The organism is Gluconacetobacter tumulicola (assembly GCF_014174215.1).
GTDB lineage: Bacteria > Pseudomonadota > Alphaproteobacteria > Acetobacterales > Acetobacteraceae > Gluconacetobacter > Gluconacetobacter tumulicola.
The window spans coordinates 56,109-108,847 of the sequence record NZ_JABEQL010000005.1; the positions used below are offsets into that span (position 1 = coordinate 56,109).

64 protein-coding genes (2 of these 64 cut by a window edge) are annotated in these 52,739 nt (G+C 65.0%); 10 read left to right on the forward strand and 54 right to left on the reverse strand.

The features are described 5' to 3' along the window. Positions 1-170 carry the final stretch of an RES family NAD+ phosphorylase gene (locus HLH29_RS05095; RefSeq protein WP_057380489.1) on the forward strand. Its footprint begins 463 nt before the window's first position, so only the last 170 of its 633 coding nucleotides appear in the window; its start codon lies off the left edge, out of view; its stop codon occupies positions 168-170. Positions 171-255: 85 nt separating this feature from the next. Further along, on the forward strand, positions 256-621 hold the full coding sequence (locus HLH29_RS05100) for a DUF3742 family protein (protein WP_049232029.1): 366 nt from the start codon (positions 256-258) through the stop codon (positions 619-621). An 11-nt stretch (positions 622-632) separates the two neighbouring features. Here HLH29_RS05100 and HLH29_RS05105 read toward each other — a convergent pair whose 3' ends face one another. The 54 genes from HLH29_RS05105 to HLH29_RS05370 all read right to left on the reverse strand — a co-directional run bounded on the left by HLH29_RS05105 (position 633) and on the right by HLH29_RS05370 (position 47,493). After that, positions 633-2,153, reverse strand: a complete 1,521-nt coding sequence (locus HLH29_RS05105) for a conjugal transfer protein TraG N-terminal domain-containing protein (RefSeq protein WP_057380490.1) — start codon at positions 2,151-2,153, stop codon at positions 633-635. A gap of 15 nt (positions 2,154-2,168) precedes the next feature. Beyond that, positions 2,169-2,525, reverse strand: coding sequence for a hypothetical protein (locus HLH29_RS05110; protein ID WP_023093426.1), 357 nt, complete (start codon positions 2,523-2,525; stop codon positions 2,169-2,171). Then, positions 2,522-3,916 (reverse strand): integrating conjugative element protein, encoded by a 1,395-nt coding sequence (locus HLH29_RS05115; RefSeq protein WP_023657216.1) that lies wholly within the window; start codon positions 3,914-3,916, stop codon positions 2,522-2,524. The genes HLH29_RS05110 and HLH29_RS05115 overlap by 4 nt, the downstream gene beginning before the upstream one ends. A 9-nt stretch (positions 3,917-3,925) precedes the next feature. Then, positions 3,926-4,873, reverse strand: coding sequence for a TIGR03756 family integrating conjugative element protein (locus HLH29_RS05120; protein ID WP_057380491.1), 948 nt, complete (start codon positions 4,871-4,873; stop codon positions 3,926-3,928). Next, entirely contained in the window at positions 4,870-5,316 is a 447-nt protein-coding gene (locus HLH29_RS05125; protein WP_057380492.1) for a TIGR03757 family integrating conjugative element protein, read from the reverse strand. Before HLH29_RS05125 ends, HLH29_RS05120 begins: the two co-directional genes overlap by 4 nt. Positions 5,317-5,478: 162 nt before the next feature. Continuing rightward, the gene (radC, locus tag HLH29_RS05130; RefSeq protein ID WP_057380493.1) at positions 5,479-5,973 is read right to left on the reverse strand and encodes a RadC family protein; all 495 of its coding nucleotides are present in this window, start codon (positions 5,971-5,973) and stop codon (positions 5,479-5,481) included. A gap of 178 nt (positions 5,974-6,151) precedes the next feature. Further along, positions 6,152-6,916, reverse strand: coding sequence for a DsbA family protein (locus HLH29_RS05135; protein WP_057380494.1), 765 nt, complete (start codon positions 6,914-6,916; stop codon positions 6,152-6,154). Positions 6,917-6,929: 13 nt separating this feature from the next. After that, the gene (locus tag HLH29_RS05140; RefSeq protein WP_057380495.1) at positions 6,930-9,797 is read right to left on the reverse strand and encodes a conjugative transfer ATPase; all 2,868 of its coding nucleotides are present in this window, start codon (positions 9,795-9,797) and stop codon (positions 6,930-6,932) included. Continuing rightward, positions 9,797-10,237: a TIGR03751 family conjugal transfer lipoprotein gene (locus tag HLH29_RS05145; RefSeq protein ID WP_057380496.1), complete on the reverse strand. Its 441-nt coding sequence runs from the start codon at positions 10,235-10,237 to the stop codon at positions 9,797-9,799. The genes HLH29_RS05140 and HLH29_RS05145 overlap by 1 nt, the downstream gene beginning before the upstream one ends. Beyond that, positions 10,218-11,648, reverse strand: a complete 1,431-nt coding sequence (locus HLH29_RS05150; protein ID WP_057380497.1) for a TIGR03752 family integrating conjugative element protein — start codon at positions 11,646-11,648, stop codon at positions 10,218-10,220. Before HLH29_RS05150 ends, HLH29_RS05145 begins: the two co-directional genes overlap by 20 nt. After that, entirely contained in the window at positions 11,638-12,564 is a 927-nt protein-coding gene (locus tag HLH29_RS05155) for a TIGR03749 family integrating conjugative element protein (RefSeq protein WP_182964921.1), read from the reverse strand. The genes HLH29_RS05150 and HLH29_RS05155 overlap by 11 nt, the downstream gene beginning before the upstream one ends. Continuing rightward, positions 12,561-13,250 (reverse strand): PFL_4703 family integrating conjugative element protein, encoded by a 690-nt coding sequence (locus tag HLH29_RS05160; RefSeq protein WP_023657224.1) that lies wholly within the window; start codon positions 13,248-13,250, stop codon positions 12,561-12,563. The genes HLH29_RS05155 and HLH29_RS05160 overlap by 4 nt, the downstream gene beginning before the upstream one ends. Next, positions 13,247-13,645: a TIGR03750 family conjugal transfer protein gene (locus tag HLH29_RS05165; protein WP_057380499.1), complete on the reverse strand. Its 399-nt coding sequence runs from the start codon at positions 13,643-13,645 to the stop codon at positions 13,247-13,249. The genes HLH29_RS05160 and HLH29_RS05165 overlap by 4 nt, the downstream gene beginning before the upstream one ends. An 11-nt stretch (positions 13,646-13,656) precedes the next feature. Further along, positions 13,657-14,016, reverse strand: a complete 360-nt coding sequence (locus HLH29_RS05170; protein ID WP_012248080.1) for a TIGR03745 family integrating conjugative element membrane protein — start codon at positions 14,014-14,016, stop codon at positions 13,657-13,659. 16 nt (positions 14,017-14,032) lie between these two features. After that, a complete protein-coding gene (locus HLH29_RS05175; protein WP_009459672.1) occupies positions 14,033-14,266 on the reverse strand; it encodes a TIGR03758 family integrating conjugative element protein in 234 nt (77 codons plus the stop codon). Beyond that, positions 14,263-14,646, reverse strand: a complete 384-nt coding sequence (locus HLH29_RS05180) for an integrative conjugative element protein, RAQPRD family (protein ID WP_182964922.1) — start codon at positions 14,644-14,646, stop codon at positions 14,263-14,265. The genes HLH29_RS05175 and HLH29_RS05180 overlap by 4 nt, the downstream gene beginning before the upstream one ends. Positions 14,647-14,744: 98 nt before the next feature. Next, a complete protein-coding gene (locus HLH29_RS05185) occupies positions 14,745-15,494 on the reverse strand; it encodes a TIGR03747 family integrating conjugative element membrane protein (protein ID WP_023093439.1) in 750 nt (249 codons plus the stop codon). Further along, positions 15,491-17,680, reverse strand: a complete 2,190-nt coding sequence (gene traD, locus HLH29_RS05190) for a type IV conjugative transfer system coupling protein TraD (RefSeq protein WP_023093440.1) — start codon at positions 17,678-17,680, stop codon at positions 15,491-15,493. Before traD ends, HLH29_RS05185 begins: the two co-directional genes overlap by 4 nt. 4 nt (positions 17,681-17,684) lie before the next feature. Then, positions 17,685-18,224, reverse strand: coding sequence for an integrating conjugative element protein (locus tag HLH29_RS05195; RefSeq protein WP_057380501.1), 540 nt, complete (start codon positions 18,222-18,224; stop codon positions 17,685-17,687). Beyond that, complete coding sequence (locus HLH29_RS05200; RefSeq protein ID WP_057380502.1) at positions 18,221-18,826, reverse strand: transglycosylase SLT domain-containing protein; 606 nt, start codon at positions 18,824-18,826, stop codon at positions 18,221-18,223. The genes HLH29_RS05195 and HLH29_RS05200 overlap by 4 nt, the downstream gene beginning before the upstream one ends. Beyond that, positions 18,808-19,533, reverse strand: a complete 726-nt coding sequence (locus HLH29_RS05205; protein ID WP_057380503.1) for a TIGR03759 family integrating conjugative element protein — start codon at positions 19,531-19,533, stop codon at positions 18,808-18,810. Before HLH29_RS05205 ends, HLH29_RS05200 begins: the two co-directional genes overlap by 19 nt. Positions 19,534-19,547: 14 nt before the next feature. Continuing rightward, positions 19,548-20,189 carry a hypothetical protein gene (locus HLH29_RS05210; protein WP_057380504.1) on the reverse strand — a complete coding sequence of 214 codons (642 nt, stop codon included), beginning with the start codon at positions 20,187-20,189 and terminating at the stop codon, positions 19,548-19,550. Then, the gene (pilL2, locus tag HLH29_RS05215) at positions 20,186-20,785 is read right to left on the reverse strand and encodes a PFGI-1 class ICE element type IV pilus protein PilL2 (protein ID WP_057380505.1); all 600 of its coding nucleotides are present in this window, start codon (positions 20,783-20,785) and stop codon (positions 20,186-20,188) included. The genes HLH29_RS05210 and pilL2 overlap by 4 nt, the downstream gene beginning before the upstream one ends. Positions 20,786-20,945: 160 nt before the next feature. Continuing rightward, complete coding sequence (locus HLH29_RS05220) at positions 20,946-21,428, reverse strand: hypothetical protein (protein WP_182964923.1); 483 nt, start codon at positions 21,426-21,428, stop codon at positions 20,946-20,948. Between the two features lie 112 nt (positions 21,429-21,540). Next, positions 21,541-23,820: a helicase-related protein gene (locus tag HLH29_RS05225; RefSeq protein ID WP_057380507.1), complete on the reverse strand. Its 2,280-nt coding sequence runs from the start codon at positions 23,818-23,820 to the stop codon at positions 21,541-21,543. A 135-nt stretch (positions 23,821-23,955) separates the two neighbouring features. Further along, on the reverse strand, positions 23,956-24,261 hold the full coding sequence (locus tag HLH29_RS05230; RefSeq protein ID WP_023093452.1) for a hypothetical protein: 306 nt from the start codon (positions 24,259-24,261) through the stop codon (positions 23,956-23,958). A 90-nt stretch (positions 24,262-24,351) separates the two neighbouring features. Then, positions 24,352-24,672 (reverse strand): hypothetical protein, encoded by a 321-nt coding sequence (locus HLH29_RS05235; RefSeq protein WP_057380508.1) that lies wholly within the window; start codon positions 24,670-24,672, stop codon positions 24,352-24,354. Positions 24,673-24,722: 50 nt separating this feature from the next. Then, the gene (locus HLH29_RS05240) at positions 24,723-25,871 is read right to left on the reverse strand and encodes a DUF6094 domain-containing protein (RefSeq protein WP_226144769.1); all 1,149 of its coding nucleotides are present in this window, start codon (positions 25,869-25,871) and stop codon (positions 24,723-24,725) included. Positions 25,872-25,896: 25 nt separating this feature from the next. After that, complete coding sequence (locus HLH29_RS05245) at positions 25,897-26,544, reverse strand: hypothetical protein (RefSeq protein ID WP_023093455.1); 648 nt, start codon at positions 26,542-26,544, stop codon at positions 25,897-25,899. A gap of 73 nt (positions 26,545-26,617) precedes the next feature. Continuing rightward, positions 26,618-26,878, reverse strand: coding sequence for a hypothetical protein (locus tag HLH29_RS05250; RefSeq protein WP_003050326.1), 261 nt, complete (start codon positions 26,876-26,878; stop codon positions 26,618-26,620). A 16-nt stretch (positions 26,879-26,894) separates the two neighbouring features. Then, positions 26,895-27,302, reverse strand: coding sequence for a hypothetical protein (locus tag HLH29_RS05255; RefSeq protein ID WP_057380510.1), 408 nt, complete (start codon positions 27,300-27,302; stop codon positions 26,895-26,897). 102 nt (positions 27,303-27,404) lie between these two features. Continuing rightward, positions 27,405-27,731 (reverse strand): hypothetical protein, encoded by a 327-nt coding sequence (locus HLH29_RS05260; RefSeq protein WP_023093457.1) that lies wholly within the window; start codon positions 27,729-27,731, stop codon positions 27,405-27,407. 94 nt (positions 27,732-27,825) lie between these two features. Continuing rightward, a complete protein-coding gene (locus HLH29_RS05265) occupies positions 27,826-28,518 on the reverse strand; it encodes a DUF3275 family protein (protein ID WP_057380511.1) in 693 nt (230 codons plus the stop codon). 57 nt (positions 28,519-28,575) lie between these two features. Further along, complete coding sequence (locus HLH29_RS05270; RefSeq protein WP_023093459.1) at positions 28,576-29,493, reverse strand: DUF3577 domain-containing protein; 918 nt, start codon at positions 29,491-29,493, stop codon at positions 28,576-28,578. A 366-nt stretch (positions 29,494-29,859) separates the two neighbouring features. Beyond that, positions 29,860-30,213, reverse strand: a complete 354-nt coding sequence (locus HLH29_RS05275; RefSeq protein WP_182964924.1) for a DUF3085 domain-containing protein — start codon at positions 30,211-30,213, stop codon at positions 29,860-29,862. Between the two features lie 123 nt (positions 30,214-30,336). After that, the gene (locus tag HLH29_RS05280; RefSeq protein WP_057380512.1) at positions 30,337-31,149 is read right to left on the reverse strand and encodes a hypothetical protein; all 813 of its coding nucleotides are present in this window, start codon (positions 31,147-31,149) and stop codon (positions 30,337-30,339) included. A gap of 283 nt (positions 31,150-31,432) precedes the next feature. After that, positions 31,433-31,711 carry a hypothetical protein gene (locus HLH29_RS05285; protein WP_057380513.1) on the reverse strand — a complete coding sequence of 93 codons (279 nt, stop codon included), beginning with the start codon at positions 31,709-31,711 and terminating at the stop codon, positions 31,433-31,435. A gap of 96 nt (positions 31,712-31,807) precedes the next feature. Then, on the reverse strand, positions 31,808-32,545 hold the full coding sequence (locus tag HLH29_RS05290) for a DUF5983 family protein (RefSeq protein ID WP_057380514.1): 738 nt from the start codon (positions 32,543-32,545) through the stop codon (positions 31,808-31,810). 80 nt (positions 32,546-32,625) lie between these two features. Continuing rightward, positions 32,626-33,312, reverse strand: a complete 687-nt coding sequence (locus tag HLH29_RS05295) for a hypothetical protein (protein WP_182964925.1) — start codon at positions 33,310-33,312, stop codon at positions 32,626-32,628. Positions 33,313-33,486: 174 nt separating this feature from the next. Further along, complete coding sequence (locus tag HLH29_RS05300; protein ID WP_057380516.1) at positions 33,487-33,879, reverse strand: hypothetical protein; 393 nt, start codon at positions 33,877-33,879, stop codon at positions 33,487-33,489. Positions 33,880-33,900: 21 nt separating this feature from the next. Next, positions 33,901-34,113 (reverse strand): hypothetical protein, encoded by a 213-nt coding sequence (locus tag HLH29_RS05305; RefSeq protein WP_057380517.1) that lies wholly within the window; start codon positions 34,111-34,113, stop codon positions 33,901-33,903. Between the two features lie 329 nt (positions 34,114-34,442). After that, on the reverse strand, positions 34,443-35,000 hold the full coding sequence (locus tag HLH29_RS05310) for a hypothetical protein (RefSeq protein WP_057380518.1): 558 nt from the start codon (positions 34,998-35,000) through the stop codon (positions 34,443-34,445). Positions 35,001-35,243: 243 nt separating this feature from the next. Then, entirely contained in the window at positions 35,244-36,851 is a 1,608-nt protein-coding gene (locus tag HLH29_RS05315) for a DNA cytosine methyltransferase (protein WP_057380519.1), read from the reverse strand. Between the two features lie 519 nt (positions 36,852-37,370). Beyond that, positions 37,371-39,383 carry a DNA topoisomerase III gene (locus HLH29_RS05320; RefSeq protein ID WP_182964926.1) on the reverse strand — a complete coding sequence of 671 codons (2,013 nt, stop codon included), beginning with the start codon at positions 39,381-39,383 and terminating at the stop codon, positions 37,371-37,373. Positions 39,384-39,662: 279 nt separating this feature from the next. Further along, on the reverse strand, positions 39,663-40,103 hold the full coding sequence (locus tag HLH29_RS05325; protein WP_182964927.1) for a single-stranded DNA-binding protein: 441 nt from the start codon (positions 40,101-40,103) through the stop codon (positions 39,663-39,665). A gap of 71 nt (positions 40,104-40,174) precedes the next feature. Then, the gene (locus HLH29_RS05330; RefSeq protein ID WP_034084952.1) at positions 40,175-40,702 is read right to left on the reverse strand and encodes a DUF3158 family protein; all 528 of its coding nucleotides are present in this window, start codon (positions 40,700-40,702) and stop codon (positions 40,175-40,177) included. After that, positions 40,699-41,478, reverse strand: a complete 780-nt coding sequence (locus HLH29_RS05335) for a PFL_4669 family integrating conjugative element protein (protein WP_057380522.1) — start codon at positions 41,476-41,478, stop codon at positions 40,699-40,701. The genes HLH29_RS05330 and HLH29_RS05335 overlap by 4 nt, the downstream gene beginning before the upstream one ends. A gap of 318 nt (positions 41,479-41,796) precedes the next feature. Beyond that, positions 41,797-43,029, reverse strand: coding sequence for an STY4528 family pathogenicity island replication protein (locus HLH29_RS05340; protein ID WP_057380523.1), 1,233 nt, complete (start codon positions 43,027-43,029; stop codon positions 41,797-41,799). A 3-nt stretch (positions 43,030-43,032) separates the two neighbouring features. Further along, entirely contained in the window at positions 43,033-43,593 is a 561-nt protein-coding gene (locus tag HLH29_RS05345; protein WP_023093474.1) for a DUF2857 domain-containing protein, read from the reverse strand. A gap of 15 nt (positions 43,594-43,608) precedes the next feature. Continuing rightward, complete coding sequence (locus HLH29_RS05350; protein ID WP_182964928.1) at positions 43,609-45,267, reverse strand: ParB family protein; 1,659 nt, start codon at positions 45,265-45,267, stop codon at positions 43,609-43,611. Further along, entirely contained in the window at positions 45,260-45,508 is a 249-nt protein-coding gene (locus HLH29_RS05355) for a hypothetical protein (protein WP_019726333.1), read from the reverse strand. The genes HLH29_RS05350 and HLH29_RS05355 overlap by 8 nt, the downstream gene beginning before the upstream one ends. Then, positions 45,492-46,367 (reverse strand): ParA family protein, encoded by an 876-nt coding sequence (locus HLH29_RS05360; RefSeq protein WP_057380525.1) that lies wholly within the window; start codon positions 46,365-46,367, stop codon positions 45,492-45,494. Before HLH29_RS05360 ends, HLH29_RS05355 begins: the two co-directional genes overlap by 17 nt. A gap of 42 nt (positions 46,368-46,409) precedes the next feature. Beyond that, positions 46,410-46,622, reverse strand: a complete 213-nt coding sequence (locus tag HLH29_RS05365) for an AlpA family transcriptional regulator (protein ID WP_023103939.1) — start codon at positions 46,620-46,622, stop codon at positions 46,410-46,412. Between the two features lie 118 nt (positions 46,623-46,740). After that, the gene (locus HLH29_RS05370; protein ID WP_057380526.1) at positions 46,741-47,493 is read right to left on the reverse strand and encodes a hypothetical protein; all 753 of its coding nucleotides are present in this window, start codon (positions 47,491-47,493) and stop codon (positions 46,741-46,743) included. Between the two features lie 1,164 nt (positions 47,494-48,657). On the opposite strand from HLH29_RS05370, the gene HLH29_RS05375 reads away from it, so the two are divergent. The 8 genes in view from HLH29_RS05375 to HLH29_RS05410 are tightly spaced (at most 1 nt apart) and all read left to right on the forward strand, a layout consistent with a single transcriptional unit that may run on beyond the window. Beyond that, on the forward strand, positions 48,658-48,951 hold the full coding sequence (locus tag HLH29_RS05375; RefSeq protein ID WP_012222350.1) for a helix-turn-helix transcriptional regulator: 294 nt from the start codon (positions 48,658-48,660) through the stop codon (positions 48,949-48,951). Continuing rightward, positions 48,951-50,015, forward strand: coding sequence for a replication initiator protein A (locus tag HLH29_RS05380; protein ID WP_182964929.1), 1,065 nt, complete (start codon positions 48,951-48,953; stop codon positions 50,013-50,015). The genes HLH29_RS05375 and HLH29_RS05380 overlap by 1 nt, the downstream gene beginning before the upstream one ends. Beyond that, complete coding sequence (parA, locus tag HLH29_RS05385; protein WP_182964930.1) at positions 50,012-50,650, forward strand: ParA family partition ATPase; 639 nt, start codon at positions 50,012-50,014, stop codon at positions 50,648-50,650. Before HLH29_RS05380 ends, parA begins: the two co-directional genes overlap by 4 nt. Continuing rightward, entirely contained in the window at positions 50,647-51,390 is a 744-nt protein-coding gene (locus tag HLH29_RS05390) for a DNA-methyltransferase (protein WP_182964931.1), read from the forward strand. The genes parA and HLH29_RS05390 overlap by 4 nt, the downstream gene beginning before the upstream one ends. Continuing rightward, on the forward strand, positions 51,387-51,629 hold the full coding sequence (locus tag HLH29_RS05395; protein WP_182964932.1) for a hypothetical protein: 243 nt from the start codon (positions 51,387-51,389) through the stop codon (positions 51,627-51,629). Before HLH29_RS05390 ends, HLH29_RS05395 begins: the two co-directional genes overlap by 4 nt. Continuing rightward, positions 51,626-52,090 carry a DUF2840 domain-containing protein gene (locus HLH29_RS05400; protein ID WP_182964933.1) on the forward strand — a complete coding sequence of 155 codons (465 nt, stop codon included), beginning with the start codon at positions 51,626-51,628 and terminating at the stop codon, positions 52,088-52,090. Before HLH29_RS05395 ends, HLH29_RS05400 begins: the two co-directional genes overlap by 4 nt. Further along, positions 52,087-52,629 (forward strand): S26 family signal peptidase, encoded by a 543-nt coding sequence (locus tag HLH29_RS05405; protein WP_182964934.1) that lies wholly within the window; start codon positions 52,087-52,089, stop codon positions 52,627-52,629. Before HLH29_RS05400 ends, HLH29_RS05405 begins: the two co-directional genes overlap by 4 nt. Position 52,630: 1 nt before the next feature. Next, a protein-coding gene (locus HLH29_RS05410) for a DUF736 domain-containing protein (RefSeq protein WP_182964935.1) crosses the window boundary here: on the forward strand, positions 52,631-52,739 show its 5' portion. 230 nt of this gene lie beyond the right edge of the window; only the first 109 of its 339 coding nucleotides appear in the window; its start codon is at positions 52,631-52,633; the stop codon falls past the right edge of the window.

Sequence of the window (52,739 nt, forward strand, 5' to 3'; positions counted from 1 at the left end):
ACTATCCCGCCAAGAGCATCGCCCTGTTCGAGCGTGCGGGAACGAAGGTCAGCGTCATCGAGGACATCGATCTGATTGACCATGTGGACTGGCCGCGTTTCGTTGCCACCTACCGCATCGGCGTGGAACCCGACCCCGGCCCGATAGAACCGGATGACGAAGCGTCCTGAAGCAGCGAGAAGACACATTGGAAGCCCGAAACGGAATGAAGTGGAGCACACTGGAATAGGCATTCCTCAGTAGCAGGAGACGACCATGAACACCACAACCCGCACCAGCACCGCAGAACGTATCGGCCGCGCCTTTGGCCGCGGATGGCGTGCCTATGCGCGTGGCGAACGGCGGGTATCGAATTGGTTGGTGGCCAAAGGGGTGCCTTCGGTTGGTGTCACAGTGCTGCTGTGGGCGGTCAAGCTGGCTGTGCTGGGCGCGCTGCTCTACGCCGCCTTCTGGTTCGCACTCGTGTTGCTGGGAGTCGTGGTGGCGGGATGGGCGGCGGCTGCCAATACCTCGGAAGAAGACGAGTGGCCGTTCACCGACCTCACCGAACTACGCAAGACACCCGGCTACGATCCCAATCTGTACAACGATACGTCGCACGAGTTGTACACCGACGACTGATCGGCACCGCGCTATTTCAGCTTACCTCCGGTAAGGGCCCCAGCGCCCTTACCGCCTGCTTGGCCGGCGCTCTTGCTGCCATCTGAAAGCCCCTGGATGACGTGCCCGGCCCGAATCCCAACCCAGGTAAGACTCGCAAGCCAAAAGCCCGGCAAGACCAGGAACATCGTGCCCATGACGAACATCAGGAGCAGGTCGCCAAAGGCATTGTTCAGCCCCACCAGTGGATCGAAGTTAGTGTGTGGCCGGTTCCAGCCGAAGCCCCACCCATAGAGTGCATCGAGGATGGTGCTGTCGATCCAGCGTGCGAGTTGGAACCAGAAATCGGTGAAGAACAGCGCGAACTGCACGACGCTGACGGTGACGACCGTCTTCAGGTCATAGGTGCCCACGACTAGCACCAGCGGGATGCAGATGACCAGTGCCATCTTGAGCAAGGCAAGCACCATGGGCAGCGCCTGGCGCACCACGTCCATGGCGGGAAATGCGGCAAGTGCCCCGACCGCCATTCCTACATCCCCCGTGGCCCGCGTCACGATGTTCGGCAGGGTCTTGTCGATCTGGCCGCCGTAGTCGGTATAGACCGAACCCTGGTTGAGCTTCTGCTGTCGCGGTGACGCGATGGTACGGACCACCGAATCGTCCACCTCGGTACGGCTCAGGAACCCGGCCCAGCCCGCCAAGCGATTCAACAAGCTGGGGTCCACCTGGCTCAGCAACCGTGCCCGCAGGCCGTTGCTGCCATCGGCCCACCACTGCCTGCAGGTCGGGTAACCGCCGCCACTGGCCACCTGCGCAAGCCCTGCGTCGCGGGTGTCGTCATAGGGCCATGACTCGCGTGCCGTGCCGGAACGGTAGCTGTCGTAGTAGCCGCCGGTGTCCGTGAAAAACCTCGAACCGATCCAGGTCACGTCGTTCATTTGAGCTTCGTCCAGCTCCGGCCGTGCCATGAACAATTTAGCGCGTGCAGGTCCGTAGCAGTCGTGTGTGAAATCGGCCACTTCCTGAGCCAGCACCGGGTCGTTGATGCGGGTAGCGTCGATCTCCATGCGCATCTGTCGCAGGTCTGTCCCGCACGGGATTGCCGCCACCGAGGCGCTGGTGACGGCGCGCGAGAGCGCGTGCATGAAGGCCCACCAGACCGGCACCTTGGCACTCTGGTTGTTGATGGTGCTGAAGGACTGGGACCAGCCGGTATCCGTGGGCTGCGGCACGCTGACCTGGCACTGGGCCGAGCGCGAGCTGTCGTACTGAATGGTGTTGAGGTCCACGTCGATGAAGGGGATGCCGGCGAACATCACCACTACGATGGCGACGAACACCCGGTTCTCGATGCGTGCGGCCGAGAGCACGCCCTTGTTGCCTTCGTCGGCACCCTCCGCACGGGCCTTGAGCCATTCCTGCACGATGATCGCCACGAAGGGCAGTGCGAACACCCCGCTGGATACCAGTACCGCCCAGATGCCGTTGTTGACGATCCAGGACACCAGGGTCAGGTAGTACTCCAGGTAGTCGGTCGTGAAAAGCGTCATGGCTCGGCCCTCCCCTCAACCCTGCATCAACAGGCTGGCTTCAAGCGCCACGATGGCAACGACGCCGGCGATTTCGCTGCGCACCAGGCGGCGCCGCGCTTGCGCGTCGTCCTCACGCGCAAGCAGCCGGCGACGCATCCAGACCCAGCCGTAGGCCGTCGCGCCATACAAACACAGCCGCCAGACCAGGAAGTAGCCCGCTGCTGCCGCCAGCCAACGCTCCCAGCCCGCGACGCTTCCGACGAGGTAGATGCCAACGATGTTGGCGCTCACGGCGACGGCCGCGAGTACCACCGTCCACAGCAGCGCCTTCGCTGCGCGCCGGCTGAACAGCCAGCGCGGACGTAGCCAGGTCGCACGCATCAGGCTCATGGCCGGCCTCCCGGATTGCCCTTCTGCAACTGATCGAGGCGGTCAGGCACTGGATCGCCTTCGTAGATGCCACGCGAGCCCGCCGCGCGCGTGCCGTGGCGCTGGATGATCGCCATGGGCGAATTGTTCGCCAGCTCCCGGCGCAGCTCCAGCTCGGTCTTGAGGTTGCGAATCTCGCGATCGAGCGTGTCGCTCTCGTGGTTCACCGCCTCCACGGCGAGCTGGTTGGCCGCCACGTTGGGCTCCTTCTTGCCGGTCAGCAGAGTGCGTTGCAGCAGTAGCGCCTTCTCCAGCACCGACGCCAGCGCAACCTCGGACGCCAGGCGCTGCGACAGCAGGTGCTGGTCCGGCTCGTCGCGCAGTGCCTCGACCACGCCGCGCGTGATGGGCAGTGACGCACTGCCGGCCTCCCGCAGGTTTTCGGGCGTCGTGTTCTTCGCCTTGGATACCAGGTCCTGGAGCGCCTGCAGCTTGGCGTCGTACTCCTCCTGGATCAGGGGCGTCAGCCCGACGCCGGGCACCGTCTCCGTCTTGGTGCAGGCGTCGCAGGTGCGCTGCTCCTTCTCGCCGAGCACCCGTGTTGCCCACTCGATGGCCGCCTGCGGCGTGGTCCAGGTTTGGCACGACAGGCTCGTGCAACTGGCCGGAGCGATTGCCGACGTGTCGGTCACCCCGCGGCCATTGACCAGGTTGTAGCCCGCGCGGGTGACGTCACCGACTACCTTGATCGCGGGCTGACCGGAGCCGCCGGCATTGCTTCCCCCGACCCAGGGCACGCCATCGTTGCCACGGCGCGTCTCGGCCTGCTCGATGGCCGAGACGGCATCCGTGCTCGACACTGCATCACGCAACGCCATGCCTTCGGCCATCTGGCTCCAGCCGAGTTGGCCGCCAGCCGTTTCGGCCATCTTTTCGGCCATGGCGCGGCACGTCAGCTTCGAGCGGTCGAAATCCAGCCGCGCTTGCAGAACGCCGTTGGTGAGCAGGTTGTAGAGGCCTGGATCTGCCCGCTGGATGATCAACGCCGGCAGGGACGCCACAGCACTCGTAGCACTCTGGATCACCGAGGACATGATCTGCTGAAAGCCATTGGTGACACCGTTGAGTTGATTCTTCAACGTGGTCTGGATGCTCATGTCGCCACAGATCAGATTGCTGTTCCAGCCGACACCCACGCCGAGCGAGCGCATGCCGGCTGCGCGGCCCATCGAAACGGCGCTGCCGCCGCCGATGGAGTACATGACGTCATCGCCGATGACGTTGCCGCTGGTCTGGTAGCCCAGTTGGCCCCAGGCCACGCCGCTTGCCAGAACCAACGCGCCGGTAAGCGCCAAACAGATCCTCTTGCCACGAGCCGGTGGGGAGAACTGCATAGAGTCGGAACGCTTCATCGCGACACCTCAAAGGAAATCAACGCTGCCAAGGAACACCTGTCCACGGCGTTCGCAGCAGGCATACGGCCGCCACAGCGCCCAGGCGTAGTCGCCTTGCTGGGCCTGGGTCAGGAAGCCGGTGCGTGGGAAAACCGTGCAGGACGAGGACAGGACGGGCGTGAGTTCCTGCCACTTGCCAGTCGAGGCATCACCCTCCATCAGCGCGCCGGCGGGCCAGTAGCCATCGCGGGCATTGGCAAGCAGCGCCTGGTACACGTGCAACTGCCCGCGGCGCGTGACGACATCGCCCGCACGCTGGGCCACCACGGCTCCCGATTTGTGGTCGTCGGTCTGGTGCAGGAAGCCGCCGCGGGGATACACGTTGCCCCAAAGGTTCATCGTGGTGCGTGCGCCGACCTCGCGCATGCCGGGAATCAATGCCTCCGGGTAGGCCATCTCGGGCACGTTGTAGCGCCAGGCAAGCGTGTCCAAGGTGCTGAGCAGATACGGCATGAATGCCGTTCCCGCGCCCTCGCAGAAGTAGCCCGAGGACGAAACAAACTGGTTGAACACCTCGACGCCAGGATGGCCGATCACGTCGGCGTTCTTGAATTTCGCGAGATTGTTTTCGTGATCCTCGTTCGTCGTTCCATCGCCGCCCGCTTGGGCGGACGGGTTGGCCGTACTCATCGCCCGGACTTCGACCCACGGGTTCTCGCCCGTGTTGCTGTAGCTGGAGACGACCGCATCGGGGATGTAGTGGCGCACCTTGACAGAGGTGCGCACCGTGCAGCCTCCCCAGGTGCAGTAGAGCCAGTAGCAGATACCCACCACCCGGTACTCCAAGCAATCGGGCGAGGCCACCGAGGCAACGATGGCGGTGGTGTTCAAGGCGTAGCTACCCGTGGCGCTGAGCAGCAGCAAGGAAGCCACGCCAGCCCGCATGCGGCGCATAAGGTCGAATGGCCGCGTCATGGCTGGGTCCTCCGACGCTGCTCAATGCGCGCGACGGCGCGCGCCACATCCGGCTCGCCATAGACGACGTAGCGCTGATCCACCACGACAGCCGGGATGCTGGTGATGCCCAGGCTCCATGCGTCGGTGACGCCTTGGTATGCGGAAGCGATGCGGCGCTGTAGGTCGGTGCCGCCCTGGTTCAGCCGACGCTTGACGGTGGCCGCCGCCTGTTCGGGGTCGGCGGGCAGTTCCGCAGAAAGCTCCGCTTCAATCCGGCGGGCTTCGTCCAGCTCGATCAGCCGCTCGCCGCCCATGGTCTTGACCGGGTGGTGGCTGTCGGTGACGACCAATACGTCGGCCGCGAAGATGACGGGGCTGAACACGGCCAGGGACGCCGGCAGCGCCACGACCAGGCCAAGGGTTCGCCAGCCCGACGCGAACGTGGAAAAGGATGCCGGCATGTCGCGTGCCCCGAAAGTTGATCAGGGCCATAGTCAAACGCGAACCTCATGCCACCCCAACAAACAATGCGCATCGCGGACTGCCCGCATACCTGCTTGCCCCGCACCAATGAAAAAACGGAGGCCGAAGCCTCCGCGAGGATCAATGAAGCAATGCGACCGTTACAGCAGGCCGGACTCCGCAAAGGAGAACGGGGAACCCTGGCCGACGATGATGTGGTCCAGTACCCGCACATCGATGAGCGCCAGCGCGGCCTGCAGTTGCTGGGTCAGCATGCGATCCGCGCTCGACGGTTCGGAGATGCCCGAGGGGTGCTGGTGGGCGAAGACCACCGCGGCGGCATTCAGCTCCAGCACACGCTGTACGACGACACGTGGATAAACAGAAGTCGAGTTGATCGTGCCCCTGAACAATGGCTCGTAGGCCAGCACTTGGTGCATGCTGTCCAGGAACACAGCGGCGAATATCTCGTTGGGTTCAGCGACCAGTTTCACGCGCAGATAGTCCCGCACGGCGGCCGGCCGGCTGAGGCACGGTCCAGCTTTGAAGATCCGTTTTTCCAGCAGCACGATGGCCTGCTGGATGATCCAGTCCTCGTGCTGGGCAGCTACGGCGGAAAGCGACTCCACACAGGAGTCATTGATGGCGAAAGACATGGCGAACCTCCAGACGGTGAGATCGGAGGGCGCGCGCCCCCGAGGGCAAGCCCTCCTGGGGATGAGAATGAAAAGGTGCATCCATCACCGCGATTGCGGTGACCGTTCGCGGCCAGGATGCAAGGCGAACGAGTCGCGGTCAGCGCAGAGGACTGCGCCGTAGCCTTGAAGACCGGGGCTACCTGGGCATGTCGCCGACGACGTCGGCAGGCATTTCGGATGTGGGTGTGTTGGTCGAACCGTCAGCCGCCAGCATGTCCATGGCTGACAGCAAGGCATCGCCCTCGATCGGCCCCTGCAGCAGGATGGCCTGGCCCGTCTGGCGATCGAGCAGGCGCAGTGATGGCGTGGCGGTTACGCCGCTCTTGGTGGCTTCCGCAGCCTGGGCGCGGATAGCCGCACTGGGTCTTTCGCTTGACATGCACTGCTCGATGGCTGGCGTCGATTCGGGGTAGCGCAAGCCATCCGGCAAGCCCTGGCCGTCGCTGCGCGTGTGGGCATAGACCCATTCGACCGCCTGCCAGAACGCGGCATGCCCGCCAGCTTCGGCTGCGCATTCGGCCAGACCTGCCTCGGCCGAGGCGGCCGGCTCGTGCGCGGCCAGCGGCTGGTGGTGCCATTGCAGCGCCACGTCGGCGTTGGAGCCCACCCACCGCTTGAGCTGCGGGAAATACTCCCGGCAGAACGGGCACTCCAGGTCAGCATAGAGCGTCAGCGTGAAACGGCCTTTGGGGTTGCCCATTAGCCAGGGCGGCCCGGCCACCGGTGCCATGCTGACCGGCGTGGGCGGCTGCGGCGGGGATTCGCCGGGCGACCTCGACACAAGCCAGATCAGCAGCAGCGCGATCAGCACAGCAGCCAATGCCCAGGGCCAGCGGGGCCGCCCGTTGCGGCGGCGGAACGCCTGGACCTGCATCGGAATGGAAGGACGTTTCTGTTCCATGGCGTTCTCCGTCTTACGACAGTTCCAGGGCCGGCGACTCGATGCCGCGCGCCTGGTCGATCTTCTCGGCCACCTTGAAGGCCGCTTCCAGTTCGGTGCAGCCGTAGTGCTGCATAAGTTGGTAGCGTTCGGCCTTCTCTTCGGGTTCGGTTTGCGCGAGCGCAAGGTAGAGACTTGGCGGCACGGCGCGGAACAGCACTTCCATGCTCTTGGAGAGGATGACGCCCTCGGTGAATTTCCCCGCCTCCTTGCGAGCAGAAAGCATCAGCGCTTTCTGCGCGGGTGAGAGTTCGCGGAAGCGTGCGATCTTCTCGACCTCATCGGGCGGCATCGACAGGCAGATCCACCACTCAATCATGTTGAGCATGGGCTCCGCGGCACGTGGCAGATCGTCGATGTTTTGGGTCGCCAGCCAGAACCAGGCCCCTAGCTTGCGCCACATTTTTGTGATTTTTACGACGTAGGGTGCAAGCAGCGGGTTCTTGGTGATGATGTGGCCCTCGTCGGTCACATTGATGATCGGACGGCCCAGGTATTGGTCGCGCTCGGCGATGTTGTTCACCGTGCTGATCAGGCTGATGTACGCGATGGAGAGTTGCGCGTTGTAGCCCTCGCGCGCATAGGTCGCGAGATCCACCAGGGTGATGTCGGCTTCGGGCCACGGCGTGCCGTCGCGGTCGAACATCTCACCGTCCGTGCCTTGACAGAACATGTCCATGGCGTCCGCCATCTCCAGCAGCCTCACACGCCGCATCTCGGGCAGCGTGGGGTCCTGGCCGCGCGTGCGCAGCGCGTTGCGCACGTCGCGCGTGAGCACCGTGCGTTTCTCGGCCACGCAGTGCTCGGCGGCATCGAGGATGCACTGGCGGATCAGCGAGCGATCAGCCCGCGTCATCCGGGCTTCTTCTTTGTCCTCGCCGCCTGTGATCATCAGCCGTGCCGTGATCTCCAGTTCACCCAGCACGTCGCGCTGCTCGTCCTCCTCCATGATCGAGGAATCGGCTGGCAATTCTTCATCCAGTGCATCGGCGTCAAGCGTCTGCACGTTGCTGGGCGTTTCGATCAGCCGGCGAGCGTCGGCGAACGGCGCCAGGCTGATGCCTGAGCCAGGAGCCAGCTTGACCCGGTTCACGGTCAGACCCAGGCGCTTTGCGAAGTCGCTGAACAAGCCGAAGCTGTTGCCGGCTTCCACGATGAACAGCCGCGGCCGGTAGATGGCCGTAACCTGGTTCAGGAGGTTGTTGAGCGTTGCGCTCTTGCCCGAGCCGGTGGGGCCGAACAGGAACAGATGGGCGTTCATCTGCCTGTCCAAGCGGTTCAGTGGATCAAACGTGATCGGCCCGCCGCCGCGGTTGAAGAACGTGTTGCCCGGATGACCCGTACCCTGGCTGCGACCCCACGCCGGCGAGAGATTCGCCACATGCTGGGCGAACATCAGTTGGGTGAACCAGTTCCGTCGATCTTGCGCAGGGTTGTAGCAGCACGGTAGCCAGCGCAGGTAGCTGTTGAGCGGCGCGACTTCATCGTCCTCGCGCACAGGCTGCAACCCCGCGTTGAGCATCACGTTGGCGAGGTCCAGGCCGCGCCTGTCAAGTTCGGCTTCATCGCGTCCGCGCAGATAGAAGGCCAGCGTGCCGCGGTAGAGCTTGTGCGCGCTGCCGATGAGCGAGCGCGCCTCCTGCACATCCTTGAGCGTTTGTTCCGATGCCAGTGTTTCGCCGACAGCCTTCTTCGCCAGGTGGTTCAGGTGCGATTCGAGGATGTCCTGGGGCGTCGCCACCATGGTCAGACACATCGTGGTGTCTTCGGGCATCTGATCGAAAAGCGTGTTGATAGCGTCCCCCTTGCGGGTTTCGCCGGTCAGGTGCCCCGTACCGGGCGGCATGCGTAGCCGGTCGGTGACCAGTACGCGATGCGGCATGCCGTCGAAGTACCAGGTGCCGTGCTCGGCATCGGAGCGAGGCTGACCGAAGAACAGCCGTTGACTGAAATCCCGACCACTCGCCAGCTCGATCTCACCTTCCTCCACCTCGTCGGGATAGCGGGCCAGCGCATAGAAGCGCTCTCGCTCCTCAGCGCCGGGCCCGAGCATCGTGGGGCGTGGGTTGAACCAACGAAGCAGCCAGTCGTGAACATCGGCCGCGACCATGCGCCGGGCCTGGATGCCGGCGTTCGCCAGGCCGCCGCAGAGGCGATCGCAGACGATGTTCAGCATTTGCTCGGGTGTCTGGCCGCGGCGGTTCGCCTGCCCGGTGGCCCGGCGATAGACCACCATGCGCACGCGCCGCGTCTGGCCGCGCCAGCGCAACCGCGTGACCACCGTGTCCTCGAACAGTCCGCCCGGTTTGGCCACTGCGCGCAGGTGGTGGCCGAAGAAGCGGAGGTAGAACTCGGTGAAGGCGGTATCGCGGGCACGCGGCTGCACGTAGTCGCGCAGCGTCTGCATGTACTGGTCGAAGCTGGGCTCGTCCTGTGCATAGAGCTGGAGCACCCACGGGTTCTCATCCAGCTCATCGAACGAGTCCTGGAGCGCGTTTTCGAGCGCATCGCGGGCATGCGCGAGCCAGCCCGGCTCCCGACCTTCGGTGCCTAGCGGGACCAGTTCGTAGAAGGCCGCGACCGATTGCCCGTCCTCCAGCAGCATGGACTTCGACGGTGGCAGGAACTCCACCCACGGCAGCAGCTCCGCGAATGACTGCGCAACGTCGTACAACGCCTGCTCGTCCGCCACGGTCGCCGGCCTGCGGCCCTGGACCGTCGCTCCGGGTTCGGCAATGCCGGCCTGGCGCAACGCCTCGACGTGGCGCTGCCAGCCGTCCGGCTGCTCGTCATTGCCACCATCGGATGCAGCCAGCTTCGGCCAGGGAAGTTTCCAGCGCATCAGTAGTTCTCCACGCGCTCGCCCGGCATGGCGTACTGCACACGCTGGTACAGGGGGAAGACCGTCGTGTAGCCCGGAACCGGCACGGGATCGGTGCCCGCCAGGTGCGGGTACACATACATGACAAGATCGGGGTTCGGCAGGCGGTGGAACTGGCGATAGACCTCGTTGCGCGCCGTGCGCGTGTAGCGCATCTGCTCGGTGGGCGCGGCCTCCACGTCGGCCTCGGTCAGCGGCCGGCGCAGGCTCTGGCGTGCATCGAGCAATTGCCTGCGCGCCACCTGGCCGGCGCCACCACCCCCGTCACCGGCGTTCTGCTGCCAGATGTCCATCATCGTGCTGTCGCCGTGGGGGAGCAGCTTTTCCTTGCTGGTGGCACAGCCGCCGAGCACCGCGACGGCGAGGGCCAGCGCCAGGGCCTTATTCAAGTTCGAGAGCATGGCTTTCTCCTGCGCGGTGATCGACCTTGCGGCCTTCGGGATCGAAGTCGATGGCGAGAGGCTTTTCGAGGTGGACGGCGACCTTCGCGCCGGGCTGGACATAGATAGCGGCGAACGCCTGGCCATACAGCTTGTTCACCCAGTCGGCCATGTCGCGCACGCCACCGGCCAGGATGCGGCCCACGGCTTCATTGCCCGAGATACCGACGCTGCCGATGGAGCCGTCGGCGCCGACGTAGGACATCTGGCCGCTGTCGCTGTCGATCAGCGAGGCGACGCCGGCACCGGCGGCGGTAATCAGGGCTTGCGAGCCAAGGTACTGCTGGGCGTTGCTGCGCCGCTCCCCGCTGACGCAGGGAATGCCGTATGGGTCGCTGATCCAGCCCAGGCCTCCACTTTGAGAGTTCTGCTGCTGGTTGTTCTGCTGGTTGCCGTCGCGGTCTTCGGGGATGGTGCGGATCGTGCCGTCGTGGAAGACGAAGGTGATGCTGCGTACCTGGCCGCGCACGCACGAGAGCGTCCAGTCGCCCGATGCGGTGCCGCTGAACACGGCACCGGCCACGTCGGGAATGTCGATGCCATTGGCGGTCAGGTTGTCCGATCCGACCAACACCTTGAAGGGGTACGGATCGTTGACGGTTCCGTCGATCGGCACGCGGCCGATCAGCGCCGTCATCGCCACCGACCCCATCAGCGTCGAATTGGTCGGTACGGTATAGACCGCCTTGGCGCTCTTCACGCCTGCGGCGCGTGCGCCCGCGTTCGCCACGGTTTCCGCCGTGGCTTCCAACGTGCTCTGCGCGGGGCCGAAGCTCGTCGGGAAGCTCATGCCGCTACCCGTGCCACGACTGCTGTTGCGCCCCTCGACTTTCCTCGCATCGTCGGGTTCGACCCAGCGCACGCCGCCTTCCATGCTGGCCTCGTCGCCGTCACGCAGCCCCAGACCCACCGGCAGGTCGGCATGGCCGCCGCCACGTCCGCCGATACTGTCCAAGCGCCGTTGCAGGTCGGCAAGCAGCCCTTCGGTCTGCTGGCGCGCGCTGGCTGCCTGCTCTTGGTCGCGACGCAGGTTGGTGCGCTCGGAGTCGAGGGCCGAATTGATGCGCTGGTCAATGGAGTTCTCGCGCTGGCGCAGTCGCTGGTTTTCTTCGCGCTGGGATTTGTTGTCCGAGAGCGCGGTCTGAAGCTCGGTGCGCAACTGCTTCACTTGGGCAACGAGCGTCGCCACGGTGTCGCGCGGGGTATCGCCCTCGATGCCCAGCGCCTTCATTTCCGCTGGAGTGAGCTTGGCGCCGGCATCCGCGGTCGGTGGTGCCGAAGTGCTGCCACCCGAGAACAGCCGGATGCCGACGAACAGCACCAGCACGGCAACCGGGATCATCAGCCACTTCAGGAGTCCATTACTGCGCATGGCGGACCTCCTTGCGGTCGGTGCCATCCTGGGAACTGGCTTCCGGTTGCGGGAGATGCACGGCCGGGTCGAAGCGGTTGACCGCTGGTAGCAGCGATTGCGCCAGGCCACGCCCGCGCGTCACCAGGTACAGGACGGTCGTGTCCTCGGGCGTCCCGCGCGGGCCAAGCGCCTCGTGTTGGAAGGTGGCGGTGAGGAAATCGCCTTGCAGCACGCGCGGGTCCAGGGTAATCCAGCCGCTGCTGCTGTTGGTCAGGCGCACGGCGGTCACCCACTGGTCTTCCAGACGCCACGACGCGAGCGCGACCGCGCGCACGGGCAGCGTCGGCATCAGCGTGCCGAGGTCGAGGTCACGGCGCAGGTTTACCCGCATGACGCTCGGCAGCGGCTCCACTGTGCGTAGCGGCGCGTAGAGGTTCTGTGCGGCGAAGCGCGTCAGGACAACCGGCACCGGGGTCTCGCGTCGCGCCGCTCGCGCGCCGGCCTGGTCCTGGGCGCGCGCCGGAGCTTCGTTGTCATCGCCGGGCTGATCGCCATAGCGCGCCGGGGTGCTGTTGCCCTCGACGATGCGCACTGGTTCCAGCTCGGCTTCCCCGTCCTTGGCTGGTTCCGCCGCAATGTCCAGCAGGATCAGCGCGCCCGTGTCGGCGTCCTGCAATTGCAGCCGCGTGGGTTCGATCGGCTCGCTGGCGCGCAGGTACACCGCACCGCCCGCGCTCTGCACCCGCAGGCGCTCGCCGACGCCCGCGGGCACGCCCACGCGGACGTTGCGGTCGATAAACACGATGCGCTCCTGGCCGACCTTCAGCGGCACCGCCAGCGGCATGCGTTCCCAGCGCAGGATCTCCACCGCCTGGACAGCGGGAGCCGCGGCCACTGCCAACAGCCCCAGCAAAGTGAGTACAGGATGCTTCATGGGATTTCTCCTTGAGGCGCTTGCGGAGACAGGCCGCCAGACGCCGGGCGCGTCGGCTCCGGCGTGCTGATGCGCTGGGGTGCGCCCTCATAGCAGTCGAGCGCCAGACCGAACGGGTTGCGGGCAGGATCGACGTCCACCCGCGTGACCTTCACGGGATAGCGCACCAGAGCGCGCTTGACTTGCTCGGCGCCGTAGTACTCGTCGGCGGTGATGTCCAGCGTCACTACCCAGTCGCGGTCGGAAACCACGCGCACGCGGGCCGTGGGGTCGTCGCCGTAGCCGCGGCCGGGGATTTCGTAGATGCCGCGCACGCGTTGGCGCAGCTCGCCCGTGCTGCGGCGGTAGTCGTAGTCCGCGCGCAGGAAGGCCTGGCAGGACGGGGTGAGGTACGGCGAGAGCGTGTGGAGGTTGCGCGCGTAGTCCTCTTCGCCATTCGTCGGCCAGCGGTTGAGCGTCTGGAACACGTAGAACGTGAACGCATAGACCGATTCGGGCGGCACTTCCCACCACTTCCTGGTACTGCCGGAGCGCAGGTCAGGCGGAACGTGGATGGTCAGATCGCGCGGAGCGCTCCACCAGCCGCCACCCATGACCAGGGCGACGATGACCAGGGCACCAGCCCCCAGGCGAAGCGTCTTGATGTGCGCCTGAAGGTGGGTGATCTCGTTCTTGAAGCGGCTCATCGCGCGCTCCTTCGGGTGGTCCAGAAGCCGGAACGCGAGATCAGCACATTTCCGCCCACCCAGCCCGCCATCAGTGGATGACGTGTCGCAATGCGCCATTGCAGTTGCCGATACAGCCAGGTGTCGGGACGCCCGCGCTTTAGGCGGCGAAGAATGCCGCCGCCGATGAACACGCCCAAGGCCACGCCCAGGACGACGAACGTGGGAGCTAGCGCGATCGTGCGGAACACCCACGACAGCGGCGCGCCGACCAGCAGGCCGGCGGCGCCGGACAAGCCGCAGCAGATCCACAGCTCGTCGGCGGTGAGGCCGCGCACGACAACGGGATGGCGGTTGAGCCGGTGCGGAAGGAACGTCACGGTCCCGTCCGCACGGACGTGCTGCTGCTCGGACATACCAGCCTCGCTTACAGGATGCCGGTGGCTTCGGTGAGCAGCCAGATGCCGATCACGAGCAGGACGGCGCCGATGGCGACCGTGAGGCCGAACTGGCCCCACGTCTTGCGGCCGGTGTGGATTTCCGCGTAGGTCCCGTAGGCGTGGTAGCAGACGCCGATGAACATCGACGCCACGACCAGGAGGGCAACGAGCATGATGATGTCGTAGCCGTAGTTCCTGATCGTTTCCATGATGCCGTTGCCCGTGCCGCGGGTCGGGTTCTCCAACTGCGGCAGACCCTGCGCGAACGACAGCGCAGGCAGCGCAGCGGCGCCCAGGGCCACGGCGGCGCGCTGGGCAAGACGGGAAGTGAGGATGCGGTTTTGCATGGTCATGCCTTTCAGGTCAGGAGAGGAGGAAGAAAGTCAGGACGAGGTACATCGCGACGAATCGGATGCAGACGCCGAGGAACTGGCGTTGGTTGAGGCGGCTCTCGGACCACCCCACGTAGGCCGTTCGCATGGCCCAGACGCCCCAGACGAGCAGGACCGCGAACACGACGCCGACCAGGACGGTCGCCATCGCTGAAGGTGCGATGCCGCTGTTGGCTTGAAATGCCGAGACCTGGGCGCCGTTCATGGCTTGCCCTCCGCGGTCGTCGGCGGTGATGGCGGGACGACCCGCTCCGTGCGGTAGTCGCCGGTCAATTCGGACGGGTAGCGCGGCTGGGCGCGCGACGGTGTGAGATGGGCCTGGATGCCGGCGCGCACGCGCGCCAGGTCAGCCAGCAGCCTCGGGTAGTCGAAGTGGTAGCGCTCGCCCGGCTGGATGGGGGCATGCGCGGCGCTGTCGGCGACCGTGCGCTCCAGCGCGTCGAGTTGGCGCAGCGCTGCGACCAGCTCCTGACGCTGCGCTGGGGACTCGGCCAACGCCATCGAGGACTGGCCCAACACAAGGACCGTCACGAGAAAAGTGGGCACGCCGCGATGCGCGGCGCGCAGCCAGATCGGAGCCAACATCGCGCCATTCCTGTGTGATCAGCAATGGCTAGATCGTGGAGATCAGCGCTGTTTCAGGCCGCAAACAATAGGAACCTGCGGATGACCGGATTGATCGGCTAGAGGTACTTCTTGAAGCTGCCCGCAGTCAGGCTCACGGCCAGTCCCAGCAAGGCGGCGCTCGGCAACAGGATCAGCAATGGATGCACCGAGATCGGCAGTGCCAGGTACGTGATCCACGGCAGCACGGCCAGGGGCATAAGGCTGGCTTTCGCGCGGTGGTAGATGAACCCGGATTCGCGGCCCGCGCCGAACCTGCGCACGTCGCGTCGCACCAGACCATCAATCAGACCGACGAAAGCGGCCGTGAAGATCAGCGGCAGCGTGAGCACCAGGACCAGCAGGCGCACTAGGAAGGTCAGCGTCGTGAAGGCCGCGGCGATCAGGTAGCTCTCGGCCCAGACATAGACTTGGCTGATGTAGTAGCGGAAGTTGCGCGCCTGCTCGTGGCTGGGCGCGCGGACGCGCTCGGCGGTCTGGCTCATGCGCGCCAGCAGCCCGGAGCGAACAAACACCCATTCGTAGCCTGTATCCACCAACTCGTGCGCTGTGCGCCCCGGCTCCTGCACGACCACGCTGCGCGTGAAGTGGCTGGACAGGTGTCCAAGCTCGTACTGCAACATCTGCTGGGAATGGCGCCAGCCCTGGTCCTTCCAGAACAGGTGCATGCCGACGCACTCCACCACGATCGAGAACAGCAGCGAGCCGATCAGCACTCCAAGCAAGCGAAACGGCAAGGTGACGGTGCCGACGATCAGGCCCTGGCGCTGGTTCTGCTCCCGCTGCGCGGTCGATGCGGCGTCCTTCATGGCGCGGCCTCGTCGGCATTGTGGTCGGTGGCGGTGGCCACCGCAGCAGACTCGGCTGGAGCCGCATCATCCAGCAGGTCATCGGGCAAGGCCGCATTCTGCAAGGTCGGGGAACTGGTGAACTCCCACCACTGCGTAGCCTCGCTGTAGCTCTGGCGCATGTACCCCGCCAGTTGTTGCAGGTCCGCCGGCATCACTTCATCCGGGTCTGGTATCGGCAGCGGCATGCGAACCTTCCAAAGCTGGCCGCCCTGCAGCAGCGCGAAGCACTGGCCTTTGGGCAGGCCGACTACGTGCGATGGCTCGATCATCGGCACGCTGGACATGCTGATGCGGTCCTGGGTGTTCGACGTGAAATCCGTCGCGCCGCGGATGTCCGAACTGTCGGTTGCCCCTGAGACGATGGTAGTGGTATAGACCTCGACCTTCGGCAACTGCCGCGTCAGCAGTTCGGCGGTGGCCGTCTCGCGCACGCGCAGCATGAACAGGTTGTTGAAGTTGCCGATCACCTGGCCAGCTTTCGCGCGGTTGCCGATGCGGGCCTCGATGTCCGAGAGGGTCTGCGTGTACGCGGTGACTTGCAGCCCGGCGCCGCCGCCTTTGTTGATAAGCGGCACGAATTCGTCACCCATGAGTTCATTGAATTCGTCCGCATGGACGTTGATCGGCACGCGCGCGCCAGCAGAGGCGTCCGGCAGGCCATCGTCGATCCCGTGCTTGTAGATATGGCCCGCCACCGAAACCAGGTCGGAGAACATGGAGTTCCCGACCGCTGCGGCAACCTCGGCGTCGGACAGCGCGTCCAGTCCCACATAGACGATGGCGCGCTTCCTGATGACTTGCATCCAATCGAAGATCGGGCGCGGGTCGGCCAGGTCGGAATAGTTCGGTGCCAGGAGCTGCGCGATCTTGCCGCTGGTGAGCTTTTCCAACAACGGCAGCAATGACGCGACGATCTTGTCGAAGTAGGTCTTGTCGTACCGAACTGCCGAGCGCAGTCCGTCGAGCACCGGGTCGTAGTTGCGCGCCTGGGAGAGATACTGCTCCAGCGCAACCACGCGCTTCTCGCGCCCGATCATGTTGCGCGGAATGTTCTTCTCGTTGAGCTTGGCCTCGATCTGGACGATCACCTCCCAGGCCTTGGGCTCGGTCTTGGCGAAGTAGTGCTGGGCGTACTCGATAAACAGCGCGTCGATGTTGATGACGTGCCGCTGGATCAGCATGTAGTCCGGGCGCTGTCCCAGTTCCACTAGGGCACGGGCAATGATGTTGACGAAGCGCCACGCGAACTCCCTGAAGGCCGCGCTATTGCCTTCACCGGAGAGTTGCCCTGCGATGCGGGTGGCGACTTCCGAGATGCGACCGAATCGGCCCACCGCGTTGTAGCGGGCGCTGATCTCCGGCCAGCCCAAGTGGAAGATGTAAAACTCGCCTTCACGGCCCGCGCGCTTGGCCTCGACATACATGCGCTTCAAGAGGTCCGCATCCCCTTTGGGGTCGATGACGATCACGACTTCGTGCTCGCCGGCAGCGCTCTTGCGGCGGATGTCCTGGGTCACGAACAACTCGGCCAGTCGCGTCTTGCCCACGCGCGTGGTGCCCAGCACCAGCGAGTGCCCGACACGCTCGCCGAGCGGTAGGCTGACGTCCACCTCGTCCGGTTCGATGCCGTGCAGGCGTGGCAGGCCGCCCACAGGCGGAAGCGGACGCACCGGGTTGAAAGGCACATCCCAGCCCGTGAGCGCGGACAGCCGGGATAGCGGGAACGGCGCGAACTCCAGCCGCTCCTCCAGTCGCCGTGCCAGCCGGTAGGCAGGCGTCGGCTCGACGTATCGGCGGAACTCCGGCCGGTACGTCTGCATCAGCCTATGGGTGTGTTTTTGTTCCCACAGGAACCCGCGCCCGATGAAAAGCCGCTGCTGGCTGACGGGCACGTCCTTGCTCGTCATCACGTAGCGCGACAGGCGGCGGATGTTGCGTCGGTAGCGAAGGATCACGCGGGCATCGCGGTAGCGGATCGCGCCATAGGCGCCGAACGCCAAGGCGCTGCCGACGCCCATGGCCGGGCTCAGCGCGAGCGACCATGGGGCCACTAGGGACAGAAACGCGGCGCCTGCACACGCTGCGACGGTGTATAGCTCCACCGCTGGGCGTAGCAGAACCTCGACCGGCTGTTTCCCCGACATGGCTTCATTGCTCGATGCCGGTGGCCGTGATCAGCGCCGGGTAGTGCCGCAGGCCCAGGCGATCGGCCAGGTCGTCTCCGGCTACGGGCGCGAGTGGCACGCCCGGCACCAGGGCACGCAGCCGTGCCAGGCCCTGCGCGGTCTCGACGTTGACCACCAAGCCGACCGCGCCGCGTTCGCGCAAAGCAACGCTTCGGCGCTGCAACCAGGCCCGGGAGGCGTCGTCGTCGCCGATGACCACGAACGGCCGCAGGCCGGGCGCTTCGATCACGCGCCGCGCGACGGTGCCGGGCGTGAGCTTGGCGCTGCGCACCGGCAGCATCGCTGCCTCGTCCGCGGGTGTGGCGGGAACCTGTGGTGTCGGAATGGGCGGCCGGGCCGGGACATCGGCGCGCGGCTGGAGGTTGAGGGCCTCGTAGTACGGCAGCGCCGACGTGCCACCGCGATCTTCGACCACGATCAGCGGACCGCCGGCACGCGATGCCAGCGGCAGACCTGCCAGCAGCACAAGCAGGCCCCGCAGGGCCAGATGGGATTTCGTCATGGGGAAGTCTCCTGGCGCGCGGCGAACACCGCGGCGTTTGGACGTGCGCCCTGCACACGCGCGAGATGGCGCGACACGCTGCGCCGGTAGCGGGCGGCGGGCTCGCCGCCCGCAGGACGGTGGTAGCGGCCGATCGCGAGCAGCCAGTCTTCGCCGGACGTGTGCTGCTCGTTCAGGATTTCAGCGGCGATGGCGAGGTTGCGATACGGGTCCAGCAGGTCACATGCGCTGGTGAAGCGGTGCTTGTGGTAGCCGAGGTTGATCTGGCCCAGGCCTGCATCGATGCGCGTGTGGGGCGTGGCGCGCATTGCCTGTTGCAAGCCCGAGCAGGCATCGGCGCGCGTGGCGAAGCGGCGCGACTGGCCGGCGACATTGAGGGACCACGGCCACGGGACGATGCGCCCGTTGCGTCGAACTCCGCTCTCCTGCAAGGCCACGGCGTAGAGCACGGTCGAGGGGATGCCCGCCCGCTGGGCGGCGAGCTGGTAGGCAGGTGGCGGAATCTCCTGGGCATGGACGGCGCAGGCGCACAGGCCGGTAGCGAGCACCAGTGCGCGCAAGAGCTGCGAGACGGAGGTGGCCGCTACGGCTGGCGCTGCCATTGGCCGTTCACCTCGCGCACAGCCGCGGGCAAGTCACCGGGCAGGCCCAGCGACAGCCAGCGGCCGCCGTCGTGGTTGAGGGTAATGCTGCCGCTGCGCACGCGCGCCGGGTCGATCTGCGCGCGCTTGGCCCAGTCGCGGATGCGTGCGTCGTCCTGGCGGCTGCCCACCATATACAGGTCGAACTCGGCACCCGAGGATTGCAGCCGCTGCACGAGCTGCCCACAGGCCGCGCAGCCGTCCTTGACGAACACCGCCACGCGACCGCTGCCGCGCGCGGTGCCGGTGCCCGGCCCGTCGTCGGGCAGGTTTACGCGCTGCATACCAGGGTTCAGGCGCTGCCAGGCTTCGTCGTAGGCACGTTGGTAGGCGAGCAGCTTCTCGACGCGGCGTGCCTCGACTTGCACCTGCAGCTCTGCATAGCGCCGCCGTTCTTCGTCGGTGCGTGCCTCGATGCCTAGGGCAGACAGCGGGTCCAGGTTGGGCGAGTAGATGCCCAGCGGCCCATCCATCAGCTCGCGGTAGCGCGCCCATTCCTGGGGTTGGAGGCCCCAGTTGCTTGCTACTCGGTCGTCCAGGACGCGGGCGGCCGTCGGGCGCTCCTGGCTCTGCGCATTGCGGGCGGGAGCTGTGGCTGGCTGCTGCGCCCACGCGGGCCACTGGACTGAAGCCAGCAGGAGTGCGGAAAGGATGATCGACGGCTTCATGTCGTGTGCTCCGATCAGGGAATCGCCACGCGACGGGTCTGGTCGCCGGCTTGGAACACCGCGGCGCTGCCATCGATTGCCTGCAAGCGCCATGGACCGACCGCATCACCGGGCAGCAGCACCTGAAGCTGGTCGGGCGTAAAGTTCCCACTGCTCGGCACGACGGACACGCTGAGCTGGCCGGCGCGCAGTTCGGCGCCGACGATGCGGAACGGCAGTGGCGGCGGTTCAGGCTTGGCGGCGGGCTTGCTCGATGTGCGCGGCTGGGTGGGTGTTGCTGCACGCGCAGCGGTCTGGCGCGTCTTGATCTGCTCGATCTCCGCGCGCAGCGCCTGAAGGTCGTCGGCGGCTGCGTAGCTGCTCAATGTTTTCTCAACCAGGGAAGCGCGTGCTTCCAGGATTTGGCGGATGTCTTTGAGGTCCGCCGCCGTTGCGACAGGCGGACGCTGCTGGATGGTTCCGATGGTCTCAGCCAGGGCCACCGTCTGCGCTTCGAGGCGTTGCAAACGGGAGTCGAGCCGTTTCTCGTCGGCCTGGTCGCTCATCGCCTGGTAGCCGAGGGCCACGATGACGCTGAGACCGAGCAGCCAGAGCCAGAGCAGGCTTTGCACCACCACGGCGACAGCCGGGCGCCGCGAAGATTGGGGAGTGTTCATGGCTGACCGCCTGGAATGGAGGGCATCAGTGGGAAGGTCTGCACCGCATCGGCGGCGGCCGGTTCGGGCATTGGTTCGATGGCCATGCTGTCGCCGGGCCGCTCGAAGCAAATCTGTCGTGCGCGGTCATCCGCGTGCAGTTCCCAGGCCGGACCAGCCAGGGTGAGCAGCGCGTCGCGCAGAGTCATGGGACCGAGATGCAGGTGCGCCGCCGGCAGCGGCAGCGCATACAACTCGATCACGGCATGTGCCGTTTGACACAGGCTGTAGCCGCTGCGTTTGAGCACATGCCGCAGCCCATCGCCGACCGTGACGCGGGCATCCGCCGGCATCGAAACATCGATGGTCTGCAACAGCAGGTCGCGCTGCGCCGCCGTGGGGGCCAGCTCGACCAACGTGTAGCGCCCGTAGCGCACAACGGGGATGTACTCGGGCGCTTCGGGTTCGGGCGCGGTCGAGACTTCCTCGAAGGCATCGGGTGCGTGCGGCGCAGTCGTTGTCGCGCAGCCGCCAGCCAGTACCGACCAAAGCAGGCCGAGAAATCCCGTCAGCAGGCGGCGTTCGGGATGGTGAAACCAGGGTGGAGAGGGGCACATGGCGCGTCGTCCTGAAACATCGAGCCCTCACCATCGCCGCTCGGGTCACGAGCAGCAGCAAACAATGCGAACCAGGCAGCGCCCGATTTCCCGACAGCCTCACTCCAAAGAAAAAGGCCCCCGAAGGGGCCAGTGAAAGCGCAGATCGGACCCTGCCGAATCAATCCAGAGCCAGTTTCAAGCCGGGATCGACCTGTGCCAGTTGGGCATGCGCCCAGCAGCGCACGAGCTGGCCGTTCTCGCCGAGCGGCCGGTCCGCTACCGTCGCCGAGTACTCGTCGGTGTCGCTGGTGTCGTAGCAGACGACCTTGATCTCGCCGGTGTCGCAGCGGATCGAGTGGATCTGGCCGTCGGTCATATCGACCACGACGACCTGCGGGACAAGGCCCAGTTCGCGGGCGGCCGACAGGATGGAGCCATATTCGGCAGCATCGAGGCAGACGAACGGCCCTTCGTACCGGGCTTCTTCGGCCAGATCCTTGGCTTTGTAGTAGTGGGCGCCCTGATCGTATTCCTCCTGGGTGGTTCTGACCTTGAAGACCGGTATGTCGGGGGTGCCGGAAGCATCGACGCAGGCGACAGCGACTTGCATCTCGATCTCGCCGCCGTCGGCGGGTTCGATCGAAGGGGTGTTGGTGTTCATGGAAATCTCCTTGAAATGAAAATGCGTAGCCATGCCCGCGAAGAACACGGGCATGGCTACGAGGTAGGAACAACAAAAAGCCGGCGGCACTAGGCCGGCGATGGCGTGGGGATCAGGCGGCGACCAGTTGCCGGGCCAGTGCGACCTCGACGGAATCACCGTCCTGGTTGAGCACATCCAGCCCCGATTCGGGCACGTCGCCCGAGGTGGACTGCGAGACCATGATCTTCTTGGCCATCAGCTCTAGGCAGGTCATCTGCGAGGAACCGGCGTAGCCGAGGTAGATCACGCGCACGGACAGCTTCTGCCCGATGCGCCAGGAGCGGCGTGCCGCCTGCTGCAGCGAGTACACGTTGTAGCCCGACTGCATGAACACGATCGTCGGAAACTCCAACAGGTCCAGTCCCGTTTTAACCAGCTCGGGGTTGGTGATGAGCACATCGATGCCACGGTCCAGTTGCTCGGCGATCCAGTCCTCGCGGCGGCTGGCATCCACGCTTGCGCGCAGCACCGCCACTTTGAAGCCTTCCTGCTCCAACAACACCTTCAGGCGCGACGTGGTGTCGCGCGTGCCGGTATAGACCGTATAGGCCAGGACCTTGCGGCCCTGCGCCTTCTCCTCTTTGCAGATGTCGATAAGCTCGCGCTCCTTGGGACTGATCTCGAACTCGTTGAACTGAGCCGGGACGAACGCCAAGGTGTTGCGCGTGCGCGGATGCACCACGGTCTCCGACCGGAAGCAGCAATCTGGCCAGGCCAGCAGCACGTTGAGCACCACACCCAGCAAAGTCGTATCGCGTCGTGCAAGAGCCTGTTTCAGCTCCGCGGTCAGCCGACCCGCCAGATCGCGGTAGGCCGCGGCTTGCGCCGTGTCCATCGCGACTTCTCGGAACTCCTCGTCATACGGCGGCAGGACGTTGCCGCCGATGTCCTTGAGCTTGAGGAAGATCGTGAACGGCAGGATGCAGCGCAAGACGCCCTTGGGGCCGAAGCCCGGGGCCTTGACCGTGCGCACCGATACCTTGGTGCCCTTGGCCGTCTTGTGCGCCGTGCCGGTGCTCTCGGAGTAGATGTCCTTCAAGACTCCGTGATCGCGCATGAACGCCATCGCGGCCGAGGTCATGCTGCCGCTCGTGGTCGGGCGGTAGCCGTCTTCGATCATCCGCCCCGGAAGGGCTCGGAACAGCAGGTAGAACAGGTCGTCCCCGTAGCCGCCCATCAGCGTGCCAGTCAGCAGCAAGGTCTTGCGAGACTTCGCCGCCAGCACGCCCATGGCCTGGCCTTGGGCACTCCCGCCGTTCTTGTACTCGTGCGCCTCGTCGGCGATGAGCAGGTCGAACGTGCCTTGCGGCAGGTAGCGTTTGATGAACTCGGACGGCTGGTAGCCGCCTTCGCCAAAGCCGAACTCCATGTTGGCCATCGCCCGTTCCATGCGGGTGGCCTGACGGTCGGAAAACACCAGCTCGCCGTTGCCGTCCATGAGATTGATGAACTCATGGATGTTGTCGCCGAGCATCGAGGCCAGGAAGCCGTCTCCGAACTTCTGCATCAGCTTCTGCGCGGTGACTGCCCCGATGGTCGGGATGCGCTTCAAGGCTTTCAGCACGGCCGAGGACTGGTCGTTGCCGGACAGGCTGCGTGGGCGGATCAGCGTCCACAGGGGCGCTGCGCAATGGCTGCACTTCCTGCGGTACTCCTCGGCTTCGAGCGCGACCGGGTTGACCGGCTCGCCGTCGAGGTCGGTGATGACCGTGCCGCAGTCCGGGCAGGCCGCCACGTCGCCGTGGCGGGTGCGCCGCTGGGTGAAGACAGGCTTCCAGTGGAACCCCATCCGCATCCTGACGCGCCCCAGGACAAAGAACTCCTGGCCGGTCGGCTGCACACCCAACTGCTCGCGCAGCTTGATGAGCTTGACCAAGGTATCGGGGCCGTTGAGCACCCAGACCTTCGCGCCCGCTACTGTCTCCTGGATCTCGCGCCGCCACTTGTAAACAAGGTGCGGGGGCGAGAGAACCAAGGTCCGGCGGTAGCCTTCGGCGTTGAGCACAGCGGCCGTGGCGATGCCGACGGTCGTCTTGCCGCAGCCCATCTCGCCATTGACGATCGCGGCGCGCTCGCCACGGTCAATCAGCAGCTCGGCGGCGGCGTGGACGACTTCGGCCTGGGCCTGGAACAGCTTGCGCTTGAGGCTGGCGACGATGAGCTGGCGATGTGCTTGCGGTTGGCCGGTATAGACCGGCGGGTTGGCGCTGTTGAGGGCGTCGAGCAGTTCGTCGCCGAACTCGCCGACGAAATCCTGAAGGCTCAGGGTCAGAGGGGAAGATTCCGCGTCTAGCAGTTCGCCCTGTACGGGCGCGGCTTCAGCGGCATTGGTTTCGAGATCGAGGGACATGGTGATGCTCCAAAGAAAAAGGGGCATGCACCACCCCCAGCGGGGCAGTGGCATGCCCCGTGGTGGGAAGTAAATCGACGCGTGGCCGACGGTGGTTGAAGGTGCTGGCCTGGGTGGCCAGCGGCTGAACCGTGATCAGTCCTCGGACGGCAGAACGATGACGGTGGCGTGGCGCTCCGCGTCGGTAACGATGCGAATGGCCAGCCCCGGATGGATCACGTAGTGCGATGCCAGCGATGCGCCTGATTGAAGCGCGGTGCTGTTGGCCTGCCATTGCTGGACGTTGACGTCGCCCCAGTCGCCACGGGTGTGGCGCCTGAAGTACGGGATCGGGTCGAGGCGACCCGAGCGGACCAGGCGGTCAATGCCTTTGCTGAAGATAAGCGCCCCGATGGGGAACGCCAGGCTCTGACAGTAGGTTTCGATGCGATGTGATGCCATGGGCTCCTCCTTGATGAGTCATTGAGCCACGACACCCCTGCCGGAGTGAAGTGGCTCCGTCAGGAGAATGAGGATGACGATGTGGGGACGTCAGATCAGGTCCCGCTCTTCGGGAAGCTGGATCACCGTGGTCTCGTGGTCCTCGCTGGTCTTGACGATCAGCGCCAGGTCCGGCGTGATCCTGAACTGCGAGATCATCAGGTTGTCCTGTTGGATCGCCACGTCGTTGGCTTGGCGTGTGGCCTCATCGATCTCGCCCCAGTCCCCGCGCACATGGCGCTGGACATAGGCTAAGGGGTCGATCAGGCCTCTTCGGGCCAGCCAATGCACCTTCTCGCTCAACTTCAACGTACTCGGTGCGAACAACGGTTGCTTGCGCGGCGCCGGCCGCTTGAACGGATTGGGGAACATGGTGTTTCTCCTTCGATGTGGTACAGCAGGACGGCAGCGCGTCCGGTGGATCAGCGGATGGTCAGCACCTCGCCCCGTGTCGCGGAGCCAGGCGTCATGTCCCATGCGCGGATGACGGGCACAAACTTGTCGGTGAGGATGCGGGTCTCGGCGATGGAGCCGTCTTCGCGTTCGGTGAATTCCCGCTGGAGCGTCTTGTCCTTGTGGGTGTCACCTTTGACGACGAGCACGCGGCCCGTCTGGGAGCGCACAACGCCGGAGATCGCGCCCGCGGCCAAGGCCAGGGCGAGATGCCAGTGGGACAAGGCCCGCGCCGGTGGACGCAGCGACTGCTGCGCGGCCCCCAGGTGCGTGTCCAGCGACGGCCAGAGGCCTTGCAGCCTGCCAACCTCGTCGGCGAACTGCTCGGGCTCCATCGTCACGCGGAAGAAATGCTCCGGCTCGGCCGGACTGGCGGGGACGATGTACGGCAGGAACGGCCAATCGCTCGGCAGCTCCTCGGCTTCGACTTCGCCAAGCCCAACCTGCAGCAGCAGATTGCGCACGGCCTTGACGCCATCGGGGGCCTGCTCGCGCTGGCGCACCCTTCGGCCAAAGATCACCACCTGCTTGAACTGCGTTTCCACCGCTCGGTAGATCCGCAGATCGGTGTAGTGGCGTGTCAGCCAACCAACCAGCTCCGCGTCGAGCACGTAGCCGGGGACGATGAAGACCAGCACGCCGCCGTACTGCAGCAGCGACAGCGAACGCTGATAGAACAGCTTTTCGAGGCGGGCACGTCCCTGACCTTGATAGCCGATGTTGCCGTTGACGTCCTTGGACAGGTCGCCATACGGCGGGTTGAGCCAGAGCAGCCCGAAGGACTGTTTGGAGACCATCGTGTCCATCAGATCCGCGTGCAGGCAGTGATCGACCAGACCTCGGGCATGGCGTGCCCGCTCCGCGTCGAACTCGACGGCGAACGCCTTGGCCTGCTCGCGCCCGAGGGCATGGGCGGCTTCGGCGATTGCCACGCCTTCGCCGGCGCAGGGATCGAGGATGCACATCGGCCCGTCGCTGGGCATTAGTGCGTTGAGGGCTCTTTCGAGCGTGGGTTCGTCGGTCGGGTAGTACCCGTTCTTGGCGAAATTGCGGGCGAGCCGCGGGAACATGAGGGCCATGGAAGTCTCCTTGTTGGCGGGGATGAAACACGGAAGCACGCCAAGGCGTGCCTCCGTGGGTGGGTCAGGCCGCTACCACTTCCGGCGTCCAGATCTTGGCCGGGTATGGATAGGCGGTGAGCACGTCACTGCGGATCAGGGAACCCAGCGCCAAGGTCAGCGCCGGCACGTCGATGGCGAGCCGATGGCCTTCCAGCGGCCCGAGGGCGAACGGAAGGCGGGCCAGCATCTCGCGGCTTTGCAGCAGTTCCAGCACGGTCTCGCGCCAGTGGTCGAGCAGCGGCAACGGGCAGGTGTCCCGCACCAGCATCCACAGGCGGTCAAGCCGGTGGGCACTGTCGCGTGGCAGCAATGCCAATGCGCTGGCGTTGGCCTTGTCGGGCTTGACGCAGCGCCGGTCGAACAGCCACACGTTGGACAGCGAACCGAACAGCGTTCGCCGGTAAGCGCGGGTCATGCGCTTTTCCAGGCGATCGACGTTGCCGACGAACACCGGGACGCTGCCGCCCTGGTCGGTGATGATGTGGAACTGGTCCAGTCCCTGCTCGTCGCGCCCGAGGGTCAGGCGAGCAAGGAACTGCTGGACGGCGGTGTCGCGCGCCCAGATGGACAGGAAGATCAGGTTGCCCTGGTCATCGCCGACACAGGCGTCGGCCATCACGTCCGGGCATTCGTCGATGCGGTACAGCGTGGAAGAAGTGTTTGCGGGCATGGTGGTGTCCTCGGATGAACGGGAACAGCACCGCCCCCTGGGGCAAGTACTGCCCCAGTGGGAAGAAAATCGCTCAGTCCGGCTCGAACTGCCGGGTGTGCGGGTTGAAGTGAAGCGCCTCGTCCACCGCCGTGATCGGCGTGAAGCCGTCCAGGTAGATGTTGTTGAGGTACTGGTCGCGGTAGGTCAGTGCCTGCCGTGCCTGTTCCTCGGTGAGGCCGTTGCTGATGAAGTACTCCAGCATCTCCTCGTCGGAGGACACTTCGTCGTTGGACAAACTTCCTTCAACGAGTGCCAGCAGCGAGGGTGAGAGCGCAGCCAGGATCGGGTCCATGTTGGTTCCTCCTGGCTCAGGCCATCAGCGTCGCGGCGGGAGCAGTGACAGCCGTGGGTGTGCGTCGCCGTGCGTGGTAGGCGCGAACGCCTGCACGCCAGTCGGCGGACTGCTCCGGTGCGAGGTTCAGATAGGACAGCGGGCACGAGTAGTAGTACGGGTGCATGGACTCTTCCAGCGGCTTGTAGCCCCACTGGTTGCCGCTGCGTTCCAGCAGATCGCAGCGGATGTAGCGCAGGGACTGGCCCGGCGCGAGATCACGATGCACACCCTCGACCTTGGCGGTCGTTTCGACCACGGACCACAGCACGTTGCCGCGCAGTGCGTGAGCGATGACCTTCGCGCTGACGCGCTCGGTCTGCTGCGGTGCGATCAGTTCCGCGATCAGTTCAGACCGCGATTGGGGAGAGAAATACCAGCCCATGAGAGGCCTCCTGGAAAAAGTAGAGTCGGAGGCCGCCCGCAGGGGGAGAACCCCCGACGGGTGGTGAAAAGCCGATCAAGCGGCGATTACGTGTGCCGGACCTCAGTAGTCCGAATCGCAACCGGCCGGGCAATAACCCAGTTCGATTCCGTGCGAGCAATAGCCGTGTTCAGCGTTCCAGTCCTGGGCTTCCTGCCTTTCGGCCGGTGTCGCGTAGTCCCATTCCTGTGCGATCTGCAGCGCTTGTGCGCGTTGGTCTTCGGGCAGTCGAGCAACTTGCTCGTCGATCGCCGAACTGAAGCGTTCGACGTAGTAGTCGTGAGACAGTCCGCACCCCTTGGTGGCTTGTGCGGCTTCCGTCTCGCAGAGAGCCCGCCAAGCGGGTTCATCCAGAGCGGAGCGAGGGGAATCGCAAGCGATGGTGGACATGATGGAGACCTCCAAAAAGGAGCCGAGGCCTCCCCCGCATGGGGAAGGAACCCCGGCGGGTGGATGAAGGACACCGCGGATGCGGCGCCCATGGTCACGCAGGTTGCAGTTCGGCCTGGCGGCTCCACTCCTGCGTCTTGAAGTCCAGCGCGTAGCCCAGTTCGCCCAGGCGGGCGATCTGCGCGCGCAGGGCGCGGCGGTCGATGGTCGAATCCAGCTTCACGGACTCGCCCAGCGGCCACAACAGGCCGAACAGTGCGGCGTCGCCATCCTCGGTGCTGCCGGGGGCAGCAGCCGTAGCAGGCGGCGGCGCGTCCACGCCGAAGGGCGTGGTATCGATCAGCGGGTCCGCGGAGGCCTGCACGGGTGCAGATTTGGCGAACCTGGATGCCTTGGCGGCCTTGACCGGCGTTGCCGCAGGCGGCGGCCCTTGCTCTTCATCGAGCGGATCGACTTCCTGCGGGGCGAAGCTATGTGCTTCGGCCTTGCTCAGCTTGTCGATGCCGAAAAGTGTCATGCCGTCCAGGTTGGCGCGCATCTCGAAACGCATGCTGCCGTCGCTGATCGGATAGCCTTTGAGGAAGATGTAGCGGAGGACGAATTCCCCTTGGTACTTGCCCTCGGGGTACTGCTCCAGTTCGGCATCTTTTATCGTGAACTTGCCGAGTTGGCATTCGAGCTTGCCAACGTTGAACTTTCCGTTGCGGCCGTGAATGGTGCGCAGCGCGAGCTGGCCCGGGACGATGATGGGCGTGGCCGATTTCTCGGGTGCCGATGTGACTGCCATGATGCTTCTCCTTGAGAAATAGGAAAAAGGCAAGGCCCCGTGAGGGGCCATGCCGGATCAGAACGAAGCAGCCAATGCTGGCTCCTGCTCCTCGACTTCACCTGCGGGCTCGCGCTCGGCGGACTCGGCAGGCTGCTCGGCAGCGGTGTCGGCAGCGTCCTCGGCTTCGGGCGCGGATGCGTCCTGGGCCTGCGGTGCCTCGGCTTGCGCCTGGCTCGTGGGATAGACCTGGGTGCCATCGATCTTGATCAGACCGATGTGGACCAGCGTCGATTCCAGACTCGCGGCCGGTTCCCCGGCGTGCTCCCCCTTGGTGCGGATGTACGGATCGATCTTCATGTCGTTCAGACGGAAGGCGACCAGCACTTTGCGATCCGCTTCGATGGCCTGCACGCACCGGCGAACCAGGTGCTCGGCTTCAGGGGTGGCGACGATCGTGTCGAAATACCGATACTCCGGTTCATCGACAGGGCCGGTCAGCGCTGCGATGCAGCACGACAGGAAGGGATCACCGTCTTTGGGAGTGACGTCCTTCGGGCGGCTGAGGTAGCCGATGCCGCGGGTGATCAGCTCGTGCTGCTTGATCGAGGCCAGTTCGGCCCGGTCAATCAGTTCGGTCTTGAGCAGCCGGGCCTTGAGAGACCCGCCTACTTCGCCCTTGCGTTCACCCTTGTCGCGGATGAAGGGATCGGCGCGCAGATCGCCAGTGCGGAAGCGCACCAGTGGGCGCTGCTTGGGATCGTCAACGCCGATGTAGCGCTGGACGAGCTTCTTGGCCTCGGCACCCGAGACTTTGACGTCGAAGTAGCGGTAGCTGGGGTCCCTGGCAGGGCCGACCAGCGCGGCGATGGTGCATGCCAGGAAAGGCTGCGCTCGGCGGCCGCCCCTGACGGGCACTTCACGGACACGCTGGATGTAGCCGATGCCCGAAGTGTGGAGGTCGAAATACGATTTCTCGTTTGAAGTGGTGTTCATGGTGAATCTCCATAGGGATGAAGCGGAGACACACCAGCCCACGCATGCGGGGAGAGGTGCGTAACCCCGCGGTGGGTTGATAAGGCGAAAGCATCCGCCACCAGAGACTGGTGGCCGCTCGCGGAGGGATGCTGTGCGAGCTGGCACGGTCACGCAGTGGGAACTGCGCTGCAACCTCGAAGACCGATGGTTGCCTGGCATGTCGCTGACGACGTCAGCAGGCATGGGGTCAGCATGGCCGGGCCTCGCGCGTGCGACAGCAATCAATCGGCATCCGGGCGCTTCCCATTTTTTCCAGGCTGCCCAGTACCGCCCAAAAAGAAGCCCCCAAAATGGGGGCTTCAAAGGGTATGCGGACATTTTTGACTACGCCGATTCCACCGCCGCCAGTGACAGATGCGTAGCGGTGGCGGACAGCTCCAGATCATCTGAGCTTTGCAGAATGCGAGTGAAAACGCTGTCTTTCGGGTCGAAGAACTCGCCGAAGTCGTCGCCTCCAAGTTCGGCGCGTGCCAGTTCCCACCAGTCATCGAACGGGTCGGTATCCGGGTTGCAGCCGACGGCATAGGCCAGCAGCTTCACGCGGCCATCGGGGCGGCGCTCTCCGCGCTCGGCGAGGAAGTACACGCCCTGGTCTTTGGCCAGGACGACGCGGCATTGGTTGGCGATGGCCTCGGCAAGCACGGGGCGCAGGTCGGAGCCTCTGAATCGCAGTGACATGGTTGAAATCTCCTGTATGGATGAAGAAAAAGCCCTCCACCCAAACGGATGGAAGGCTTGTGGGGCAGTCGCCGGTAGGCTATGGACTGGTCAGTCGTGCCGCTGGGCTTCCTGTCTGGCATGTCAGGCTGGAACCGCCTGACGTCGCCGAGGAGCTTTGGCGTCGATCACGCTGACGTCGATCAGGCGCCAGCTCCCGTCGTCGATGAGCCGCTCTAGCACGTCACCGAGCATGTCGAAATACACCTCGTCGTGCCGATCGATCAATTCACCGTCGCGATGCAGCTCCACCACGTAGGTGTCGCCGCCACGGTCGTAGAGGATCGTCACCTGACCCTCGAACTTGGTGGTTGAAACCGTGAAGCTGATCGCCGGCGGGGTCTCGATGATCTTGGAGGGCTTGGGATCGACCCAGACGAAGTCGCGGGCACCTGCATCGACCAGCATGTGGGTGATGCACCGGAACCCGTCGGGCGCGGGCATCTCCTCCAACTGCTCGATGAGTTGGCCCAGTTCCATGCACTGCGGCTCGGGAATGGGCAGCTTGGCGGGCGCTTTGCCGAGGATATGCCTCGTGATGGTGTAAGGCGTGCCATCCGAAGTCTTCTCGGTGACGACTTCCGGGGTGTCCGCGCGCAGGCCGTCGAAACGGCGCCGTGCGTAGGGCTGGACATGCACCTTGGCGCCCTCGCTGGGAACGGTGGTGACCAGGCTGGGGTCGAGCACCGCGAACTCGCTGGGCTTGAGCTTGACGACGATGGCATCGTCATTCGCCGCGACCACCTTGCCGTCGAAGGGTTGGGGATCGATGGCGAAGCCCAGCGTCGAGGATTGCGGCTGATCATCGAACACGCGGTACTTGAACGACCGCACGTTGCGGGGCACATGGCCTGCGACAAGCGAAGGCATCAGGGTCTTGATGAGAGAGCGATCCATGGGAATCTCCTTGAGAAAGAACAAGGGATTCCCCGTCCACAAGGGAGAGGTCCCTTGTGGGTGGATGGACGCTGTACGTCCGTAGGAAGAATCGACCAGCACGGTGTCCCGCACTTGCAGCCTTGAAGGCCTCGGCTGCCAGGGCATGTGTCGGCAACGCCGACGAACATGGAGCAAGGATGGCTCTGAAATGGGCGGCCTGCCCGCAAGAAATCGCACAGCGTCGCACCCGCTTTCCAGTGCTTCGGACAAGAAAAAGCCCCTCGAAAGGGGCTTGGTTGGGTCAGGCTTCGTACACGAAGTAGTGTTCTCGCTGACGTGGGAAGAAGACATGTTTCCATGTATCGCCGCTGGTGTTGCCACCGTCGAAGACGACCATTTCGTAGTCGTCAATGTCGGTGTCCACCAGTTCGGCGCTGGCGACATGGCGCATGTGCAGCGTGCCGCTCATGCGCTTGAATACCAGGATCTGGCCGATGGCGTCGTCCTGGCCCATGGCATTGACGCAGGAACCGAGCTGGTACTCGAAGTCGGACGTGCTAGGGATGAGGTCGGGTAACATGAGGTTGCTCCTATGAAAATGAACCAGCCCGGCTCCGGGAGGGAGACGGGCTGGTATGGGGAGAACAAAGAGGAAGGATGTTGTGTCGCGTGGCTGCTAGGACTCGGCCAACGGCAGGCCCAACAGCACGGGTGCGTCGGCGTCGAGAATCAGGATGCGCACATCGGCTTGGCCAGCCAGTTCAATGACGTTCGCCAGGTCATCCGGCATACCCTTGCTTCGGTGCTCCTGGCGAAGCTGCTCCGCACTGATCCCCTCGACGTGCTCCAGGTTCTTGTCCGTCCAGGGGGTGGAGATCAGCTTGATGCCGATCGCCGGGCTGTAAGGAACCCGAAACGCGATGAACAGGAATGCCTCCGGCGTGGCGAGGTCTGCCAGGTTGGCGAGGTATTGGCCGGTTTCCTCGCTTATGTGTGCACTGCTGATTTCCCAGCACCGGCTGTAGTAGCCGGTCTCGAAACTCAGGCGCTGCACGACTTCCCGTGCAGCTTCAGCCGAATAGGTGTCGCCGACGTGGACGGGGCGGCCGTCGAAGTCATCGCCATGGATGGCATAGACCACGGCGCCGATTACGCCTTCGCCGCTGACACCTTCACCGGCATCGCATTCGGCCAGCACCTCGGCACTCACGGGTTCGGGACCATTCCTGACCACGGCGAAATCGCTTGTGACGATGCACGAGGATGAAATCAGCTCCTCGTCGGAAAAGTGCTGTTGGCTGGCGTGGATGATTCGCCAGACATGCGGGCTTCCGTCGTCGTAGCCGATGCACAGCGTGCGGACGATTTTCAGATTCCAGTAGCCGCGGAGAAAGGGATTGGGTTTCAGGGACATGGGAACTCTCCAGAATTGAATAATGGAGCCAATCCCCGCCACCGGGAATTGGACCCGGTGGGTTGAAAGTGGAAAATGCGTCAGTCGGCGCTGATCGTTGGCGTCTGGGCCAGCCGTTCGGCGATGCGATGGCGCACATTCAGGCGGAAATGCTCGTCGGTGATGCCGGCAAGCAGGTTGGCGGCCTCCAGCGCGATCAATGCCGAGGCCTCTTCGATGTCGGTGGCCACGATGGTCTTGCGCAGTTGGTCGCCGAGTTGGAGTGCCTGCGAGGACGTTCTGAAGACCTGGGCCTCGCGGCTCAGGTAGCAGCCGTTGCCGCCGAACTCGAACAGCCTCGGTTTGCTGCAATGCCAGCAACCCTCGAACTGGATGGCGGTCAGGTGATGACCGTCATCGAGGCAGGAGGCGATCAGAAACAAGGCTTCCAGGTCGGCGCTGTCCTCGAACTGGTGGTGCTCGATGAGGTTCTCCAGCTCTCCGTCCTGGTCAGCACCGAAGTGCGCGGCCAGCCGTTCAAGCAGAGGTGGAATCGACAGTTCTTCGTCGTCGGGCATGGGGATGCCGAGTTGTGTGGCCAGGTCTTCCAGGCCATCCAGCACATCCGTCCAGCGCGGGTCATTGGTCTCGGCGATCTGGGCGATGTAAGCCTGCCCATTGCCGGGATGGTTTTCATCCAGCGCAAAGGCGCCGAACAGCGCCTTGATGACGGGAGTAACGCGGTCGAGCACGAGAACGCCCGTGCCTTCGTAGTAGTTGTTTGCCATGGTGGCTCCTTTCGGGGAAGTGAGCGGAGCCAGCCCGTGCGGACGATGGCATCCGCGGGAATAGCCCAAGGCCGTTGGCGCCGGGCGATGGGTAAGAAAAATTGAGGGACATGGCCTCATGGGCGCATGTCCCTCACGTGGGATCGAGAGGACAGTGGCGTGCCGGAGACCGGCTCACCAACCGCTGTAGTTCACCAGCAGGTCGGCGATGACCTTGCGGCGTTCCAGGTCGAGACCGTCGAAGTCCGACAGCCCGTCGAAGTGGCAGCGCTTGAGCATGGCGCCGCCCTCGCGCGCGTTGTAGAAGCTGACCATGGCGGACAGGAACATGCGTTCGCCGCTGCTCAGGACGCCGAGGGCATCGTTGAGCCGCAGCATGTCGGGACGCAGATCCCACTTGGTGTTGGCCTGGTTCAGACCTTCACGGGTGCCGTCGCCGAACCATTCGGGGCCAGCGATCTCGACACCGCGCTTCCAGGCCTCGAAGAAGGCTTGGGGCGCGGCAGCGAAATGCTGCTCTTCCCGCATGATCTGATCGACGACTTCCTGTGGCAGAAGTTGATTCATGACGTGATTCCTCCAGTTGGATCAGGGAATGGCGAGCTGGGACCAGCCGCCTCTTTCGAGGGCGCGTTGAGCCGCGGCATAGCTGCGGAAGTACTCGCGGGATTCCCGCGAAACAGGACCTTCGGTATCGCGCGTGCCGATGTAGTGGCCGGCGGCGCTTTGCAGGACTTCGAGCGGCAGGAACTTGCCGCAGTAGGTCGAGGCCAATTGGCCGAAATAGGCTTGCTGGGACATGGACGGGCTCCTTGGAAAAGCGGGGCCTTGTCCCTCACGGGATGGAAGCTCCCGCACGCGGTTGATAAAAAGCATCAGCGTCACAAGGACGCTCATCCGCAGAATTGATGCGATGCGGACTGGTGGGTGACGCGGGAGAGACCCGCGGCAGCCTGGAACCCTGGCTGCTGGCATGTGCTGACGAATCAGCGAACATGCCGGCAGCTTCCTGCGAGGGCCATGCAGCGTCAGTTGGAAAACGGCATCCGACCCAGCCCCGATTGATGTGCGCAGAAAAGAAAAGCCCCGCATCGAGTGCGGGGCTGTCAGGAGGGTGCGTTGACGCTGGCTCAGTTGGGCTTGTCGCCCAGGACATGCTGCTTCCACAGGACGAATGCCTCGTCCGGTTCCAGCTCGGCGAGGATGACGATGGGCTGGTCCTGCCGGGCGCGCAACGCAGCGAAATACGTCTTGCGGTCGGCGATGGCTTTGAGCTTGATGCCCTTGAGAAACTTCAGCTTGCCGTCCTTCACGAACAGCACCCTGTTGCCGACATCTCGATTGAACGCGGTTCGCACCTTACGCTCCGCGCGCATAACGGCGGCCAGCTCATCGACCAGGAAGTCGAGCGTCATGTCGATGTAATGGGGGTCTTCACCCTCTTGGCCGAGATCGAGAGGCGCAGGCGGCAGTTCCTTGGCGAAGGCTTCGGCCTGAGCCAGCAGCGTCGTCTTGCCGTTGAGCGCGCGGAGGAATGTCGAGCCGCCATGCCCGTCGTTGCGGGCCTCGGCGATGGGAGTGCCGTCGAACACGACGGTCGCGGTGAAGCACAGCGTTTCCTCGCTGGCGAAGTCGGCGACCTTGAGGTTCTTCAGCATGATGCGGTCTTGCTTGGTGATGGTGTCCATGGAAAGTCCTGAAATCGACCGGGTGGCGACATGCCCCTGACGGGACGTGGCGACCATCCCGTGGGTTGGAGAAAGGAGGCATCGATGCCCCGGTGGGCAGCGTTCGCCGGTGAGATGCCGAAGCGAACTGACGGGTGGCGTGGGCGGAACCCACGGCAGCCTTGACACCCTGGCTGCGGGCTGCTGCCGATACATCGGCAATGCAGAGACGAGAATGGCGCGGCGCGCAGGCTGCGTCGTCGATCAATCCGAAGCGGTCGAGCCCGTCTTGTGCAGGCACTGCACCAGCCGGTTGCCCAGCCAAGCCATGCATGGGACGGCCATGGAGTTGCCAATCGCCTTGTAGCGCGGAGCGTCAGCGGCAGGCTTGCCGCGATACGGGATCAGCGTGTAGTCGTCGGGCATGCCCTGCAGCCGCTCGCACTCCATCGGCATCAGCCGCCGCACCCGCCATTGCGACCAGTCCGCTGCACCGGGTTCATTCCAGTCGTAGCGGTAGTGCGCCTCGAAGTCGGGGGCCAGCACATGGGGCTTGTCAGCACCGCCGCCGCTGGTACGCAGCGCGGCCGCTACGCTGCCGCCCAGCTCGGCGGCAAGACCCTGCGGCCGTCCCCGGAGGGCAACGCAGGCCACCATCGGCACGCCGTAGCCAGGCTTGCCGTTGGACAGGACGGTGCAAGCTACCTGTCCATGGCCTGACTCGAAGCGTACTTCGCCGCGGTTGTTCTGCGCGAAGGCGATGGCGGGTACGACGCCGGCGTTTGCATGACTGTTGCGATGCCCGCCGGCACGCAGCGTTGGCGTCAGGTCGATCGTGGCATCCGCGCCGCTGCCCTGGGCGGTGAAGGCGATGATCGGCACGCCCTTGCCGGTGCCGTCCTCGCTGCTGCCCTTGCCGTTGTTGGCGGTGTCGAGGGTATGGGCGATGCTGCCGGCGATGGACTGCACCATGAACGTCTCGGTGCGGATGTCGTGCTTGGGACCCGCGGCCATCAGGCATGCAGCAACATCGACGGGGCCGGTGCCGCCGCTGAATCCGAACATCGTCGTGACCTTGCCGTAGGGCTGTGTCAGCCCGGCGAATCCTGCGTATCCGCCTGCTGCTGCAGCACTTGGTTCAGCAGCGCGGGCAGTTTCTTGCCACGGCGCGCGGCCCGCAGAAGAATCCCCGAGCAGGCCTGCGCGCTCAAAAAGTACTTCGGTGGGATCGAGACCATCTCCACCACTTGCCACAAGAAACACGCGCTTGCGGCGTTGGGCGACACCGAAATATTGAGCGTCGAGCACGCGCCAGGCGATGCGGCGGCGGGGTCCAGACACACAACCAGCGTGCGCCCATTTTTCCCCTGGTGGCTGGAGCGCACGGCCTTCTCCGGCCAGTGCCCCCAGGAAATGTCCGAATGCATTGCTGCGGTCGTTGAGGACGCCGGGGACGTTTTCCCAGACGAGCGTTGCCGGCGGGCGGCGGTCTTGGTGGCGGGTTTGGTCGATGGCATTTGCAAGCTCCACATAGGCAAGGGTCAAGGCGCCGCGCGGGTCATCCAGTCCCTGGCGGGCGCCGGCAACGCTGAACGACTGGCATGGCGTGCCGCCGACCAGGATGTCGGGCGCTGGCACGGTGCCGGCGCGCACCTGGCGGGCGATCGCGGTCATGTCGCCCAGGTTGGGCACGTGGGGGTAACGGTGAGCGAGCACGGCGCTCGGGAACGGGTCGATCTCGGCGAACCACGCGGCTTCAAGGCCGAGGGGTTGCCAGGCGAGGCTCGCGGCCTCGATGCCGCTGCACACGCTGCCATACAGCAGTGGCGCGGCCTGGGGCGCACCGCGAAGGGTGCAAGGTTGCGGGTTCATGTCGGGTCTCCTGTTCGAGTGGCCCGGGGCGGGCCGGGACGTTGATAGGCAGGAGAAAGGCGCCGAAGGCCTTGCGGCCTTCGGCTCGGGAGGACAGAACCACCCGTGGGCTGGTACAGGCCCGGTCGTCGCTAGAACCGTCTGCTCATCAGCAATCACACCCGGCGCATGTCGTGGTTCGCGCCGGCATCTTCTGGCGCACATCCGCGCACAAAGGGAGCCCGTTTTTGCGCCGGCGGGCACCGGCACCGAATACCGCTGACCACGAAGGGTCTCCGGGTGGCTCGCGCAGCTTGGCAAGCCATCGGGGGACCCTTCGCAGAGGCGGGAGAAATACAGATCAGCAGAACGCGCGGGAGGCGGTTCGCGGAAAAGCTACCTTCAGGTCCCGCGGCCGGGGACGACCGGGCGGGACGCGCACACGGACAAGAAGGCGTTGCGCGCTGGGCGTCCCGCAGGGCGTGCGGGACACAGGCCGTGCCGCCAATGGCGGGCACGGTTCACGGGGAACGGGGGCGGTCAGGAGCCTTTGCGGCCGCCACTGCGCGGACGCGAGGCACTACGCTTGGACGTGCCGGATTCGACCGGCAGCGTGCCTTTGCAGTCGGGGTAGCGGCTGCACGACCAGAACGGGCCGCTCTTGCCGGTGCGCTGGCGCGTGGGCGCACCGCACTGCGGGCAAGCCGGCCCTTGGGGAATCTTGATGGACAGGGACGTGTTGCCGTACTGCGCGATCAACTGTGAGATCCATGCAGCCTGCTTGCTGATGAATACGTCCAGCGTGAGCTGCCCAGCTTCGATCATGTCCAGCGCCTGTTCCCAGACGGCGGTTGTCCCTGGGTCGGCAATCGCTGTGGGTACCGCGTCGATCAGGGTGAAGGCCGCATCCGAGGCACGGATGGCGCGGCCCTTCTTCACGAGGTAGCCCCGCGTCAGCAGGCCACTGATGATGTTGGCCCGCGTCGCTTCGGTGCCGATGCCGACCGTATCCTTGAGCTTCTGTTTCAGGCGCGGGTCCGAGACCAGTTTGGCGACGCCCTTCATGGACTTGACCAACTCGCCTTGCGTATAGGGCCGAGGGGGCAGCGTCTTGAGCGCCTTCAGATCGACGTCGGCCACCTGACATGCCAGCCCCTCGCGCAGCGCGGGCAGTACCTGGCTGCGCGCCGCAGGGTCGCCATCCTCCTCGGATTGCGGTTCGGCCAGCACCAGGCGCCAACCCTTGATGACGACCTGCTTGCCGGTGGCCGCCAGCGTCTGCTGGCCGCAGGAGAGGTTCGCCACGGTGCGGTCGAACTCGTGGTGAGGAAGGAATTGCGCCAGGTAGTGCGCTCGGATCAGCCGATACACTGCCAGTTCCTTCTCATTCATGGTCGAGAGGTTCGCCGGTTCGAGCGTCGGGATGATGCCGTGGTGCGCGGACACCTTTGCGTCGTTCCAGGCGCGTGAGCGTTGAGTGCGGTCGAGTTGGTCCATGATCGGTCGCAGCGAGGGATCGGTCTTGACCAGGCTGTCGAGAACCGTTGGTACCTCGGCGAACATGCTTTCTGGCAGGTATCCCGAATCGGAGCGCGGGTACGTCGTGGCCTTGTGCGTCTCGTACAGGGCCTGAGCAATGTCCAAGGTCTCCTGCACATCCAGCCCAAGCTGCTTGGAACACACCTCCTGCAAGGTCCCCAGGTCGAACGGCAGCGGCGGGCCTTCCCGCATGCGCTCAGTTTCGACCGACACCACCTGGGCGCTGTCCGCCGCGCGGATCTGCTGCGCGGCGTGCTGTGCGATGGGCTGCTGCAGGCAGCGGCCGGCGTCGTCGGTGCATGCTTTCGGGGGAACCCATTGCGCGGTGAAAGTCTGGCCACCAGCGGATAGGGACACGTCGATGGCCCAGTACGGCACGGACACGAAGGCGGCGATCTCGCGGTCGCGGTCCACGACCAGTTTGAGCGTGGGGGTCTGGACGCGGCCGACCGACAGCACGCCGTCATAGCCGGCCTGTCGTCCTAGCACCGTGAACAAGCGGCTGAGGTTCATGCCGACGAGCCAGTCCGCCCGAGAGCGTGCCAGCGCCGAGTAGTACATCGGCAGGGTCTCGGCTGATGGCCGGAGCTTGCCGAGTGCCGCGCGGATGGACGCATCGTTGAGCGCCGACAGCCACAGCCGCTCGATGGGACCGCGGTAGCCGCACAGATCGATGATCTCGCGGGCGATCAACTCGCCTTCGCGGTCGGCATCAGTGGCGATGACAAGCTGGGTCGCCTTCGCCAGAAGCGCCTTGACGACCTTGAACTGCGTGGCGGTTTTCGGTTTGACCTCGACCCGCCAGTGCTGAGGAATGATGGGCAACTGCTCCAGCGACCAGCGCTTGAGCGCCGCGTCATAGACCTCGGGGGCTGCCGCTTCGACGAGATGGCCGATGCACCAGGTGACGGTGACACCGGAACCGTTGAGGCAGCCTTCATCGCGCTGCGTGGCACCGAGAATCCGGCCAATGTCTTTGCCCTGGGAGGGCTTCTCGCACAAGAACAGCCGCATGTCCGTCCATCCCGATTCCCGTTGTTTATGGAGTTGCTGGAATCGAGGATGCCGAGCGCCGTCTGGGGCAGCAGCAAACAAGCCGCATGCGGCGGCGACCGCTTTCACGGGATGGAATGGCTTGTGCGGGAGGCGCGCGTGGCCGCGGGTGTGCGGATCGGGAGCCGCGATTTGCGGGAGTGCGTGGAAGTCAGTGGACGCTGGTGGAGCTATCCCCTGCGGATAGCTCCACCAGCGCATGGAGGGCGGCGAAGACGTGCCACCGCCCTCCAAGCTGGTTCACTTCCTGCGTTTGGATTCTTTCGGCGCAGCCGGTTCCTGCGCGGCCTGGGGCTTGGACTCTGCCTCCTGCGGCTTTGGGCTGAGGGTCACGGATTCGATGCGGAACGGCAGGATGCCGACGCTGCGCGCATTGATCTGCCAGGTCTCGCGCGGTTGATCCTCGTTGTCCGTCCAGGGTTCGCGCTCCATGCGGCCGACGACCAGCACGCGCATGCCTTTCTGGTACAGGTCCTTCCAGTGCTCGGCGTCGCGGTGCCAGACTTCCACCGGCGCCCAGAAGCCGCCCCGATCCTCGAAGGTGCCATCCTTCTTGGGTACGGGGTTGTCGAAATAGACGTTCAGGCGCAGCAGGCGGCTGGGTTCGTCGTTGCCGTTGGGGAATTCGCGGTACTCCGGTGGCGAGCCGATGTTGCCTTCGCCGGAAAAATGCGTGCTCATGGTGTGATCTCCGTGGTGGTTGAATACCCGTGCCTCGTCGGCGTCGGGAGCGTGCTGGATGCCCGGCGCAATCACCGATCGCGCATTGCGGCGGGAATGGGCGTGAGTCGGCGCAGGTAGGCGTCGTCCGCCTGGGCCGCCTTGCTGGCGCATTCCTGCGCCTGCCTGCCCAGGGTGTGCAGCAGGCTGATCTGCATGTTCAACGTGATGCGCTGCAACTCGATCGCGTGCAGGTCGGCCAGCAGGTTGACGGGCGTGCTGGTGCTGGCGATCAGCTCCCGCCACAGCGCCACGCCCATGGCCGACCTGTCGTGCCTGCGCCAGCGCAAGAAGACGGTTCCTGCGCCGGTGGTCTGTTGGGCCAGTTCGATGGACAGCAGGTGGAAGGGGTGCCCGCATGCCTGCTCCAGCACCTGTCGCTGTGCCAGGGCAATCAACTCGTCGCGCATGGCGAAGCACTGGCTGGCCCAGGCCTCGAAGTCCCCTTTACCCTTAAAAGGCTTTAAAAGGCCTTTTAGAGAGGCTGCGTGTTCCAGCCGCATGAAGGCACCCTGTTGCAGGCCTCGGAAGTAGCGGGTCGGTTGGTTCGGATCGCTCATGCCGGCTCGTCCTCGCCGGCTGACGCTTCGGGCGGCTCTGCGGTGGTGGCTTCATCTCCGGGCGGAGGTGCTTCGGCAGGACCGTCGCTGCGCTGCTGCAGGCCACGGCGCACGATGGGCGGCGCAAACTTCGAGCGGCGAGTGCCTTCCAGCACGTCCTGCGGCAGTTCGCCGTACTTCTCCAGCGCGGCTCGCGCGGCGGCATTCTTCGACGCGAAATCATCGCGGGTGCAGCCCGAATAGCGGTACTGCTGGGCCAGCGAGAACAGGCTGCGCAGTGAATGTGCGCCCTCGTTGAGCCAGCGTTCCAAGGTGCTGCGGTCAATGAGCGCGGTGTGATGGGCGAGGATCAGCTTGCGGGCGATGTCGTCGTAGTCGGCCAGAAGATAGACCGCGGCAAAGCCGAGCTGCGCGTTGACGAAGAGCGGCAGCTTGACCGGCTGCACGTTGAGGTTTTCGCCCAGGCTAAGCGCTGGCGGCACGCTCGCCAGCGCCTGGTCCACCTGCTCGCGCAGCGATTGCAGCGTGGCCTTGGTCTGGTCGAGCTTGTCCTCGATGCGCAGCATCCAGAAGTCGCTGTACGGGTCGTCCTGCTCCGAGCCCCGCCGCATCTTGTTCATCTGGGCGATGTAGCCGTTCAGGCCGACGATGCCCGGTCGCCCCTCGGCGGCGGCGCGGCCGTGCCAGATGCGGGAAGCGTGGTGGGTGTGCAGGGTCAGCGACATCGCACTGCGCAGGGAGCCGAGATTCAGTTGCAGAGGTTCATTGGTTGCCATGGTGTCCGCTCGTTGTTGGAAAAGGAGCGGCCAGCTTCGGCAGGAAGCGGAAGGCAGTCAGTCAAGAATCCGAATCCCGGCCGGCCCCGGTTTAGGGCGTGGCGGTTGCATGCGGCATGAGCTATCCCCTGGGGATAGCTCCATGGAGCGCCAACGAACGCTGCACGCCGGGATCAGGGGGGACAACACCGATGCTGCGGCAGAGGGTCGATCCCAGGCCTGCGACAGCCTGGCGTTGTGCCCAGCAGCGGAACTATCCCCAGGGGATAGCTCTACTGGCGGCCATGGACATCTACTTTCACCGCCTTGCATGACGACTCACTTGCTGGCGAGCAGATTGCGTAGCCGCTCGATGTGCTGCTTGGCGACTTCCGGCGGCACTGGCTTACCCTGCGGCTGAGGTGGCGGTGCTGGTGGTGGCCGCTCGTTTGGCGGGACGGATGCCGATGGCGCGTCTTTCTTGGCCCAGGCATTGAACTCGCCATGGATGGCGCGCTGGATGATGCCGAACAGATACCCCGCAGGATTGCGGATGCCATGATTGCTGCATCGCGTGGCCCATTCGTCCAGCACGGCCTGTCTCAGCGCGGCATCGACCTGCTGCAATGCCACCCTGGCACCTGTCTGCTGCTCTGCCTTCAGTTCCGTGAAGCGCTTGGGCCATTGCAGATCGCCCAGCGCGCGCGCCTGCGCGGTAGTACGTACTTCATTAATACGACTACTACGTACTGTACGGGCCTGCTTCGGATTCCGAAGAGAGGCGTCTGGCGCAGGTTTCGCCCCTGCTTCGGATTCCGAAGACGGGTCATCCGCATTCCGAAGAAGGCTCGATGCTCCTTCTTCGGATTCGTGGGCGGCATCCTCCTGTGGATAACTCTCGGCGGCCGTGATGCCTTGGCTGGCGAGGCGTTCTGCCAGGACCTGCAGCCGCGACGGCAGTGTGCGCCCGGAGAGCAGCGGATCTTCCGCGATCTCCTTGAGGGTGTTCAGGCCGACCATCTGGACGGCCTTGGCCGAATGGCCAAGGGACTGGCTGACCAGTGCCAGGTAGTCGGCGTCGAGCTGCATGGCCTCGAAGGGCGTCAGCGGTTCGTCGTGCAGAACATAGAGGTTGCCGAGGATGCGGCCGGTCTTGGGGTCACGCCGTCGCCGCACCAGGCTCAACCATCTGGTGAGGCGCAACAGCGTCAACGCTCGGGCCACGGTTTCATGCGAGGCCTGCCCGGCGCAGGGCATCGACGCCAGCCATGGTCGAAGCTGCTCATACGTCGGGAAGGCGGTCACGCCATCGTCGTTGAGCATCAGCCGGAACACCTGCCAGGCGTTGCGCTCCAGCGGCGTCAGGCGACGGTCGAGGAACAGCCGCCGCGGCACGGTCTCATGCCGGTTGCCGCTGAAGAGGAAGGCATCGCCGGACGTGGCGGGCGTCGGCGCAGGCATGGGTGCTGGCGCACTGGGGTTGGGCTTGGGCACGAGGTCTTTCAAGGCGGCGTCGAACAGGTCAGCAAGTGCGACGGGGCCACGGCGTGGTGCGGTGTCGTCCACGGCCATGGCTCAACCCAATCCCTGATCGACCCAGCTTTTGATCGAGGCCCAGACCACCGACAGAGGCAGCGACATGCCTTCGGCCAAGTCCATGGTGGCGTCGAGGATGGAGGTTTCGTCTTCGAGATCGACATTCCTGCTGCCGGTCACGGCCTTCCATTGCCGCCACAGCTCCGTGTCCTGTTTCTCGTCCAGCACAGGGTGGCGGCCCTTGCGCTTCGGCAGGCCGAGGATTTCGCGGCGAAGGGCCACCTCCTGGTGGGTCAGGCCATAGAACCGGCTGACCATCTCGGTGCTCGCGCCCAGCCTGAGCATGCGATCGACCGTGGCGATTTCCTTCTCCACATCCTGCGCCTGCTTGAGCAGTCGCCGGAGCACTTCGCGGTTGACCGTCACCGAGCACCAGGAGACGTTAGCGTTGGCGAGCACGCTGATCAGCGCGGGATGCTTGAGGGCGTCCAGTTCTTCCTCGCCAAACCCCATCAGTTTGCACCGGCGCAGTTGCCCATTGCGCAGGTCATAGAGGGCCTGGGCGATGACGGCCTGGTTGAGTGGGTGTGGTGCGGACATGCTGGCCTCCCTCGCTCACATTCCAAGGCCCGCAGCGCCGGCTTCAAGGTCGAGCAGGCGCCGGGCCAGCCGCAGCAGCCGGAACAGCTTGACCAGCGAGGTATCGCTCAATCGCTGGGCCGCATCACCCTGGCCGTGCAGCAGCGCCGGCAGTTCGATGACGATTTGCCCGTCGTGCAGGCCGACGTCGGCGGGCCGCTGACCGGCCAGGCACGCCAACAACGCGAGGACGGCACGGCCCAGTGGCGCTGGGTTCTGGGTGCCGGCCCGGCAGGCGAAACCGATACCCTCTGCACGGTCATCAATGCACTCGTCCAAATCTGCCTCGCCCGCGATTTCGCGGGCGAACTGTGCGATGTGGATGCGCAAGCGCTCGGCTGTGTCCAGGCCGGGATCGATGTACCAGACATCGGAGATCGGATAGAGCCCGCCAGCCTGTACGGGGATGGACTGCAAGACGCTCGCCGAGAAGTCGGGCGGCAGCGCATCACCCAACTGGTCGGCGACCATGCGCTGAATGGACTGGAGCCGTTCGGTCGTCGATGCCGGCGAGACGATGTGCTCCCGAAGCAGATCGCCACCCGCCGCAGGGTTGGCCGGACTTGCCTGGCTGGCATCCGTGCCGCTCTCGCGCGTCGAGGGCGTTGCCGCAGGTCGGCCTGCAGGCGGCGCTGCGGATGCAGCGCCTGCGATGGGTGGCGCAGTGTTTGCAGGTGGGCGCGCGCTGGTTCCCGGCTCCGGCAACGCGGGCGGCGTCGAGGGCGGCGTTGGGTCGCTGACCAAGGCGCGCTGCCGGCTCTCGGATTCGGTCATGTCCAGGGCGAGCACGTCGTAATCGACACCCAGCATCTCGGCCATGTGGCCGATCAGCTCGTCCTGTACACGCTGCGCGGAGAACTCGTCGGCCTGGACGTCGAATTGCGACAGCACTTCCTGGAAAAATTCGTCGAAGTCCTGAACCAGTGGGCGGCCCTTGGCGTAGCGCTCCCACGCGAGCATGCAGGCTTTGCGCATGACCGACAGGCGTTCGACCTGATGGCGACCGAGACCGCCATAGAGCACGGTGGGGATCGCGGGCAGGAGATACTGCACCGCGTCGTTCATGCGGCTGATATGCGACTGTTGTACCGGGAAGCCATCGGCGGCGAGGCGGCGGGCTAGCTCGGACTGGCTCAAGGCAGTGCCGCTTTCTTGCTCGTAGAACTCGCGTGCCTTCTCGACGCCGAGGGCGCGCTCGATGAACGTGAGGCCCCCGCGCAATTCGTTCTCGGCCAGGTGGCCGGTCAGCATGACGACTTCGCCGCGGCTGGGCCACGGCCGGAACAGGCACGATATACGGAAGAACTGCTCGTCCTTGGTCTCCGACCATAGTTCGCGCAGGATCGCCAGCCGCGTATTGCCGCCGTTGCGGATGATGTAGTGGTCCTCACCTGGTCGGCGAGTGATGGCCGGCGCCGCGTCCAGACCGCGCTCGCGAATGGATGCCATGATTTCCTCGTAGGCAGGGTTGCGTTTTTTCCTGGGATCGTGGTCGTAAGGGCGCAACTGATCTAGGGTCACGACCATGGGTGTGTCGGCGATCGGGTCGCTCAAGGTCGAGGCTGACGGGCCGCTGCGCTCGAACCCGGCCGCGAGCAGCTTGCCAGCCATCTGCTGGGAGGTGATCTCAGCCATGGCCGCCTCCCTGCGCTTGGTATCGGGCCTCGCGCTCGGCGCGGCGGATTTGCGCACGGGCATTCAGGGTCGCCCGATGGTCGCTGGCCGTCGAGCTGGTGTAGATCGCGGCGCAGCCAGGCTTGGTGAACTTGAGGTGGCCGCCAGGCGTGCGTTTGACGTGCCAACCTTCGCCAACCGCGAACTCGATCAGGGCGCGAAGCCGCTTGTGGCCTCGGGCAAGCTCATGTGCGTTCGCCATGGGACCTCCCGGCATCAAGAGGGTGTGGCGGACGGCCGGACACCATGGCAAATCGGTGCCGCCATTGCGGAAATAGTTCGTCTGCGAGGCCGCGCATGGTGTCGAGCGCGGCGGGGGCGACTCTGCCCGGCGGCTGGCGGTATTCGACCCGATGCACCGGCAGTCCGCGCGTAGCTGCACGCGGATACGCCTCGATGGCCGGCACGTCGGTGGCCAGCACGCGGATGCCGGCGTGATTCTGGAAAAGATCGCGCAGGGCCTGCTGGATCAGCCGTGCATTGGCGGACACAGGATGGACGCGATTGATGAGCAGATGCAGAGGTGGAGGCTCGATGCCCAGGTGCCGATATGGCGCAATGTCTTCGAGCAACTGCATGGTGCCGCGCCGCAGCTCGCGCGCCGCAAGGATTTCCGGGGTCACGGGCGACAGCGCGAGGTTGGAGGCGAGCACCGCCATCTCCAGCAGCACCGAGCGCGCACCTTGGGTGTCGATCAGCACCAGGTCATAGAGGGGCGCCAGGACCGGCAAGAGATGGCGCAACCGCAAGCGCCCATCCGGCGCGTGCAGCAGCAAGGTGTTCAGCTCGCCTCGGTGGTCGTTGGAGAGCACCAAGTCCAGGCCCGCGATGATCGTGCGGGACACAAGCAGCCCGAGGTCGCGCTCGTTGAAGGCCAGCAACTCGTAGATGCCACCAGGTGCGCGGTGGCCTAGCTCGTAGTACGAGGACAGGGTGGGCTGCACGTCGAGGTCGAGCAGCAGCACACGCAGCCCCGCGTCCGCGGCAAGTCCGCCGAGGTTCGCGGCCGTGGTGGTCTTGCCGACGCCACCTTTAGTTGAAATGATGGATACGACCTGCATGGCGTTCTCCGTGTGAGGATGGGAAGTCCGCTGGAGAACGGGTCAGACCCGGTTGTTGACGCGCTCGGCGATCCACTGATCGATCTCGATGGAGTCCCAGCCGACCGCGCGCACGCCCAGGCGCAGCGCCTTCGGGAACAGGCCTTTGCGCATCAGGTTGTAGATGTGGGCGCGTTTGAAACCCGACTTGGTTTCGACTTCATCAAGCCGCAGGATGCGGCGCTCGCTTGCGGGCAGTGCAGGTGTTTGCGACATGGCGGTCACTCCTGAACGCTCAGTGGCGTTTGTTGGCGTGCCCTCCATTCAATAGACATGGATGCGAAAAGACATTGCAAATGCAATCTCCGCGATTGCACATACAAGGTGGAAAACCTCAGACTGCTGCGCTACGCAGCCGGCGTCTGGCCGTGGCGAACTTGCCGTTTAGCGTCCGCTCCGCGATCCCCATGGCGCCGCTGTGATGTGCGACCAACGCGCTGACCACCGCCTCCTGCGTCTTGAAGCTGGAGTACGGAACGCCGGAAGGCGACTGGCCGAGCATCAGGTCCAGCATGCTGCCGATGATGTTCAAGTAGGTGGCTTCGGCGCGATCACTGATCAGGCACTGTGCGCCAGCAGAGGGCGCCATCTGCTTGAGAAGCGCTCCGTGCTTTTCCTGCAACTCATGCAGTTGGCGTTTGTACTGGTCCAAGGTGGACTTCAGGGCCAGGCGCTCGACTAGCATCGCCTGCCCAGTTTCCATCGAGATGAAGGGATGGGCGATGCGCTCGCTCCGGGAGAAGAGGAAGCACGGTCGTTGCTCGGGATAGTGCTGGCGCATCCAGCGCTTCAGATCGACGTGGCGCACCGTCAGATCAGGGGAGTCGATCAGCGCGGAATCGCGCGTCGTGATGCCGTTCCGTCCAAAGGGCAGTTCTCCATTGAGGATGCCGTCGAAGATACGTTCGGTGCAAAGCCGCAGCTCGTCACAACGTGGACAGTCCAACGACTGCGGCAGGCGCCTTGGCGACGAAATCGAAGCCAGGATCACCTGCTCGTATCGCAGCAGCCCGGCCCAGCGGATGGACGCTTCGATCGGGCGATAGAACACCTTTGATGTTGGTGCATCATTCTTGTTCTCGTGCATGCTCCGTCTCCTTCCAGGAGAAGAACTACATGACCGACTCCTTTGTCGCCGACCTCATGGTCGGCCGGTCGCTTGTGTAGGAAGTGGGTCCCGAAGGCCGCTTCGTCATGTGGTTTGAATACTTCTCACCAGTTCGCGCAACTGGTAGTCGTCGTGTGTTCGATGTGCAAAAATCATCGATTAGAAGGTCGAGCATCGGGACGTAGGCTCGACAACGACGCTCACGCTATCAGGGTCGTGAGAAGTTACGGTTTCTGCAAAACCGTCTAGGTATGACCTGATATGCCAGCGGTCTCAGGAAGCGTGAGGGGGCCGCAATCGCCCTCGAATGTCCAGCCGGACGCAGCAAATCCGCACCTGTCATGCTTGCCCCGTCATCCTGATATATCGACAAAGAATCGTGTGCGGAAACGCGGTGACCAGCGTGCGCGTTCTTCCAAAGGAGCTTGGACAGAAGGTCGCCTGTGAGTTGTGGTGCTGGCGCTTCCAGGTGGCATCCGACTTGTGCCATCACCAGAACCATCTACCTGGGTTGTCTTCGCGATGATGGATGCGGGCAGACAACCGGGCGTGGGTGATGAGTTCGAGGCAGTCGCCTACGACGATGTACCGATCGTGGGTGTGGTGTGCTGAGTGCAGCTCTATGGACGTCCGTGGAACTCTTTGGACGAATTTGTTGCCGAGGACGAAAAACAAGGCTACAATTGAGGTCTTCGCTGGCCAGCCCAACGAAGAAAGTGTTTGGGAAACAACGACTTACTGTCCTAGTACACGTCTCTTTTCCGCCTCCGCACGGGACGTGAAACTGGCGCCGGTGAACGCCATCCGTCCAGGGCGACATCACCGCCGCACCCACCGGTCGCACCGTCCCCTTCGTCTTGTCGGCCGCAAGGATCGACATCAGCACCAGCGTCGGGCCGCCGCTGGCCAAGTCTCCGATGATCACGACCCGTTCGTCGCCTTCGGCGACGAGGCCGCGATCCCCTTCGTCCCACCGGCCGGAGCGAGGGCCGGATTGTTGCGAAAGCCAACTTCCGCTCGTCAAGGACCGATCTCATGTGCCTGCGAGATCGGTCCTAGTTCTGGAAGACCCCGCTCCGCCACGCTGATCCCTGCTGGCCGCATTTGTCCCGCGGCCCCAGACAGCGATCACGGAGCTACCTCATGTCCGCCAATTACAGCGACCTGCCGCCACGCTATCTGCGCACGCCCGACGCTTCGCGCTTCGTCGGGCTTTCCATTCGCACCCTGGAAAAACACCGGATTTACGGCACCGGTCCGCGCTATTCGAAGCTCGGCGGCCGCGTCGTCTATCGGGTCGATGAGTTGCAGGCCTGGGTCGAGAGCGGAGCACGCGCCCACACCTCGGACACCACCGCCGGCACCGTGTCGGCCGCCGCGCGGCAAAGCCCGCTGATCCCGCCGACACCGGCGACCTCACGCGGGAACCGACGCTGATGCGCACGCCCGACCGGAAACAGTCCGAGCGCGCGAAGCTCGCGGTGTTCCGCGCCATCCCCGGCAAACTCGCTCCACGCGACGCCCAGGATCTGATGGCATTTCCGTTCTTCAGCCTGTCCAAGACATCGCGGACCGTGCCGATTGATTTCCGGACGCCGGACGTCACCATCCGCGTGGAAGCGACCGGCGAATACGGCATGGCGACGATCTGGGATGCCGACGTGCTGATCTGGGCGGCGAGCCAGATCGTGGAAGCACGGGACGCGGGTCGTTGCACCTCGCGTCTGATGGTGGCGACGCCGCATGAAATCCTGGCCTTCATCGGCCGGGGCGACAGCGCGCGGGACTACGAACGGCTGGAAGCAGCCTTCGACCGGCTGCAATCCACCACGATCAAGACCTCGTTGCGCCACGCTGGTGCGGGACAGTTGCACCGGTTTTCCTGGATCAACGAATGGAAGCGGCATACCACGCAGGAGGGTCGCGCCCGCGTGGTTGAACTGATCCTGCCGGACTGGTTTTACCAGGCGGTGCTCGATGACGCGCTGGTGCTGACCATCGACCCTGCCTATTTCCGGCTGACCGGCGGAATGGAGCGCTGGCTCTATCGGCTTGTCCGCAAGCATGGCGGCCGCCAGCGTTCAGGCTGGAAATTCGATTTCCACGTCCTGCATCTCAAATCCGCCAGCCTGTCGCCCTATCGTCGCTTCGCGTTCGAACTCCGCGCCATCGTCCAGCGGCAGCCATTGCCCGGCTATCGCCTGGCCGTCGAGCGGACCACGGATGGCCGCGAAATCCTGACCTTTTCTCGCGACAAGTTATCCACAGCCTCATGTGGACAAGATGTGAGTCCGTCCGTGCTATCGGGAACGCCCGAACCGACGGAAGCCGTGACTTCGGGAACCGCGAAGCCGTGCTTATGTGAACAAAAATCGCCGAATCGCGTCATTGAATCAGAGGGTTATGACGCCCTTAACTTAGAATCTAACTTAAAAGAGTCTAACTTTAAGGATGTTGGCACCCCCGCCGATCCGTGGAAAACCCCCGGAGACGGGCGGTGATCGTGGCCTTCCTCAACCAGAAGGGCGGCGTCGGCAAGACGACGCTGGCGCTGCATCTCGCGGGTCAATGGGCTCGGGAAGGCCGGCGCGTGACGGTCATCGATGCCGACCCGCAGGGCTCGGCGCTGGACTGGTCGGCGCAGCGGGCGCGGGAGGGACTACCCCGGCTGTTCGGCGTGATCGGGCTGGCGCGCGATACGCTGCACCACGAGGCGCCGGCACTGGCTCAGGGGGTGGATCACGTCGTCATCGACGGTCCGCCGCGGGTGGCGGCGCTGCTGCGCTCCGCCCTACTGGCCGCCGACCTGGTGCTGATTCCCGCGCAGCCTTCGCCGTTCGACGGCTGGGCCTCGGCCGAGATGTTGCGGCTGCTGGCGGAGGCACGGCTCTTCCGTCCCGGCCTGTTGGCCCGTTTCGTGCTCAACCGCTGCGCCGCGCGCACGGTCATCGCCCGCGAAACCCGGCTGGCGCTCGCTGGGCACGAGCCGGCGGCACTGGCGGCGCGGATCGGTCAGCGGGTCGCGTTCGCCGACGCTGCGCGCACTGGCCGTCTGGTGTGTGATTTTCGCCCCCAAGGGATCGCCGCTCGCGAAATCGCCGCCCTGGTGGCCGAGATCGGGGGGCTGGTGTCATGACCCTGCTGACCGGCGACAGCGCGCTCCTGATGCCTCGGTGCGGCCCCTACGACATGATCCTGGCCGACCCGCCCTATGGCGACACCGCGCTCGCCTGGGACCGCCGCGTTTCGGGCTGGCCGGCAAAGGCGCGTGCCGCCCTGAAACCCGGTGGCTCGCTCTGGGTGTTCGGCTCGCTGCGGAGCTTCCTCGCGACCGGTGCGGAATTTCGTGACGCGGGCTGGAAATATGCCCAGGAATTGGTCTGGGAGAAGCAGAACGGCTCCAGCTTCCACGCCGACCGTTTTCGGCGCGTGCATGAGTTGATCGTCCAGTTCTATCGCGACGATGCGCCCTGGAGCTGCGTCTACAACGACGTCCCGACGACGCCGGACGCACGGGGGCGTACCGTGCGGCGAAAGCACCGGCCGCCGCACATGGGGCTGATCGACGCTGGCCAATACGTCAGCGAGGATGGCGGCCCGCGCCTGATGCGCTCTGTGATCGCCGTGCGCAACGCCCATGGCCGGGCCATCCACCCGACCGAGAAGCCGGTGGCGTTGCTGGAGATCCTGATCCGCACGAGCTGCCCGCCGGGTGGCCTGGTGGGCGACTGGTTCGCCGGCTCGGGCGCCGCGGGCGTCGCCTGCCGGCTTGCCGGCCGTCGCTATCTCGGCTGCGAGATCGATCCTGTCATGGCGCAGAGGGCGCGCGACCGCATCGCCTCCGTGCTGCCGCTCGGCGGGGACGCTGCGTCATGACGGTGCGTCGTAATCCGCCTGACTTCGTGTCACGCCCCGCCGACCCGGAACGCTGGGTCAAGGCGCCGGACAAGTCCGCGATCACCAACCGTTTCACCGCCCGGCTGACCATCGACGTCACGCCGGCGCTGCGCGCGCGGCTCAAAGTCGCGGCGTTTCAGCGCGGCATCACGGTCGCCGACATGCTGCGCGTGCTGCTGGCCCGCGAGTTCCCCGATAGCCCAGGAGACACGCCATGAACGATACGTTTGCCCACGTCGAACTGACTTGGATCGAGAAGCGCACCGAGCACTGGATTCGTTTTGGTCGTGCCACGCATGAGCAGATTCTCGATAGGCGGCGGCGGATACTGAGCTTTCCGCCGGACAGCGTGTTCGCGTTCCTGCGCTGGGCGGCGAACGATTACGGCACGGTGGTGTCCTGCATCGATATCGTGCGCGTCATCCCTCCCGGCGAGCCCTATCAGACGGTGCCGTTCGTGCGGCCCGGTGGTGAGAGCCTGCTGCGCCAGAGCGGCTGGCCGAAGGTCCGCTTGGTGCTGGAAGCAATCGATCGCATCGAGGCGACCGGCATCGACCCCGTCGATGTTGCGCCAGAGCATTGGCGGCACCTGCACAATCGGATGCTCTGCGGGCAGGCGTCACGCCCCTACACACGCGACCGCCATCATGCCTGGCTGCGCCGGAGGGCGGTGTCATGAGCCGGCTTGGTTGGTTCCTAACCACCTATGTCGCGGTGATGGCGATCGTGCTGGGTGCGGTCTTCCGTCCGGCACCCCGGCTGATCTGGAATGCCACCGCCAGCACGCCGGTCGGGCTGTATCACCTGCAATCGGTGCGCGGATTGCATGTCGGCGACCTGATCGCGATCCGACCGCCGGCCGAGATTGCCGGGATGCTGGCGCGCGGTGGCTATCTGCCACTCGGTGTGCCGCTGCTCAAGCCGGTCGCGGCACTCCCGGGACAACTGATCTGTCGGGTCGGCGCCATCGTGTCGGTTGACGGCAAGCCGCTCGGCGATGCGCTGGCCCGCGATCATCGCGGCCGTCCGCTACCGGTCTGGCAAGGCTGTCGGCACGTCCTGCCTGGCCAGATCTTCGTCATGAACCCGGCCGTTCCGACCAGTCTCGACGGCCGCTATTTCGGCGTCCTGCCGGTCGCCACCGTGCTCGGCCGCGCGCAGCCGCTGTGGCTCGCGCCGTCACCGATTCCTCCCAACCCCAACCAGAAACGAGGCTGACATGGCCCAGATCGGTACTTTCACGCGCACGGCTGACGGCTTCGCCGGTCGCCTGCGCACGCTCGCCCTCGACGTCGAACTGACGATCGTGCCGGCGACATCGTCGGACG

What these genes read in the sequence shown, in the direction of transcription:
- HLH29_RS05325 (WP_182964927.1), bottom strand. Translation starts at nt 40,103, where the DNA reads ATGAGCACGCATTTTTCCGGCGAAGGCAACATCGGCTCGCCACCGGAG.
- HLH29_RS05285 (WP_057380513.1), bottom strand. Translation starts at nt 31,711, where the DNA reads ATGTTACCCGACCTCATCCCTAGCACGTCCGACTTCGAGTACCAGCTC.
- HLH29_RS05305 (WP_057380517.1), bottom strand. Translation starts at nt 34,113, where the DNA reads ATGTCCCAGCAAGCCTATTTCGGCCAATTGGCCTCGACCTACTGCGGC.
- HLH29_RS05220 (WP_182964923.1), bottom strand. Translation starts at nt 21,428, where the DNA reads ATGAACACCAACACCCCTTCGATCGAACCCGCCGACGGCGGCGAGATC.
- HLH29_RS05400 (WP_182964933.1), top strand. Translation starts at nt 51,626, where the DNA reads ATGAACGATACGTTTGCCCACGTCGAACTGACTTGGATCGAGAAGCGC.
- HLH29_RS05135 (WP_057380494.1), bottom strand. Translation starts at nt 6,916, where the DNA reads ATGGAACAGAAACGTCCTTCCATTCCGATGCAGGTCCAGGCGTTCCGC.
- HLH29_RS05245 (WP_023093455.1), bottom strand. Translation starts at nt 26,544, where the DNA reads ATGCCCGCAAACACTTCTTCCACGCTGTACCGCATCGACGAATGCCCG.
- HLH29_RS05255 (WP_057380510.1), bottom strand. Translation starts at nt 27,302, where the DNA reads ATGGGCTGGTATTTCTCTCCCCAATCGCGGTCTGAACTGATCGCGGAA.
- HLH29_RS05300 (WP_057380516.1), bottom strand. Translation starts at nt 33,879, where the DNA reads ATGAATCAACTTCTGCCACAGGAAGTCGTCGATCAGATCATGCGGGAA.
- HLH29_RS05205 (WP_057380503.1), bottom strand. Translation starts at nt 19,533, where the DNA reads ATGAAGCCGTCGATCATCCTTTCCGCACTCCTGCTGGCTTCAGTCCAG.
- HLH29_RS05210 (WP_057380504.1), bottom strand. Translation starts at nt 20,189, where the DNA reads ATGAACACTCCCCAATCTTCGCGGCGCCCGGCTGTCGCCGTGGTGGTG.
- HLH29_RS05275 (WP_182964924.1), bottom strand. Translation starts at nt 30,213, where the DNA reads ATGTCACTGCGATTCAGAGGCTCCGACCTGCGCCCCGTGCTTGCCGAG.
- HLH29_RS05250 (WP_003050326.1), bottom strand. Translation starts at nt 26,878, where the DNA reads ATGGACCCGATCCTGGCTGCGCTCTCACCCTCGCTGCTGGCACTCGTT.
- HLH29_RS05335 (WP_057380522.1), bottom strand. Translation starts at nt 41,478, where the DNA reads ATGGCAACCAATGAACCTCTGCAACTGAATCTCGGCTCCCTGCGCAGT.
- HLH29_RS05195 (WP_057380501.1), bottom strand. Translation starts at nt 18,224, where the DNA reads ATGACGAAATCCCATCTGGCCCTGCGGGGCCTGCTTGTGCTGCTGGCA.
- HLH29_RS05110 (WP_023093426.1), bottom strand. Translation starts at nt 2,525, where the DNA reads ATGAGCCTGATGCGTGCGACCTGGCTACGTCCGCGCTGGCTGTTCAGC.
- HLH29_RS05105 (WP_057380490.1), bottom strand. Translation starts at nt 2,153, where the DNA reads ATGACGCTTTTCACGACCGACTACCTGGAGTACTACCTGACCCTGGTG.
- HLH29_RS05260 (WP_023093457.1), bottom strand. Translation starts at nt 27,731, where the DNA reads ATGTCCACCATCGCTTGCGATTCCCCTCGCTCCGCTCTGGATGAACCC.
- HLH29_RS05150 (WP_057380497.1), bottom strand. Translation starts at nt 11,648, where the DNA reads ATGCGCAGTAATGGACTCCTGAAGTGGCTGATGATCCCGGTTGCCGTG.
- HLH29_RS05350 (WP_182964928.1), bottom strand. Translation starts at nt 45,267, where the DNA reads ATGGCTGAGATCACCTCCCAGCAGATGGCTGGCAAGCTGCTCGCGGCC.
- HLH29_RS05355 (WP_019726333.1), bottom strand. Translation starts at nt 45,508, where the DNA reads ATGGCGAACGCACATGAGCTTGCCCGAGGCCACAAGCGGCTTCGCGCC.
- HLH29_RS05225 (WP_057380507.1), bottom strand. Translation starts at nt 23,820, where the DNA reads ATGTCCCTCGATCTCGAAACCAATGCCGCTGAAGCCGCGCCCGTACAG.
- pilL2 (WP_057380505.1), bottom strand. Translation starts at nt 20,785, where the DNA reads ATGTGCCCCTCTCCACCCTGGTTTCACCATCCCGAACGCCGCCTGCTG.
- HLH29_RS05320 (WP_182964926.1), bottom strand. Translation starts at nt 39,383, where the DNA reads ATGCGGCTGTTCTTGTGCGAGAAGCCCTCCCAGGGCAAAGACATTGGC.
- HLH29_RS05405 (WP_182964934.1), top strand. Translation starts at nt 52,087, where the DNA reads ATGAGCCGGCTTGGTTGGTTCCTAACCACCTATGTCGCGGTGATGGCG.
- HLH29_RS05185 (WP_023093439.1), bottom strand. Translation starts at nt 15,494, where the DNA reads ATGAAGGACGCCGCATCGACCGCGCAGCGGGAGCAGAACCAGCGCCAG.
- traD (WP_023093440.1), bottom strand. Translation starts at nt 17,680, where the DNA reads ATGTCGGGGAAACAGCCGGTCGAGGTTCTGCTACGCCCAGCGGTGGAG.
- HLH29_RS05380 (WP_182964929.1), top strand. Translation starts at nt 48,951, where the DNA reads ATGCGCACGCCCGACCGGAAACAGTCCGAGCGCGCGAAGCTCGCGGTG.
- HLH29_RS05200 (WP_057380502.1), bottom strand. Translation starts at nt 18,826, where the DNA reads ATGGCAGCGCCAGCCGTAGCGGCCACCTCCGTCTCGCAGCTCTTGCGC.
- HLH29_RS05125 (WP_057380492.1), bottom strand. Translation starts at nt 5,316, where the DNA reads ATGCCGGCATCCTTTTCCACGTTCGCGTCGGGCTGGCGAACCCTTGGC.
- HLH29_RS05265 (WP_057380511.1), bottom strand. Translation starts at nt 28,518, where the DNA reads ATGGCAGTCACATCGGCACCCGAGAAATCGGCCACGCCCATCATCGTC.
- HLH29_RS05365 (WP_023103939.1), bottom strand. Translation starts at nt 46,622, where the DNA reads ATGTCGCAAACACCTGCACTGCCCGCAAGCGAGCGCCGCATCCTGCGG.
- HLH29_RS05340 (WP_057380523.1), bottom strand. Translation starts at nt 43,029, where the DNA reads ATGGCCGTGGACGACACCGCACCACGCCGTGGCCCCGTCGCACTTGCT.
- HLH29_RS05310 (WP_057380518.1), bottom strand. Translation starts at nt 35,000, where the DNA reads ATGGACACCATCACCAAGCAAGACCGCATCATGCTGAAGAACCTCAAG.
- HLH29_RS05160 (WP_023657224.1), bottom strand. Translation starts at nt 13,250, where the DNA reads ATGAGCCGCTTCAAGAACGAGATCACCCACCTTCAGGCGCACATCAAG.
- HLH29_RS05360 (WP_057380525.1), bottom strand. Translation starts at nt 46,367, where the DNA reads ATGCAGGTCGTATCCATCATTTCAACTAAAGGTGGCGTCGGCAAGACC.
- HLH29_RS05315 (WP_057380519.1), bottom strand. Translation starts at nt 36,851, where the DNA reads ATGAACCCGCAACCTTGCACCCTTCGCGGTGCGCCCCAGGCCGCGCCA.
- HLH29_RS05175 (WP_009459672.1), bottom strand. Translation starts at nt 14,266, where the DNA reads ATGAACGGCGCCCAGGTCTCGGCATTTCAAGCCAACAGCGGCATCGCA.
- HLH29_RS05280 (WP_057380512.1), bottom strand. Translation starts at nt 31,149, where the DNA reads ATGGATCGCTCTCTCATCAAGACCCTGATGCCTTCGCTTGTCGCAGGC.
- HLH29_RS05155 (WP_182964921.1), bottom strand. Translation starts at nt 12,564, where the DNA reads ATGAAGCATCCTGTACTCACTTTGCTGGGGCTGTTGGCAGTGGCCGCG.
- HLH29_RS05120 (WP_057380491.1), bottom strand. Translation starts at nt 4,873, where the DNA reads ATGACGCGGCCATTCGACCTTATGCGCCGCATGCGGGCTGGCGTGGCT.
- HLH29_RS05140 (WP_057380495.1), bottom strand. Translation starts at nt 9,797, where the DNA reads ATGCGCTGGAAACTTCCCTGGCCGAAGCTGGCTGCATCCGATGGTGGC.
- HLH29_RS05395 (WP_182964932.1), top strand. Translation starts at nt 51,387, where the DNA reads ATGACGGTGCGTCGTAATCCGCCTGACTTCGTGTCACGCCCCGCCGAC.
- radC (WP_057380493.1), bottom strand. Translation starts at nt 5,973, where the DNA reads ATGTCTTTCGCCATCAATGACTCCTGTGTGGAGTCGCTTTCCGCCGTA.
- HLH29_RS05330 (WP_034084952.1), bottom strand. Translation starts at nt 40,702, where the DNA reads ATGAGCGATCCGAACCAACCGACCCGCTACTTCCGAGGCCTGCAACAG.
- HLH29_RS05375 (WP_012222350.1), top strand. Translation starts at nt 48,658, where the DNA reads ATGTCCGCCAATTACAGCGACCTGCCGCCACGCTATCTGCGCACGCCC.
- HLH29_RS05290 (WP_057380514.1), bottom strand. Translation starts at nt 32,545, where the DNA reads ATGTCCCTGAAACCCAATCCCTTTCTCCGCGGCTACTGGAATCTGAAA.
- HLH29_RS05145 (WP_057380496.1), bottom strand. Translation starts at nt 10,237, where the DNA reads ATGCTCTCGAACTTGAATAAGGCCCTGGCGCTGGCCCTCGCCGTCGCG.
- HLH29_RS05295 (WP_182964925.1), bottom strand. Translation starts at nt 33,312, where the DNA reads ATGGCAAACAACTACTACGAAGGCACGGGCGTTCTCGTGCTCGACCGC.
- HLH29_RS05390 (WP_182964931.1), top strand. Translation starts at nt 50,647, where the DNA reads ATGACCCTGCTGACCGGCGACAGCGCGCTCCTGATGCCTCGGTGCGGC.
- HLH29_RS05180 (WP_182964922.1), bottom strand. Translation starts at nt 14,646, where the DNA reads ATGTTGGCTCCGATCTGGCTGCGCGCCGCGCATCGCGGCGTGCCCACT.
- HLH29_RS05345 (WP_023093474.1), bottom strand. Translation starts at nt 43,593, where the DNA reads ATGTCCGCACCACACCCACTCAACCAGGCCGTCATCGCCCAGGCCCTC.
- HLH29_RS05230 (WP_023093452.1), bottom strand. Translation starts at nt 24,261, where the DNA reads ATGGCATCACATCGCATCGAAACCTACTGTCAGAGCCTGGCGTTCCCC.
- HLH29_RS05370 (WP_057380526.1), bottom strand. Translation starts at nt 47,493, where the DNA reads ATGCACGAGAACAAGAATGATGCACCAACATCAAAGGTGTTCTATCGC.
- HLH29_RS05115 (WP_023657216.1), bottom strand. Translation starts at nt 3,916, where the DNA reads ATGAAGCGTTCCGACTCTATGCAGTTCTCCCCACCGGCTCGTGGCAAG.
- HLH29_RS05170 (WP_012248080.1), bottom strand. Translation starts at nt 14,016, where the DNA reads ATGCAAAACCGCATCCTCACTTCCCGTCTTGCCCAGCGCGCCGCCGTG.
- HLH29_RS05165 (WP_057380499.1), bottom strand. Translation starts at nt 13,645, where the DNA reads ATGTCCGAGCAGCAGCACGTCCGTGCGGACGGGACCGTGACGTTCCTT.
- HLH29_RS05235 (WP_057380508.1), bottom strand. Translation starts at nt 24,672, where the DNA reads ATGTTCCCCAATCCGTTCAAGCGGCCGGCGCCGCGCAAGCAACCGTTG.
- HLH29_RS05270 (WP_023093459.1), bottom strand. Translation starts at nt 29,493, where the DNA reads ATGAACACCACTTCAAACGAGAAATCGTATTTCGACCTCCACACTTCG.
- HLH29_RS05100 (WP_049232029.1), top strand. Translation starts at nt 256, where the DNA reads ATGAACACCACAACCCGCACCAGCACCGCAGAACGTATCGGCCGCGCC.